Source organism: Paenibacillus oryzae, from assembly GCF_001675045.1.
Lineage (GTDB): Bacteria > Bacillota > Bacilli > Paenibacillales > Paenibacillaceae > Pristimantibacillus > Pristimantibacillus oryzae.
This window is the reverse complement of record NZ_LYPA01000075.1, coordinates 55,878-113,372: the sequence shown is the minus strand read 5'-3', so window position 1 is coordinate 113,372 and position 57,495 is coordinate 55,878. Positions and strand designations below refer to the sequence as shown.

Below are 57,495 nucleotides of genomic sequence, written 5' to 3'. Positions count from 1 at the left end.
TTCCGCTTCGGCTCTAACGGGCTTTGCGGCGGCAGCCTTGGAGGAGGACACGGAGGAAAACAAGCTTCGGGAGGAGCGAATCCAGGGGATCGCAGGTTTGGCTCTGCTGGAGGAAGCCAGCCTGGACAAGGAGCTGGAGGCCATCCTGGATTGGTCGTACCCCCACGCGGAAACAGCCTCGCTGGCAGCCAAAACCTCGGTTACGGAAATGAAAAGACTGCTTGACGAGCAGCCGGATGACGCAGAGCTATTGGCAAGCGACGGATATAGCGTTGGGGATGAAGCGTTGGATGTCACCGGTCTTGAAAAAGAACATTCAACTCCCGGACCGTTTTCGTTAAGACTGCGAAGACCCGCTTTTATGGGGGAGAAAAAACTGACTGCGGCGGAAAAAGGCACCGCGAGCCACCTACTTATGCAGCATATGCCCCTTACGGGTCATAACGGCGAACGCACGGTTGCCGATGTGCTGGAGCAAATGGTGCAGCGGCGGCTTTTGACAAGAAAACAAGCCGACAGCATTGATAAAAGGTCTGTTGCCGCATTTTTTGACGGGGAGCTGGGGCGGAGAATGGCGGCAGCGGAATGGATCAGGCGCGAGGTGCCGTTCAGCTGCATGCTTCCCGCCAGCCGGGTGCACGGAAAGACAGTGCCGGAGAGCAGCGACGAACCCGTTATGATACAAGGGGTCATTGATTGTCTTTTTAGGGATGAGAAGGGACTCGTTTTACTTGACTACAAAACCGACCGGATATCTCAAGGCAACTGGGAGCAGGCCGCAGAACGACACCGGTTCCAGCTTGAGCTTTACGGAGAGGCTGTGTCCGCGATGCTGGGAAGGGAAGTTGACGAGCTTTATGTCTATTTTCTGGATGGCGGCAGACACGTTCGAATGAAGTGAACTCGTTGAAGCAGGGAAAACGCAATGGGGGAGGAAATACGTTGAAGGAGCAGAAGAAGGCAGGGCAGGGAGGGCTATCCAAAGCGCTTGCCGTTACGCTGGTTATCCTTGTTTTGAGTCTGATGGGAAATATTCTGCTGTTGACCAAAAACATGGGCTTCAGTCAAGGCGAAAAGGTTGAGCAAGGTGAAACGATTATAGCTAATCTGGAATGGCTCAGGGATGGTCTGGCTATTTGGGGAGAGGCTCTTGAAGAGATGGCTGCGAGCGATGAAGCACGGGGCGATGTTCGAATGACAGCAGGTTTTATGGCTGCGTCTTTGTCGACGGTTGAAGGCAGCTTCTACTCCAGCCTCTTTAATGTGATGGGCGCCGCGCAGGAACTGCAGCCAAGCAATTTGTCCAATGGTCCCGGAGCGGTGAGCTACCACATGAGCAAGCTGCGTAATCTATTAGGGGATATCTCGGGCGGAAGCGGCGCTTTAACAGCCGATGAAATGTTGGAGCTGGAGGATGCCGCCGCCTCCATTCAGCAATTGAAGGAGGCGGTGTCCGAGTTTAATTTTGCCGTCAAAGGCGACCGTCTCTCCATGATCCGCCTTGCCGGAGGACATGAATGGCTGCCTGTCGCGGCCAAGCTGCAGGAATTGCTCCTTGTTTTCAACGAAGGCATGACGCTGAAGCTTACGGATTTATAAGGTAGCCCTTAGCCCGTTCCTGCATAAGATGGAGTGAATGGAGGCTGATGACTATGGAAAACAAGGCATTTGCGGCAACTGACAAAAAGGAGATGTGCCAGCAGCACATGCATCGTTATGTGCTTGTGCAAACGGCTGACGGTATGTGCTTTGACGGCATTGTGGAGCATGTGGACGATGAAGTTTTGTGCATAGCGGTTCCTTTTGGCCAAGGGGAGGGCGATCCGAGAGCGTTTATCCCGTTTGGAGGCTACCCTTATGGTTATGGATATTATCCCCGCAGGCGCTTCTACCGCCAAACGTTCCCGCTCGCCGGCTTGCTGGCCCTTTCGCTGCTGCCCTATTACTTCTGACGACTGTAAGGTTCCCGGCATTGATGTCGCAACGGCGTTTTTCGCTAAAAGCGGCTAATGCCGGGAACGGCAAAGGCCGCGCTTGGCGACCATTCCACAGGGAGCAGGGGCTGCCAATTTCCATTCAGTGCAACAATTGGACTCTGCCGCGATTTTTCGGTATGATAGATTAAGCTGAAAGGATAGGAGGTTGAAGAAAATGGACTGCATTTTTTGCAAGATCGTGGAAGGCTCCATTCCATCGAAAAAAGTGTTTGAAAATGAGCATGTTCTTGCCTTTGAAGATATTCAGCCGGCCGCTCCCGTACATATACTTATCATTCCCAAAAAACATATCCCCACGATGAATGATGTGGGGAAGGAAGATGCCGCTCTGATTGCCGAGCTATTTGCGGCAGCCCGCCATATTGCCGCTGAACGCGGAATTTCGGAGGATGGTTATCGTTTGGTTAACAATGTAAACAGGGACGGCGGTCAAGTGGTTTACCATTTGCATATTCATTTGCTTGGCGGCAAGAAGCTGGGCGCATTATTGGCAGACTGACTAAGTTGACATTGGGAATTACTTTACCGTATAATGAAGCGTGATAAACCGTGTTAAAGCTCTGGGCGGTCTGTTTCGGAGGGAGGGAAAACTGGTGTCTGAAACTAAAGTTCGCAAAAACGAAACTATTGATGCTGCGCTTCGCCGCTTTAAACGCTCCATCGCAAAAGACGGTGTTTTGGCTGAGGTGAAAAAACGCAAGCATTATGAGAAGCCAAGCGTAAAGCGGAAGAAAAAGTCCGAGGCTGCGCGCAAGAGAAAGTTTTAGGAGGATCCTTCCATAATGAACCTGAGCGATCGATTGACCGACGATATGAAGCAAGCCATGAAGAGTCAGGACAAGTTCAAGCTAACGACCATACGAATGATGCGCGCGTCGGTTAAAAACTTGGAAATCGACCTTAAGCGTCCGTTGGACGATAATGAAGTGCTTGATATATTAAGTCGGGAAGTCAAAATACGTAAAGATTCCCTCCAAGAATTTAAAAATGCCGGCCGTGACGACCTAGCGTCGGGTGTGGCTGCAGAAATTGAAATTATTAGTCAATACCTTCCCGAACAGCTCACTGAAGAAGAGATTCAAGAGATAGTAAGGCAGACCATCCAAGAACTCGGTGCCTCTTCCAAAGCGGAAATGGGGAAAGTTATGAGTGCCCTTATGCCTAAAACTAAAGGACGCGCTGACGGTAAACTAGTAAATAAAGCTGTACAGCAATTTCTGCAATAGCCAACATACGGACTGACAAAGCACCCCTTAACGGGGGTGCTTTTTTATCTATTTCCGCATATTCCCGGCAGCATTTGTATGAATGGCTATCCATTTGAAACAATATATATGTTTCTGCGTATTAGTTTAGCAAATGAAACAAAGGAGGAGACAGTTTGAACAAACGGTCTATCCGTGTTTTGCGCATCGCGCTGCCACTGCTTCTGGCAGCCGCGCTGCTGTTGTCGTTTGGGTCCGTTATCGGCGCTTCGCAAGCGGATAAAGACGAAGGCGTGGATTCTTCACCTGGACCTGCCGTTTACGTTGTTCCTGTCAAACAAAAGGTTGACCAAGGTATGCAATCGTTTTTGGAACGCGCTTTCAGGGAAGCCGGCGAAGCCAGGGCAGAGCATATCATTCTGGTGCTTAACACGCTTGGGGGCAGAGTGGACAATGCAAGTGAAATTGGCGAGCTGATTCGCACCAGTCCCATTCCGTCAACCGCCTTTATTGAAGGCAAAGCTGTTTCGGCTGGAACTTATATTGCGCTAAACGCCAACAATATCGTGATGCAAAAAGGAAGCAGCATGGGTTCTGCCGCAGTCGTCAACGGTGCAGGCGAGCTGATTGAAGATCCCAAAACGGTTTCGTTCTGGGTCAGCCAGATGACCGAAGCAGCCAAGCTGAACGGAAGAAATCCTGATATTGCGGCTGCGATGGTTGACGTAAACGCTGTCGTATCGTTGCCGGAAATCGGAGTTGAAAAGGGGAAAGGCGATATTTTGTCCTTGTCCGCCTCCGAGGCTGAGCAAGTCGGCTATTCCGACCATACAGCCAATTCGGTGGATGAGGTTATGGCCTGGCTGAAGCTGGAGGGCCGCACGCAAATACAGGTAGAGCCTTCCATTGCAGAGCAGGTTGCGAAGTTTCTTGTTAATCCAATCGTTGCCACCGTATTGCTCATTCTGGGCATAGCGGGTGTAGCTATTGAGCTGTTTGTGCCAGGCTTCGGAGCTCCGGGCATTGTAGGTTTGTTAAGCTTTGGCCTGTTTTTCTTTGGCTCCTATATTTCAGGACTGGCCGGGATGGAGACCGTTGTGTTGTTTGTGGTCGGCGTCTTGCTTCTGGCGCTGGAATTATTTGTTCCAAGCTTTGGCATATTAGGCATATTGGGGGGAGGCGCATTGATAACAGGCATCATTCTTGCTGCACCAACGCCTCAATCGGGTTTTCTTACGCTGGGGGTTGCATTTGCCGTAGCCGTCGTAATCGTGGTGTTGTTTGCAAGAACCAACAAAGGACGCGGTATATGGAATAAATTTATTTTGCGCGAATCGTTGACGACGGAAGAGGGGTATTTGTCCGCTGACGTAAAAACATCCTTGATCGGCCTTGAAGGAATAACGGTTACGCCGCTTCGTCCCGCTGGAACGGCCCTGATAGGCGATAACCGGGTCGACGTGGTTACCGGAGGAGAGTTTATTCCCGCCAAATCCAGGGTAAAAGTCGTTAAAGCGGAAGGTACCTGGGTAGTTGTAAAAGAAATTCGCAGCGATGAATAAGGAACTGAAAAACTTTTGTGAGGTAAAAATCCCGTCTAAGGCGGCAAAAATGGAGGTTTGCTCATGTTTGGTTTGGATCCTATTGTAGGGGTATTTGTTATTGTTGTGCTAGCCATAATTGTTTTATCGGTGTTTCTGAGCTTTTTTCCGATTATGCTATGGATATCCGCGCTGGCATCCGGCGTGCGTATCGGCATCATCACACTTGTGGCCATGAGACTGCGGCGCGTCGTGCCTAGCCGTATCGTAAACCCGTTGATCAAGGCAACAAAAGCCGGTTTGGGATTAAATATCAACCAGCTGGAAAGCCACTTTCTGGCGGGCGGCAACGTTGACCGTGTCGTAAATGCCCTAATTGCGGCGCAGCGCGCCAATATTCCATTGTTGTTCGAGCGCGCAGCGGCAATCGACCTGGCAGGCCGCGACGTTTTGCAGGCCGTTCAAATGAGCGTTAACCCGCGCGTCATCGAAACGCCGGTTGTTGCCGCCGTCGCCAAGGACGGCATTGAGGTAAAGGTTAAAGCGCGTGTAACGGTTCGTGCCAACATCGACCGTTTAGTCGGCGGCGCAGGCGAAGAAACCATTATTGCCCGTGTCGGCGAAGGGATTGTATCGACAGTAGGTTCTTCGGCATCTCACAAAGCGGTATTGGAAAACCCTGATCTGATCTCCAGAACGGTATTGGATAAAGGTCTTGATGCCGGTACGGCATTTGAAATTCTGTCGATCGATATCGCGGACGTGGATGTAGGTAAAAACATCGGCGCCCATCTGCAAACCGAGCAGGCGGAAGCGGATAAAAAGATCGCCCAGGCCAAAGCGGAGGAGCGGCGCGCGATGGCGGTTGCGCAGGAGCAGGAGAATAAAGCCAAGGTCGTCGAGATGGAAGCTCGCGTTGTGGAATCGGAGTCGCAGGTACCGCTTGCTATGGCTGAAGCCTTGCGCAGCGGCAAGCTTGGCGTCATGGATTATATGAACCTGAAAAACATTGAAGCGGATACCAAAATGCGTTCCACCATCGGCAATGCCGAAGGAGATACGGATCACCGTGATGGGCGCTCCTGATTATGGGGACATATTCACCTGTTGACTCCATATGGGAGGTGGCAAGCGTTGCAACAAATTATTGATTTTTTATTAAGCAATGTCTATATCGTGCTAATTGGATTGTTTCTTTTAAGCCGGCTTTTTTCCAAATCGAAAAGCAAGCCGGGCGGTATGCCTAGTTTTGGCGGCGGAAGCGGGCATGACCGGCCCGGGCATGAAGGCTTCCCTGGAGGGGAGAGCCTCGACCAGCCTCCGGCCAGAGGGGAAGGGCCTGCTCAAAGCTCATGGCCGGGAAACGCCGGACCAACTGGCGGAGGCGGTCAGCAGCAACGCCCATGGCCTGGCAGCGTCGATCCGCCAGGCGGAGGCGGTCAGCGGCAGCGCCCATGGCCTGGCAGCGCCGAACCGACTGGCGACTGGCAGAAAGAACAGGGACAAGGGGCTGCAAGACAGCAGCAGGTGCTTCGCTCCCAATCGGAGCCCGATCGGCGTCCTAAACGTGATCAGCCCAACCGGATCGGCGGAAGAAGCTCATCCAGCGGTGATTCAGAGGCAAGTCGCAGAGGAGGAAGCGCCTCTGGAAAAGGAAAAGAAATGGATATCCCGGGAAAGGCTGTCGGCTTGCGCTCTTCATCGCTTCTTGGAGGCAAACCAACCGCCGAGGATATGCGCAAGGCTGTTTTGTGGGCTGAAGTTTTGGGTCCGCCCCGTTCAAAGCGTCATTTGCGCTAGTTGATCCTTTTTTGTTTTAACGTTAACACTCTAATAACCGACCCTAAACCCTTTGTTTGTCCCCGGACAAGCAAAGGGTTTTTTTCGTATTGGAGCCTCCGTTCTCATATTTGCACGCCCGTTAGCATATTTTGGTATAGCACATGAATATTGATTTATAATTTCGGAGTTTTGCGTTTTTGTCAGTTTTTTGCGAGGGGGCAACGATACGGCAATGCGACAGCTGAAACGTAAATTACGAAAAATGACGGCAGAGCTGCTGGATATGCCGCAGGACGTCGTATATGATTTGCCGAGGCTGACCATGATTGGCGACCGTCAGCTCTATATTGAAAACCACAGAGGCGTTGTGCGCTTTTCCTCTGAATTGCTTAGGCTTGCGTTAAGCAAAGGCCAGCTGGAGGTCAGGGGCAGCGACCTTGTCATACGGACAATCTGGAGCGAGGAAGTTTTTATAGAGGGATTGATTAGTGGGATTGAGCTTATACCATAATGGTAACGGGAGGGAAACGCCATGAGGGGAAAAGGCGTGATCTGGGTGAAGGGCGAGGTTGTTGTGGAGGTCAGGGGCGGCAGTCCCGAGGAGCTGGTCAACAAATGTATGGCGGGAGGACTTTCTTTGTCCTCTATTGCATGGACAAGCCATGATATTATGAGATTTACGGTGTCGGTAAGCGACTTTTTCCGTCTTCGCCCGTATTTAAAGGAGACAAGCTGCAGGATTCATATTGTTTCGCGTCAAGGTCTGCCCTTCCTGCTTCGCCGCGCAGAGCGGAGAATCGGCTTTGCAGCCGGTTTGGCATTTTTTTTCGTGCTGTTGTTTCTGCTTTCCTCCCTGGTCTGGAGCGTTGATGTGGAGGGGAATACGCGGCTTACCCGGGAAGAGGTGCTGAACGCGGCAAAGGGCGAGGGATTGTATCCCATGCAATGGTCTTTCCGTCTTCAGGATGCGGACGTGCTGTCCAAACGGCTGGTTTCCGCGCTTCCTGGCACGACTTGGGTCGGTGTAGAAAAAAAAGGGACAAAGGTGCGCATACAGGTGGTCGAAATGACGCTGCCGGAGAAGGCGCCGCTGCAAAATCCCCGTCATCTGGTCGCCAGCGAGGATGCGGTGGTTACGCAAATCGTGGCGGAGGCGGGGAAAGCCGCTGTCAAAAAAAATACGCGCGTCAAGGCCGGACAAGTGTTGATTTCCGGCGTTATCGGCTCGGAGACCAATAGCAAAACGGTTGTTGCAAAGGGGACGGTCCGCGGGCTTGTCTGGTATGAATATGATATCGCCAGTCCTATGGTACAGCGGGTAAAGGCATATACGGGTGAAAAAAAGATAAAGTGGTATGCCGTCATCGGCTCCCGTGCGCTTCAAATCGGCGGCTTTGGAAATCCGGGCTTTGAGCAGTCGGAGAGTATCGAGCATATGGAGCTGCTTTCATGGCGCAAATGGTCGCTTCCCATTGGCCGAATGAAGGAAACCGTGATGGAAGCCGAAACCAGAGAACGGGATTTGACGCAGGATGAAGCAAAAATGAACGGTATTTTGGATGCGAAAGCAGATATTATGGAAAAGGCTGGAATAGATGTCCTCTTCAGGGATGAAATTGTTTTGCATGAAAAGGCGGAGAATGGTAAAGTTTATATGAAAGTTCTTTTTGAAGTAGAGCAATCTATCGTTAAAGAATTGCCTATAGTCCAAATGCAGGGAGACTGAGAATTGTTGCAAATTGAAACAAAGACCTTAAAAGTACCGCTTGGGAATGCTGCCGAAGGGCTGGCCTTATTCGGTCCGCAGGACAAGTTTCTGAAACTGGTAGCCGACCAGGTAGAATGCACGATAACCTCCCGCGATGCGGAAATTGTCATTAGCGGACCGTCAAAAGAGGCGGAATCGCTGGAGCAGCTGTACAGCGTGCTGCTGCAGCTTGTAAGAAACGGGTATATGCCATCAGAGCGGGATGTCGTCTATGCGCTGGAGCTAGCTAAAGAGATGGCGGCGGAGGAACTGCTGGATCTGTTCAAAAAAGAGATTGCCAGCACGTTCCGGGGCAAAAAAATAATGGTGAAAACGATTGGCCAGCGCCATTACGTCAAATTGATCAAAAAGCTGGACATCGTATTTGGCATCGGTCCTGCCGGCACGGGCAAGACCTATCTTGCCGTTGTTTTGGCCGTTATGGCGCTTAAGGAAAATGCCGTTAAACGGATCGTGCTGACGCGTCCCGCCGTTGAAGCGGGAGAAAACCTGGGCTTTTTGCCGGGCGACCTTCAGGAAAAGGTCGATCCTTATTTAAGGCCGCTTTACGACGCTTTACATGATGTGCTGGGACCGGAAGCTACCGCCAAGGCGCTGGAGCGCGGACTGATCGAAATCGCGCCGCTCGCCTATATGCGTGGCCGCACGCTGGACGATTCCTTTATTATTTTGGACGAGGCTCAAAATACGACTCCGGAGCAAATGAAAATGTTCCTGACCCGTCTTGGCTTCGGCTCCAAAATGGTCATTACCGGCGACGTTACGCAAATTGACCTTCCAAGAGGCAAATCCTCCGGCTTGATGGAGGCGCAGCGCATCCTGAAGGATATTCCCGAAATCGGCATGATGACTTTTGTCGAAAGCGACGTGGTCCGCCATTCCCTCGTTCAAAAAATTATAACGGCTTATAATCGAGATGCTGAAAATAAAATCTAGAAAGGGAGAGAGCCGCATGGTCAACAACGGGTCAAGCAAGCCTGCTAGCGTCAAGGAAAGGGCGAAAACGCAGGGCTGGAGGCAAAGCCCCGCCGTCAAGTGGGTATTGATGGCATTGTTCGTGCTGCTTTTTTATTTTAGCCTGGCCCCGCATGTTATACCGGAAACCTATGACATAACAGAAGGGACCGCCAGCGAAAAGGATATTAAGGCTCCCTATCAGATTCGTGACGAAAAAGCGACGAGGCAGGCGGAGGAGGATGCGGCCAAGAAGATTGACGATTCTTTTTCCATTGTGCAGCTTCGCAACGACCAGCTGGTGGAGCAGATTCTGTATCGCATCGAGCAGTTGAACATGGACGATCAGGTGACGGTTCAAAACAAAATCGATATTTACCGCTCCGAGATTCCTGGCCGTTATGTCAGCCATATCGACGCTGTTGTTAAAAATAGCAAGAGCAGCGGAACCTACAACAATACGCTGCTTGAGGAAATGGCCCGTCTTGCCAAGGAGCAGCAATATACCATTCCCGAGGAAACGTTCTACAAAATGCCGCAGCTGACTAGCGAGCAGCTTTCCGACATGCGGGTTGTGGCGCGCGAAATCGTCCGCAAGCTGATGAACGAGCAAATCCGGGAGGCGGATACCGCCCGCACGCAGGTGGCGGAGCTGGTAAACGCCAGCTCCTTGTCCAACCGGACCGCCCGTGAAATTGTTCAGGAGCTGGCGCGCTTTGTCATTACGCCAAACAAGTTTCTGGACGTCGAAAAAACGGAGGAAGCTCGTGAGCAGGCCAAGCTGAATACGCCGCCGGTCGTATTTAAGGAAGGCGATATTATTGTAAAACAAGGCGAAATCATTACGCCTGATTTGTACAAGCTGCTTTCGGATTCCAATCTGCTACAGGATAAAAAGCATTATTGGCCGCAAACGGGCCTGCTGATCATGTCGCTGATGTTTGTTGTTATGCTGTATGCGTACCTTCATCAATCCGGCTCGATCGGCGGCGTGAAGCCCAAATACACCAACTCCCAGCTGCTGATGTTATGGCTGATTTTTGTCATTAACATTATGACGATTCAGATAATCGCTCTTACGCAGACGGATGCGGCTTCCTATGCCGGCTTCCTGGCTCCCGCCGCTTTGGGCGCTATGCTGATTACGCTGCTGCTGGATCTGCATCTTGCTATTATGGGTTCATTTATTTTTGCTTTAATGGGCAGTATTATTTTGAATACATCGCAAACTCAGATTTTTGACTTTAAATACGGATTTTTCATTATCGTCGTATCGCTTGCCGCCGTTTTCTCCATTCATAGGGCAAGCCAGCGCTCCGCTATTCTGAAGGCGGGCATTATGGTCAGCTTGTTTGGCTCGCTGGCGGTTATGGCTATGCTGATGATGTCGGAAAATCTGGACCGGATGCCGTTTATTTATTCCATTGCTTTTGCCTTTGCAAGCGGTTTGCTGACGGCGATTCTGGTAATTGGCCTGATGCCATTTTTTGAGATTACGTTTGGCATTCTTTCGGCACTCAAGCTTGTTGAGCTGTCCAATCCAAACCATCCGCTGCTGCGCAAGCTGCTGACGGAAACGCCGGGCACGTATCATCATAGCGTCATGGTTGGAAATCTATCGGAAGCGGCCGCGGAAGCTATCGGAGCGGATGGACTGCTTTGCCGCGTAGGCTCGTTTTACCACGATATCGGGAAAACAAAACGGCCTAACTACTTTATTGAAAATCAGTCCAATATTGAAAACCCGCATGATACAATTGAGCCGATGCTAAGCAAATCCATTATCGTTGCACATGCGCGAGACGGCGTTGAAATGCTGAAAGCCCACAATATACCCAAGCCGATCCGGGATATTGCGGAGCAGCATCATGGGACCACCTCGCTGAAGTTTTTCTATTTCAAAGCGAAAAAACAGGCGGAGGAGCAAGGACTGGAAATCAACTTTACCGAAGACGATTACCGTTATCCCGGTCCCAAGGCGCAATCCAAGGAAGCGGCTGTTGTTGGAATCGCGGATTGCGTGGAGGCGGCAGTTCGCAGCTTGCGCAATCCTACGGTGGAGCATGTAGAAGCGATGATCAATAAAATTATCAAAAGCCGGCTGGATGACAATCAATACAACGAATGCGACTTGACGCTTAAGGAGCTGGACAAAATTGCCCAGTCTCTCAAGGAAAGCATTATCGGCATCTTCCACTCCCGTATTGAATACCCGGATGATGCCCAAACAAAGGAGAAGACGGAGACAAAATGAGCCTTCAATTGGATTGGAGCAACGAGCAAAACATCATGGATATACCGGACAACTGGATCGCCAAGCTTGGCGAGCTGCTCCAGCTAGCCGGCGCTGCCGAAGGAATGGAAGACGGTGAGGTTACGCTGACCTTTATGGATGATACCGGCATTCACGAAATGAACAGGGATTACCGAGGCATTGACCGTCCAACGGATGTATTGTCCTTTGCGATGCTGGACGACGGTCCTGATGAGCTGGACATTATTTTTGAAGTTGACAGCGAGGACGAAGGCGATCCGCTGTCGGGCATGCTGGGGGATATTATTATATCTGTGGAGCGGGCAAAGGCCCAGAGCGAGGAATACGGACATTCGCTTGAGCGGGAAATCGGGTTTCTTTTTGTACATGGCTTCCTGCATTTGCTCGGCTATGATCATGAGCATGCGGAGGCTGAGGCGGTTATGACCGCAAAGCAGGAGTCTGTGCTGAGCGCCGCGGGATTAACCCGCTAATGAGAAGGTTTATTGCCAGTCTGGGATACGCCTGCTCAGGCATCTATCAGGCGGTTCGCAGCCAGCGCCATATGCGTATTCATTGCGTTGCTGTCGCAATCGTTGCTGCGACAGGATTGGTGTTGTCGCTGAATGTGCTGGAATGGGCCGTGCTGTGCTTGACTATGGCGCTTGTTATCAGTCTGGAGCTGGTCAATACAGCGATTGAGCATGTGGTTGACCTTGCAAGCCCGGAAAGAAGGCCGCTGGCCAAAGCGGCCAAGGATACCGCTGCGGGGGCTGTTTTGGCCGCCGCGATTTTTGCGGTAATCGTTGGCCTGCTCATTCTGGGCCCTCCCTTGGTGCAGCTGATTTTTGGCTGATTAGGCAGGAAGGTTTGATGTACTAAAATGCAATTAAGAAGGGAAGAAGCAGCTTATGGGGGAAAACACCCTTTCACAACAATATCAAGTTTTGCTAGCTGCGGCGCGTGAAGCCATGAAATCGGCCTATGTGCCGTATTCTCATTTTTCAGTAGGCGCGGCGCTGCTGGACAGCAAAGGTCATATCCATCACGGCTGCAATGTGGAAAATGCCGCTTATGGAGCAACGAATTGCGCGGAGCGTACAGCCTTGTTTCGCGCTATGGCAGACGGGCATCAGGCGGGCTCCTTCCAGGCGATTGCCGTTATTGGCGATACGGATGGCCCAATTGCGCCATGCGGCGTTTGCCGCCAGGTATTAGTGGAGCTTTGCGGGCCGGACATGCCCGTCATTATGAGTAATCTGCAAGGAAACTGGAAGCTGACCTCGGTAGCGGAGCTGCTCCCCGGAGCCTTTACCCCTGCATCGCTGGTCAAGGAGGACTAACCAACTATGTCAAAAAAAGATTTCAAATCCGGCTTTGTAGCCATCATCGGCAGGCCAAACGTCGGCAAGTCAACCTTAATGAACCATCTGATCGGTCAGAAAATTGCCATTATGTCGGACAAGCCGCAAACGACGCGGAACAAAATCCACGGAGTCTATACAACAGACGATTATCAAATCGTTTTTCTGGATACGCCAGGCATTCATAAGCCTCAATCCAAATTGGGCAATTACATGAATCAATCCGCCGAGGGCGCATTGAAGGAAGTAGAAGCGGCTTTGTTTCTTGTTGATGTTTCAGAAGGAATCGGCGGCGGCGACCGCTTTATTATCGAGCAGCTGAAAAAAGTGAAAACGCCGGTGTTTCTCGTCATGAACAAAATTGACAAAATCGAGCCGGAGCAGCTGCTTCCCATTATTGTACAATACAAGGATTTGTATGATTTTGCGGAAATTATTCCGATTTCAGCAATGAAAGGCAATAACGTTAATACCCTGCTGGAGCAGTTAACCAAATATTTGCCGGCCGGTCCTCAATATTATCCTGCGGATCAGGTGACGGACCATCCGGAGCAATTTGTTTGTGCGGAACTGATTCGCGAGAAGATTCTGCATTTGACTCGGGAGGAAATTCCTCATTCCATTGCGGTTGCGATTGAGGATATGAAGGTGCAGGACAATGGCGTTGTTTATATTGGCGCCGTTATTTATGTCGAGCGCGATTCCCAAAAAGGCATTATTATTGGCAAACGGGGAGATTTGCTCAAGGAGGTGGGCAAGGCTGCAAGAAAGGACATTGAAGCCTTGCTTGGCTCCCGTACCTTCCTGGAGCTATGGGTCAAGGTCAAGAAGGATTGGCGCAATCAGGAGCGGGTCCTAAAGGATCTTGGCTTCAGGCACGACTAGGGCGTGTCTGAAAACCCGCTTGTGGTCATCTTGCACCGCCTTTTCGCCCCCTGCTGCGTCAGTTTTGCTTGTCTTACCCCCGGTAAGGCTTCACAAAACTTCCTTGCATGGGACGAAAATTCGGCACAATCTGTTCCACCCGGAGTATTCAGACACGCCCTAAGCGAAAAAAGATTGACGTATTTTGCTACGGATATCCGGGGGCATGAAATGTCATCCTATAAACGTCTGGATTAGCATTTCCGAGGCGGAAAGGGTGGATAGCCATGCGGGATTTTTCGTGGAATTATTTTGCGTTGACCGGTGATGTGGAATCCTTTATGCTCTACAAGGAAATGAACAATAGGCATGCGTTAGAGGGACCGGAAGTCATTGATGATGGGGAGTACGAATCGGCGGATACCGAATTGTAACGACATCAGACTTTGCACGTTCAATAAAGGCTTTTTCAATAAGTGAAGCAAGGGCTTTGTGGGGGAGTAGCCGGTATGCTGTATCGGGTGGAAGGCATTGTCATTCGCAGTATGGATTATGGGGAAAACAACAAAATTGTTACTCTCTTGTGTGACTCCGGAGGCAAGGCGGGCGTTTTAGTGCGCGGCGCCAAAAAAGTGAAGAGCCGTTACGGCTCGTTATCGCAGCCCTTCACGTATGGAGAATTCCAATTTATAAGGGGCAAAGGCCTTGGAACGCTTCAGCATGGCGAGATGATTCAATCTCACCATGCTTTGCGCGGTCAGCTTGATTTGTCTGCTTTTGCCTCCTATATCGCGGAGCTCACAGATAGAACCTTGCAGGAGGATGAAAGCAGCGCCTTCCTCTTTCAACAGCTGAAGGCTTGCTTTGCCGCTATGCAAGAAGGGAAAGATCCCGCAATCGTTTCTCATTTGTACGAGATGCGTATTCTGGAGCTGGCGGGTTATTCTCCCGAGCTGGAGGAATGCGTACAATGCGGCAACCGTGTAGGACCTTTTGTTTTGTCGGGGGGCGCAGGAGGCATCTTGTGCTCGCGTTGCCGCCATCGCGATCCGGGCGCTCTTTCCCTTGGCGAAACGGCCCATAAGCTGCTTCGTCTTTTTCAAAGGATGGATATTAGAAGACTAGGCAATATTGCAGTATCGCCGGAGACCAAAGCCGAATTAAAGGCGTCGATGCGCAGCCTGATGGATCACCAGCTGGGTCTTCAGCTGAAGTCGCGGGGCTTTCTGGATCAGCTGGATAAATTGGTTTGACAATTGCATACCTGCATCATACAATAGTGAAATATGAATATCGGACAATGATGGAAAAAGTAGTTTAGCGTTGCCGTTTTAATCAGCGAGTCGGGAAGAGTGGAAGCCCGATGCGGCAGTCTTGACGAAAGGCGCTCCGGAGTCCGGCTTGGGAAAAGCGGGTTGTTTTTAAGTACATGTTCAAAAAAGCAGGTTTTTCAGCACTAAATGAAAAGCAGCATTTTGAACAGTCGCTTGAAGGCAGCCAAGTAGGGTGGAACCGCGGGAATTATACTCTCGTCCCTATGTCTGGCAGCAGACGTAGCGGCGAGGGTTTTTTGCGTGCCATTGCGTTTGTTCCATTGCCATCCGTTGCGGAGGCGTTACTGAACCTGTGAAGGAGTGAAGCGGTTTGAATTTTCAAAGCATGATTTTGACGCTGCAGCAATTTTGGGCGGAACAGAACTGTATTCTTGTCCAGCCTTACGATGTCGAAAAGGGAGCGGGAACGCTTAATCCTATGACTTTTCTGCGTTCTATTGGACCGGAGCCATGGAATGTCGCTTATGTAGAGCCATCCCGTCGTCCGGCTGACGGCCGTTACGGAGAAAACCCTAACCGGCTGTATCAGCATCATCAGTTTCAGGTCATTATGAAGCCTTCCCCCGACAATATTCAGGAGTTGTATCTGGAAAGCCTGAAACGTCTGGGTATTGATCCCGAGGAGCATGATATCCGTTTTGTAGAGGACAACTGGGAGCATCCCGGTTTAGGCGCATGGGGACTTGGCTGGGAAGTGTGGCTTGACGGCATGGAAATTACGCAATTTACGTATTTTCAGCAGGTTGGAGGAATCGACTGCCATCCCGTTGCCGTAGAAATCACTTATGGCATGGAGCGTCTTGCTTCCTATATTCAGGAAAAAGAAAATGTGTTTGATCTGGAATGGGTGGACGGCGTTACATACGGCGATGTGTTCCTCCAGCCAGAATACGAGCATTCCAAATATACTTTTGAGTTATCCGACACGGAAATGCTGTTTTCGCTTTTTGGCAAATATGAAGAAGAGGCGAAAAAGATTATGGAGCAAAAGCTGGTATTTCCTGCTTACGACTACACGCTTAAATGCTCCCATGCCTTTAACCTGCTGGATGCCCGCGGAGCAATCAGCGTGACGGAAAGAACCGGCTATATTACCAGAATCAGAAATCTGGCCCGGGCATGTGCAGCCACCTATCTGGAGGAGCGCGAGCGGCTTGGATTCCCTCTGTTGAAGAAAGGGGTTGAGCAAAATGGCTAAGGATCTGTTACTGGAAATTGGTCTGGAGGAAGTGCCTGCCCGTTTTGTAAGAGGCGCTATCGACCAGCTAAAGGATAAAACGGAAAAATGGCTTCAGGAATCCCGCATTTCCTTCCAGGCTGTCAAAGCATACGCAACACCGCGCCGGCTGGCTGTTTTGGTGCAAGGCGTTGCGGAAAAGCAGGAGGACAGCAATGAGGAGGCTAAAGGCCCTTCCCGCAAAATTGCCCAGGACGAGGCCGGAAACTGGAGCAAGGCAGCGCTTGGATTTGCCCGCAGCCAGGGCGTAGACCCGGAAAGCTTTTATTTTCAGGAGCTGGGCGGCGTTGAATATGTTTATGCCCGCAAAAGCAGCATAGGCCAGGAAACGTCATCCCTGTTGGCGGAGGGCTTGCAAAGCATTATTACCGGCATGTCCTTCCCCAAAAATATGCGGTGGGGCAGCTATGAGCTGCGTTTCGTAAGACCGATTCGCTGGCTTGTGGCGCTGTTTGGCCAAGACGTTATTCCATTTGAGATAACAGGCGTAACAACTGACCGTGTTTCTCGCGGACATCGCTTCCTTGGCAAAGATGCGGTTATCGCTGAGCCGTCACTTTATGAGGCAAGTCTTCGCGAGCAGCAGGTCATTGTAGATATTGAGGAGCGCAAGGCTCTTATCCTGAAGCAAATCGACGAGCTGAAGACGCAAAAAGGCTGGCAAATCGCCATTAAGGATGACCTGCTGGAAGAGGTATTATTCCTGGTTGAATACCCGAGCGCATTATTTGGCTCATTCGACCCTTCTTTCCTGAACATTCCGCAGGAGGTTCTGATTACTTCCATGCGCGAGCATCAGCGTTATTTCCCGGTGCTGGATGATCAAGGCAAGCTGCTTCCGTTTTTTGTAACGGTTCGTAACGGCGACACGCGTTCTATTGAAACAGTAGCCAAAGGCAATGAAAAGGTGCTGCGCGCCAGATTGTCCGATGCCAAGTTCTTTTACGAGGAAGACCATAAGCTTACAATCCAGCACGCCTTGTCCAAGCTGGAATCGATTGTTTATCATGAAGAGCTGGGTACGGTTGCGGAAAAAGCGCGCCGCGTTGCAAATACAGCAAATGCGATAGCCAAAACGCTTAAGCTGGACGGGGAGCTGGCTGCCGATGTTTCCCGCGCCGCTGAAATTTGCAAATTCGATCTCGTTTCGCAGATGGTTTACGAGTTTCCCGAGCTGCAAGGCATTATGGGCGAGGATTATGCCCGCAAGCTAGGCGAGAGGGAGGCTGTAGCCAAGGCGGTTAACGAGCATTACCAGCCGCGTTTTTCGGGCGATGCCGTACCATCGGGAACTGTGGGAGCGATTGTCAGCCTGGCAGATAAAATCGACACGATTACGGGCTGCTTCTCGATCGGAATTATTCCTACAGGCTCGCAGGACCCTTATGCGCTTCGCAGACAAGCTGCCGGGATCGTTGCCATTTTGCTGGCATCCCCGTTCAAGCTCAAGCTGGATGAGCTGTTTGGATTGTCGCTTGCCGTTCATGAGCAGCGCGGTTTGAAACGTTCCGCTGCCGATGTGCGTAAAGAATTAAACGACTTTTTTGCACTGCGCGTAAAAAACTGGCTGTCGGAGCAAGGAAACCGGTATGATGTGATTGATGCAGTTATGGCAACGGGCTTTAATGATCTTGCCTTGACGGCAAATCGCGCGGCGGCAGTCGGCAAGGCTGCAGCTGGCGACGGCAAGGGCGAGTTCAAGCTGGTAGTGGAGGCGTTCAGCCGCGTCAGCAATCTAGCAGCCAAGTCGGAAGGCGGAGAAGTCAATGTATCGCTATTTGCAGAACCGGCCGAAGCTGCGTTGTATGACGCCTGGGTTAACGGACGCGAGGCTTTCCATGAAGCTTTCCGCAACCGCGATATCGACAAGGCTATTGAATTGCTGTCCCAATTGAAGCCTGCTATCCATGCTTATTTTGACAGTGTCATGGTTATGGCGCCGGACGAAGCTGTGCGTGCAAACCGTTTGGCGACTCTTAAAGGCATTGCGGGAGACATCGGCCTGATTGCAGATTTCTCGCGTCTTGTCTGGTAGAAACAAACAAGCAGCACATGGAGGGGGATGAGGGAATGCAGGGAATGTCTGATTTAACAGGCAAGCCGGAGGTTATCGTATACGTTGTATCCGATGCCGCCGGCGACACAGGCGAATTAGTTGTGCGAGCGGCTATCGCCCAGTTTCACCCGATTCACGCCGACATCCGCCGGGCGCCATTTGTTTCCGATGTCGCCTTGCTGGCCCGGATTACGGAGCAGGCGGCAATAGCGGAAGCGATTGTGCTTTATACGCTGGTCAGGCCGCATTTGCGCGAAGCGATGCGTCAGCTGGCGGAGGAAGCGGGCATTACAGCCATCGACTTGCTGGGCTCGTTTATTGAGACGCTGGAGCAGCGCACGGGACGCAAATCGCGTCAGGAGCCGGGCCTCAATCATGTGCTGGACGCGGATTATTTCCGAAAGGTTGAAGCTGTCGAATTTGCCGTAAAATACGATGACGCCAGAGATACAATGGGCGTACTCAAGGCGGATATTGTGCTGGTTGGCGTTTCGCGAACGTCCAAAACGCCATTGTCCATGTATCTGGCGCATCAGAAGTTCAAAGTTGCGAATGTGCCGCTTGTGCCGGAGCTAAAGCCTCCTGAGGAACTGTTTACGCTGCCCAAGCGCAAAGTAATCGGACTTACGATTGATACGGGATACCTGAACGTAATCCGCAAGGAGCGACTCAAAGCATTGGGCCTTCCCAATACGGCGGCCTATGCAACCAAAAACCGGATTCAGGAAGAGCTGGAGTATGCGGAAAGCATAATGAAAAAGCTGGGCTGCGTTGTTATCGACGTTTCTCATAAAGCCGTCGAGGAAACCGCAAGCCTGATCATGGAATATATCCGGACGCCATAGCCTTACAAGTTAAACGGACTTTTTGGACAACCTTTAGAAGGATTACGGTTTCATTTGACGTATATTATTGTAGAATGAAAATTCTGCGCCCGGGGGAGGGGTACGGGATGAAGGCTAAACCGACAATTGTTGTGGATGCAGATTCCTGCCCCGTCAAGCAGCAAATACAAGAAACGGCATCACAGATGGGGGTTCCCGTTGTGATGGTTGCATCCTATGACCATTTGCTGCTGCCAAAGGATGGTGTTCGCGTCATTCAGGTGGACAGGAGCGACCAATCTGTTGATTTGTATATCGCTAACAGCATTTCACCAGGCGATATCGTTGTAACGGGAGATTTTGGACTGGCCTGCATCGTTATCAGCAAAGGCGCGATCGTGTTGTCCCCCCGCGGGGAGGAGTATACGGAAGCCAATATTGATTATTTGATGGATCGCCGACATGAAAGCGCGCGCCGCCGCCGTTCGGGAGGCAAAACAAAAGGGCCAAGAGCAATGAGCGAAGCCGACAGACAACTTTTTCAACAAAAGTTGACAAAAGTTTTGCTTGAACAGCAGGAGAAATGTGAGCTTTAGCGAATATTATCTTAGAACTCCAAGCGATTCCTGTTTGAGCTTGGGATGAAGGTGATGAACGATGACATACGGTAAAATACCGGAGGAGGTCATAGATGCTGTCCGCAAGCGTCATGACATTGTAGATACGGTCGGGAAATACGTTCATCTCACGAAGCAAGGCAAATATATGAAGGGGTTGTGTCCGTTTCATTCCGAAAAGACGCCTTCCTTTACCGTTACGCCCGAATTGCAGATTTTTCACTGCTACGGATGCGGAAAAAGCGGCAACGTTATTCGGTTTGTAGAAGAGATGGAGGGGTATACCTTCCCGGAAGCGGTGCGTGTATTGGCCGAGGAGGCTGATATTCCCGTAACATGGACTTCGGATGGCGGTTCGCAACAGGACCCGACTCGTCAGAAGCTGGTTGAAGCCCATGAGCTTGCCGTCAAGTTTTATCATTATTTTCTCAATAATGCCAGGCAAGGGGAAAAGGCCAAGCGATATCTTCGTGACCGGGGAATGAGCGACAAGCTGATCGATCAATTTATGATCGGATACGCCCCTGATGATTGGGATGTGCTGACCAAGTTTTTAATGGGTCGCGGCTTCGATCCCGTCTTGCTTGAACAAGGCGGATTAATTTCCGCCAAAAATGACGGCAGCGGTTATGTGGACCGGTTTCGCGGAAGAATCATGTTCCCGCTTTATGATGCCAATGGCAAGGCTTCGGCCTTTGCCGCGCGTATTGTGGATGAGGGATCGCCCAAGTATTTGAACTCTCCGGAAAGCAGGCTTTTTGTCAAAAGCCGTACGCTTTACAATCTGCATTTGGCGAAAGCCGCCATCCGCAAACGGAAACAGGTCGTGCTTTTTGAAGGGTATATGGATGTCATCAAGGCCTGGCAAGCCGGAGTGGATAACGGGATTGCAACAATGGGAACGGCGCTGACAGAGGAGCATTGCTCCATGATGCGCCGTCATGCGGAGGAGGTATTGCTCTGCTATGACGGCGACGATGCGGGACAAGCTGCCGCTTTCAAAAATATTCCGTTGCTTGAGGCTGCCGGACTTAAAGTCGTTATGGCCGTTTTGCCGAAAGGCAAAGACCCCGATGATTATATAAGCGAATATGGACCGGACTCCTTCCTTAGGGAGGTAATCGACAGCCCGGTTTCGGTTACAAAATTTAAGCTTATATATTCAAGGAAAAACCATATACTGCTAAAAGAAGAAGGACGCAAAAATTACTTGATGGAAGCAGTAGCCATCGTAGCCGGTGTGGAATCATCCACGGAACGAGAAGTTTATTTGAAGGAATTATCCCGCGAGTTCGACATTTCGCTTGACGCGCTGAAGCAGGATTGCCATGGAATGCGGCTGGAACTGCAAAAAAAGAAACCGCAAAGGGATAATAACGACAATTCGTGGAATAATGGTAGGAATGAAAAGCGCCGTGCGCCCGGTGCTCCCAAGATTTTGCCTGCTTATATGCATGCAGAGCGGAGACTGCTGCATGTAATGATGCAGGATAAGGAGATTGCCGAAATTGTGCATGAACGTGTGGGGGATGCCTTTAATGCAAGGGATCACGCCGCGCTTGCCGCTTATTTGTACGCCTACTACGCACAAGGATACGAGCCGGATGCTGCCCGGTTTGTGCAAACTCTTGACGATCCCGGTCTGGAGGAGACGGCTTCTTCCATTCTGCTGATGGAGGATAACTCCTCCAGGGAAGAAACGTCGCTGCATGCTTATATCGAAACCATTCTGAAGGAACCGGAGCTTCGAAATATCGAGCGGAAAAAAGAGGAGTTTGCACGTGCCGAACGAGCAGGCGATGCCATATTGGCAGCGCAGCTTTATATTGAGATTATGACCCTGGAAAGAGGGCTTAAAGGTTGACCGGATGGTTGTTTCCAGGGAGGAGGGAGTCGGAATATGGCGAATGATCAACATACTGAGCTGGATACCGAGCAAAAGTTGGATCACGTGAAGGATCAGCTCATTGAGCAGGGCAAAAAAAGATCCTCCTTAACGTATAAAGAAATTATGGAGAAACTGTCTCCCTTTGATCAGGACCCGGAGCAAATCGACGAGTTTTTTGAGCAGCTTGACGATTTGGGTATCGAGGTATTGAACGAAAGCGAGGAAGAGAATCCGCTCAGACCGGCTTCTGAAGAGCAAGAGCGCGAAGGCGATGATTTTAATTTCGATGATGATTTGGCTTTGCCGCCCGGCATTAAAATCAATGACCCCGTCAGAATGTATCTGAAGGAAATCGGCCGTGTGCCGCTATTGTCCGCGGACGATGAAATCGAGCTTGCGATTCGGATCGAAAATGGCGACGAGGAGGCAAAGCGCCGACTTGCAGAAGCCAACCTTCGTCTGGTTGTCAGCATTGCCAAGCGTTATGTGGGCAGAGGCATGCTGTTCCTGGACTTGATTCAGGAAGGCAATATGGGCTTGATCAAGGCGGTCGAAAAGTTCGATCATCAGAAGGGCTTCAAGTTCAGTACCTATGCTACCTGGTGGATTCGCCAGGCCATCACGCGGGCGATTGCGGATCAGGCGCGCACCATTCGGATTCCGGTCCATATGGTGGAAACCATCAACAAGCTGATACGCGTATCGCGTCAGCTGCTGCAAGAGCTTGGGCGTGAACCCACGCCTGAGGAAATCGCGGTGGAGATGGAGCTTAGCACGGAAAAGGTTCGCGAAATTATGAAGATTGCTCAGGAGCCTGTATCGTTGGAAACGCCTATCGGGGAAGAAGACGATTCGCATCTGGGAGACTTTATCGAGGACCAGGAGGCGCTGGCGCCGGCAGATGCCGCTGCCTACGAGCTGCTTAAGGAACAGCTTGAGGATGTGCTCGACACGCTTACTGAACGGGAAGAAAACGTTCTTCGCCTTCGTTTTGGCCTTGATGACGGCCGGACACGGACGCTGGAGGAAGTGGGCAAAGTATTTGGCGTAACGCGGGAGAGAATCCGGCAGATCGAAGCCAAGGCTCTTCGCAAGCTCCGCCATCCAAGCCGCAGCAAACGACTCAAGGACTTTCTGGAATAACGGCTTTATGCCGCAAAATGACCTTTCTGCCTTTGCAGCGAGGTCTTTTTTTCAGATGAAAACAAGGCAAGGACAGGAAAGGATGGCGTCCAATGGAACAGGATCGCAGAGCAATTGTTCTCAAGGAAATACAGCATTGGAGTCGGAGCAAGCTGTTGCCTGAGCAATATTGCGAATTTCTGCTTAATCTGTACAGCGATCCCGATACACCAAGGCCAGCGCCGCAGCCGAATCATGCCGTCGGCAAAGCGATAGCGGCGGTGCAGCGGGCAACAGGCAAGCAATGGTTGCTTACATTTGGAACTTTTACCTTAATTTCCTTTGTTGTGCTTTATTTTAGCTCTTTTCATCCGGCATTGCAAATCGCAATTATTTTGCTGGGCGCGTTAGTTTTTTTAAAATTTGGCCATCGCTTCAGAGAACGAAGCCGAACGTTTTCCAGCATGCTGGTGTGCGCTGGAGCGTTGCTGCTGCTAGGCGGAGGATTACATATTCTGGAGCTTCATGAGCTTCAGTCCTGGAGCTGGAAAATGGGTGTTTTAGGCGGTTGCGCCTTTTTCTGGGTCGCATACGGCATCTGGAGAAAGGTTCCGATGCTTCATTTATGCGGCTGGCTGATCGCCCTAGTGCTGTATGGCTGGCTTCTCTCAAGACTGGACGAGACGCCGGCATGGTACGAGGTGCAGCTTTATTGGCTTCCTATCGCCATTATATTTGGGTGGAGCAGCTGGTTTTTGCACCGCTTCAGCAAAGCGGTGGCTGCCGTATTGTTTGTGGTTTGCGCGCTCGCCTGGTTTCTTCCGGAATTGTATACTCTGCTTGTTATTCATCAAACGGCATGGCTGCAAATACAGATAATCGTAAAAATCGCGTTAGGTGGAGGACTTCTCTTCACGATGCGCAAACAATGGATGGTGTGGGTAACCTGATGATTGAATTGTCTAAACGTCTGCGGCTTGTTGCAGATTATATTGCAGACGGGGCGGCGCTGGCGGACATAGGCTCCGACCATGCCTTGCTTCCGGTTTATTTGCTGCAAAGCGGGAAAATATCAAAAGCCATTGCCGGTGAGGTAAATCCGGGACCGTTTAAGGCTGCGCAAAAGGCTGCTTTAGCAGCCGGTCTTACGGATAGATTATCCGTTCGCCGGGGCGACGGGCTGGCCGTTCTTGAGCCAGGAGAAGCCGATACGATTACGATCGCCGGTATGGGCGGCGCTTTGATGTCCTCTATTCTTGAAGCCGGTCGAGCGAACGGAAAGCTTGAAGGAGTCTCCCGTCTGGTTCTCCAGCCCAATATTGGCGAAGACGCGGTCAGGGTATGGCTGCTGGAGCATAACTGGTATTTGACCGATGAAGCTGTTTTGGAGGAGGACGGTAAAATTTATGAGGTGCTTCATGCGGTGCGGGATGCTGAAGCAGCACCCAAAAATGAGGCGCTTTACGATGGAGCCTTTTTGCCGCTGCCTTTTGAGCCAGAGCTTAAAAAGGTGATTTTGATTAGAATGGGACCGCATCTGCTGCGTCAGCCAACGGCAGTACTTATCGCTAAGTGGCAATCTGAAATCATCAAGCTGGAACGGATTTGGAGCCAGATGGCGGAGTCCAGCGTGCAGGAGTCGATGGCGAAGCGCGAGCAATTCCGCAAGGAAATAGACTTGTTGAAGGAGGTGCTGGCTTGTTTGCCAACGGACAAAGCATCATTTCGTTGATGGAGCAGCTTGCCCCAAAGCATTATGCGGTGGAAAACGATAAAATTGGATTGCAGCTAGGCACATTGTCCAAGGAGATTCCGAAGGCGCTGGTCGCTTTGGATGTGACCGACGAGGTGGTGGATGAAGCCATAAGGCTGGGAGCCAACCTGATTATCGCCCATCATGCTATCATTTACCGTCCGCTGGCGAAGCTGGATACGTCTACGCCGGCTGGCAAGCTATACGAAAAGCTGATTAAACATGATATTGCCGTTTATATATCCCATACCAATCTGGATGTGGCTGATGGCGGCATCAATGACTGGCTTGCGGATCAGGCGGGGATTGAGGAGCAGGGACGAAAGTCGCTGGAGGATATCCATACGGATAAGCTATATAAGCTGGTTGTGTTTGTGCCGGAATCCCATGTCGAAGATGTGCTGCAAAGCATCTGGCGAACGGGGGCTGGAGAAATCGGCAATTACAGCTGCTGCAGCTTTACCAGCAAAGGGACGGGAACCTTTTTGCCAGGGGAAGGCACTAACCCGTTTATCGGCTCGCAAGGTCGACTTGAGCGCGCAGATGAAGTGCGAATTGAAACAATCGTACCGTACAGCGTCCATCGTAAAACGGTGAGCGCCATGCTGAAGGCCCATCCTTATGAAGAGGTGGCTTATGATCTGTATCCCGTAGACCTGAAGGGGAGAAGCTTCGGATTAGGCCGCTACGGCAAGCTGACGCAGCCGGCAACGCTGAATGAGCTGGCGCTAAGGCTAAAAACGGCGTTTGATGTGCCGATGCTGCGCGTGGTTGGTCCGCCTGACCGGGTAATCCACAAAGCCGCCGTGCTTGGCGGGGCGGGAGCCCGCTATGTCAATCGTGCAATGTTTGCAGGCGTGGACGTCCTTATTACGGGGGATATTGATTATCATACGGCACATGATGCTTTGGCAGCAGGCATGACCATTATCGACGCAGGCCACAATATTGAAAAGGTTATGAAGCAAAAGGTGGCGGATTGGCTGAACAATGAGCTTGCCAAGAACAAATGGAAAACGGAGGTTATAGCCTCGCGCTTGAATACGGAGCCGTTTGTGTTTATTTAGCTTTTCCTGTTGAGCTTTGAATCAATAACCTGTATAATAGTTCTGCTACGGAAAGTTTGACAGACAATCGCTGGCAGCCTCGTTGCTGCGAGAGGAAAGTCCGGGCTCCACAGGGCAGGATGCTGGATAACGTCCAGTCAGCGCGAGCTGAAGGATAGTGCCACAGAAATGGACCGCCGATGGCCCCGTAAAGGGGCACAGGCAAGGGTGGAACCGTGGTGTAAGAGACCACGAGGAGTACAGGTGACTGTATTCCTGGTAAACCCCATCTGGAGCAAGACCGAGAGGATGTGGCGGCCGCAAGGCCGCAGCCTTAGCCCGAGGCGCATCCGGGTTGGTTGCTTGAGCTGTTCAGCAATGGACGGCCTAGATAGATGATTGTCGCTTCCTAGTGGGAGGGTCGTTCCCGTTTGCACCACCAGAAGTACAGAACCCGGCTTACGGCAAACTTTCCGCACGGCCATCTTATACCGTTTAATTAAAATGATGTTGATATAAATGGAATAAGGGAAAAAGACATGAACCCGCAATTCGCGGCGTTCATGTCTTTTTTTAAAATTTAACAAATAGCAATTAGTGTTTCCTGATGGGGCGATGCGGCTTCTTTTCCAGGTTATTCAGATCGTTGCAGTTAGCTACAGTTAATCACAGTTGGCTACAGTACGATTCTGTTTGTCTTTGTTCATTTCTATTCATCAAGCTTTACGGACATCTGCGGCCATTAGACGGTTCATTTTAATTAAATCCATATTCTAGCGGACATTTGCGACCGTAAAACTCCAATTTTACCCTCACATTCTACATTTTTGAGCTTTAAAGGACATGCGTGACCGTTGCTGTTATGAAACAAGCCAATTTAAGCCCCTGCCGGACATGGATGTCCTTTAGATTCAGTAGACTGCAGGAAATTGCCTGTGGCCTTCAACTCAAGATCCCAAACGCTCCAGCTTCCGCTTTACTTGTTGAGGGTAGGTTTGCAGGGCGCCGCCGTAATTCGCAGCGGCCTTTAGCGCTTTGTCGATATCAATTTCGCCATGGCCAAAATAGTTGTCTTTGCCTGCTTGTCCAAGGTCGCGGGCGGATACGCGCATGATCTCCATAACTTCCTCATTGCTAAGGTCGGGGTTAATGGAGCGAATCAAACCCGCCAGCGCTGCAACATGAGGGCTAGCCATCGAAGTACCGGACAATGCCGCATATTGGCTGCCGGGATAGGTGCTGGCAATACTATCGCCAGGTGCCGCTACGTCGATGTAATCGCCGTAATTGGAGAAGGATGCCTTCTGGTCGTTGCTTGAGGTCGCCGCTACCGCAAAAACCTCAGGGTATGCGGCGGGATAACCGGGACGGTCTGTATTGTCGTTGCCGCTTGCGGCAATCAGAACGACATCGCGTTCATACGCATATTTGATGGCGTCATGCAGAAAATCGGCCTTTGCGTAATTGCCCAAACTCATATTGATTACTTTAGCTCCATTATCAACCGCCCAGATGATGCCTTGAGCAACTGAATAAGTCGAGCCTGCGCCTGAGCTGTCAAGCACTTTAACGGGCATAATTTTGTTAAACCAGGAAACGCCGGCGACTCCTTCGCCGTTGTTGACGGCCGCGCCGATAATTCCGGCAACATGCGTACCATGTCCTACATCGTCATCCGGGGTTTTTCCTGTGTTGACGATGTTTTTTCCAGCGAGCAACCTGCCTTGAAGGTCGGGGTGGCTGCTCTGAACGCCGGTATCAAGCACGGCGATGATAACACCTTCGTCCCCTTTTGACAGCGTCCAGCCTTCCTCTGCGGCTATGGAGGGCAAGTTCCATTGATACTGGGAATACAAGGCGTCATTAGGTACGATTTTGGCTGCATGCTCATCATTCGTTAAATAAAGGTAATGAGGCTCCGTATATTTAATTTTCCAGTTATTCTGAAAATACTGGATTAATTTGTCCGCTTCGACCTTGTCGGAGCGAAAAACGTAGGTGTCGCCAAGCTGCTGAATAACGGAGGCTCCGACATCGGCTTTTATTCTGGACAATTGCTCTTCACTAGGCGGGGTTGTAAAATGGACAACGGCATCTTTGACATGATAATGGCTGGCATTGCCATTGTCTTCTCCCGTTTTAACCGTTGTGTCCACTGTGGAATTGGGCTTGACGGATTCAATCCGGTAATTGCCTTCCGCCGGGTAAGGGATCAGGCGCAAATTGCGCTTCTGATGCATTTCAACCTGCTTGACGATATCCTGCTTCATCACGCCAACTATGCCGTGCCCGCTTCCCGTTTGATCGGGTACGCCTAATACGATGTAACGGCTGCCGTCGGCGGACTCAAACGGTTTGGACTCATAGTTTGCGCCTTTTGCGATTTTTTTGGCGGCTTCCGCACTATACATTTGCGCATCCTCTTTTTGAGACTTCGGCAGCTTGCCTATTTGCACATCCTTGCCAGGTCCGATCCATCGAATATGGGCCAAATGCGGATGCTCCTTCATTAACGCCTTGATTTCAGCAGTTGCCTTTACCGGGGAATCTCCGTCGGCTGCCATAATATTGCGAAAGTCCTTGGCACACTCCAGGGACATTAGCGTTGCCGTGGCATCCATGTCATTCTGCAATGCCGCAAGCTTAAGCTTCTGCTCCTTGTTAGCGGAGAATTGTACGGTTTTGGGCGATGATTCGCCGTTTTTTAAAAAAAACGGGGTGGCCGGAATTAACAGCGCTGCTGCGGCCAGCACAATAAAAGCAGCGGTCCATCTTGATTTGCGCATGGGATATCCTCCGTCTTTTCATAAAATGATCTGTCTCTACCCTTAGAGTCGCATCTGCGGCATCAAATTATGCGGACATTTTCACAATTCGGATACCGTTTCTCTGGAATTTGTGGTACGATGTTGATGTTTATAGTTTTTTTGTGTGCAATGTAGAAAGGGGAACTACCACCATGCCATCAACGAACGTTAAAGCGCTGACGGAATCCACTCGCGACAAATTAAAAGAAGCGGTTGAACAGCTGGAGCCGTTTCTGAATCAGAATGCTTTATCCCAGCTTGTAGGAGATCAAAGCGAAGAGGCGGCGGAGCTTTTTTACAAGGGGCTGCTGTCCGATCTGCGCCATCTGCTTGTTTTTTCGGAAGTTGCTGTTGAAAAGCTGGGCGTTCTGCTCAGAAGGCCTAATTTCGATAATGAGTATGGTGAACGCGTATTGTATGAGGCTTATCATCAATGCGTCAACGCTTTCTTTTATCCAAAAAATGAATGTTATTCCGAAGATGGGCGTTATGCCTATACGGGACAAGACGCAATTCGCTTCCGGTACAAGCCGGTTCGCGAGGCCCGCAATATCGTTTTGGGCATTTCCAAAATTTACGAGGATCTGCGTGACGACTTGTCTTACTACGAAAGTGACTACATGACCCAGCGTCGCATGCAGGGACAAAAATAAGGCAGAATGAATTGCCTCCGCTTGAGGGAAACTCCTTAGCGGAGGTGATTTTTATGCCAAAGGGCGTTTCCTGCAGCGTTGCAAACTGCACGTTCTGGGAAGAAGGCAATCAGTGCGTTGCAAAAGCCATTGCTATTGATATCGATCAACATTCATCGCCGTCCTTCCATGAAGAATTTGCCAGTGATCGTTTAGGTTTGCCCCATGAGGATTTGGCCAAGGAGTCTGCCGCTACCTGCTGCAACACCTTTAAACCAAAGGAGGATTGAGGAAACATGAACGGTCATGAAAATTCAGGCAACAAACATCGTCATAAAAAAGACAGGGATCATCATTACCACGCCTTGCAGGGAAACCATCATTCGGAAAGTCATGACGTACAAGGAAGAATGTCTCGCGAAGGCGACTTTCATGCTTCCAGCGACATGGCAGAGCGTCATGAGGAGGCTGCAGTGGAAAGCCATGTGGATGGCGGAAGCTATGGCGCCGATGTGATGGAGCGCACCGGAGGAGGAAGCGTCATTCCGGGTGGAATGGCAGCGTTCAACGAGGAGATTGGCGCGGACTTTGCCTACGGCATGCCGGTAACCGGCAAAGATGAAGGCGTGCGAAAGCATTCGTCTGAAGTAGAGGAAGATCGCACCGCTTCCGGCTCCGCCGTGGGCTGGGTAGCCTTGGTCTTTGCCATCGCATCCTGGCTTATCTGGCCTATGCTAATGGGAATTACCTCAGTCGTTCTGGGATTTATTGCATACCGCCAAGGAGCGAAGGGACTTGGAGGCTGGAGTATTGCGCTTGGCCTTGTTGCAATCGTCATCCGGATGATCGCCGCTCCATTATTTGCGATGTAGCGGAAACCAGGGCCTTTGCTGGTGCTTTTGACAAATTTGCAAAAAAAGCGGGTTCTCTCCAATGGGAGAGCCTGCTTTTTTAAGGTTGTCTGCTAAAAAGTATGATAAAATGATTGGAAGATTCATGGAAATTGAAGCGAGTGCTCACATTATCAAGATGGGATAGGGCGCTGACATGTATATTCTAGTTGCATAGGCAGGAGGAACAGATATGATTGTTGATATTGCGGATGTAACATGGGAGCGGGGAAGCAGTACGATTTTGGATAAGGTCAGCTGGCAGGTCAAGGCGGGCGAGCATTGGTGTCTGCTTGGTCTTAATGGCTCAGGCAAAACAACGCTGCTCAATATGATTAACGGATACATATGGCCTACATCGGGTTCTGTCAGCGTGCTGGGCCACCGGTTCGGTGAATATGATTTGCGTGAGCTTAGAAAACGGATAGGCTGGGTTAGCACCTCGCTGCAGCAACGGCTGTATGGAAGCGAAGTTGCGATAAAAACGGTTTTGAGCGGCAAACATTCAACAATTGGCGTATACGATGAAATTTTGCCCCAGGATCTGGAGCGGGCTGAAGAGTTGATGGACCGGCTCGGCTGCTCTGCCCTTAAGGATCGAACGTATGAAACGTTATCACAGGGACAGCGCCAGCGTATTCTTATCGCAAGAGCTCTTATGGGCAACCCTTCCCTTCTTATACTGGATGAGCCTGGGACGGGACTGGATTTGTTTGCGAGAGAGCAGCTGCTGACGATGATCGGAACAATTGCAGGGGAAAAGGATGCGCCTACGATTATTTACGTAACTCATCATGTTGAAGAGATTATGCCGATTTTTACCCATACGCTGCTGCTCAAGGATGGCGGGGTTTATGCTGCGGGAGAAACAGCGAACGTTTTAACATCCTCTCAGATGAGCTCTTTTTTTGATGTTCCGGTAACTATAGAAACAAGGAACGGTCGATATTGGCCGACAATCGGATTGCAATCATGACTGAAGGATTGGACAATCGCAAGGCTCCTTGGCGGCTTATGATGGAATGGGTGAAGGAGCGGTTCAACAAACGGCACGACAGGGAGGGATTTATCTCCAGATGCGCAGCGTTCAGCGTCGCGCTTTTTGGAGCGGTTGCCATGTCCCTGCAAATTTCCGGGATACCTACCGGGCTTGGAGCGGTTTTGGATCAGGCAATCTTTTTATCGATAGCGGTCGTGCTTGGGGCGGTTGCTTGCTATGTGTTGACAGTACTATTTTCATTTTTCTATTTGCCATTGCCTAGAAGACTTTTCTCCTTGTTTGTATTGGTAGAATCGGAAACGTATGTTATGCTCCATTATGCCGAATTTGGCTGGAAGGTAAGTCTGCTGCTGAGCCTTTCTTACACCGTCCTGGGCCTTGCCGCCGGCAGTCTGCTGGGTATATTGGCAAAAAGCGGATTAAAGTCCTGGGTGAAGCTGGGAATTGCCGGAGTGACGGTTATGCTTGCGATGCTGCTGCTAAACGCGTTTCTCTGGACGGGGCCTGTGGAATGGCCTGAGCGTACAGCCAAGGAGGCTATTCTGGAAGCGATAGCTCTGGATGCAGAAGATCCTTCTTTGCCTGGAAAATACAACGTCGAGTTTTTTTCATATGGCAGCGGCTCTGACCGTCATCGGGCATTGTTTGGTACAGACATCACCTATGAGACCGCATCGGTCGATGCATCATCGTACATAGAGGAATGGCCTTGGCTGCGGTCCCTATTTTGGGGATTTCATCAAAATGAGCTGCCTCTTAACGGCAGAGTCTGGATGCCTGCCGGGGAAGGGGAGTTTCCGCTTGCTCTTATTGTTCACGGCAACCATCTGATGGAAGACTTTTCAGACGATGGATACGGTTATTTGGGAGAGCTGCTGGCCAGCAAAGGAATGATTGCAGTGTCCGTTGATGCCAATTTTCTAAATTTTTCCGTATGGTCGGGCATCCCCAAGAATGATATGAAGGTTCGGGCATGGCTTCTGCTGAAGCATTTGCAGGTTATTAAAAATCTTGACGAATCAGGAGCTACTGCTTTTTCCGGCTCTGTGGATTGGAGCCGCGTGGCGCTGATTGGACATTCGCGCGGCGGGCAGGCGGCGGCTATGGCGGCAGATTGGGCGCGCTGGTTTGACGAGGATCAGGAATTGCAAGGGCTGGAGGAGATGGAGCTATCAACCGTTGTAGCAATCGCGCCGGTGGATCGGGCGGTTGATGACGACTATGCAGAATTGAGGGATATTAATTATTTGACCATTCAGGGCGCCAAGGATGCCGACGTTAATAATTTTTATGGAGACCGGCAATATAATCGGGTGACCTTCACCGGCAGCAAAGAGCGTTTCAAAGCGTCAGTGTATATTGAAAATGCCAATCACAGCCAATTTAATACAAGCTGGGGACGATTGGATGAGCGGTTACCCGGCGGGTTGTTTCTGAATAACAAGGACCTGCTGCCGCAGAACGAGCAGCAAAAAATCGCTCAGGTGTATGTCGCTGCCTTTCTTGAAGCGACGCTGAAGGACGAAAAAAGATATATGGGTCTGTTTCAGGATTACCGGAGCGGCGATCAATGGCTGCCGGATGCTACCCGTTATTTGAGCAGGTACGAAGGCGCCGATTTTGTGGAGGTGACCCGCTTCCAGAAGCCTGCCCCGTTGGTTGAAGCAACGGCGGTTCAGGACATGACGGTAATCGATGACGAAAGCATGCGGGACCGGGATGGCAAAGTGAAGGGAAAAACCGGATTGGTGCTGGAATGGGAGGAGCCGGGAGCATCCTTTGAAATTCAATTATCTAAGGAGGCTGAAAGCCATCTGGAGCAGCTGGATGGAGGCAGCCTGGTTTTTGCCGTATCCAATCTGGAATGGGACCTGATTGCTCCCGTGCTTGAAGAAAATGGGAGCAACGGAACAAAGAAATCCTCAGATGACGATAAAGCGCCAGAAGGCCGGGCTGCGGACTCGTCGAAATCTGAGGCACAGGCGGATGCTGGCGTTGCTCCAGATACGGCTGCAAATGCCGATTCCGGCACAGACGCAGGCGGAGATGCGGTCGCCGGAACAGCTCCGGTTATTGGCGGCAGCGGGGAAACTCTTCCTCCGCTGCCGGTGGTTGAAGTTGTGCTGACGGAGCGTACCGGCGAGGAGCTGACGCTGCTTCTGGACGATATAGCGCCGATTGAACCACCTTCCTACACATCGTTTATGTCGATTGGATGGCTGGAAGGAACAATAAAAAATAGTAAATACGGAAAGCCGGTTGAGGAAGTGCTCAGGACGGTTGTAGCTCCTATCCATTTGTTTGACGGCGCCAAAGGAGAGGGACAGGAGGACTCTGCGTTTAGTCCTTCGGACATTAAATCCATCACTTTCCGCTTTTTGAACGGTCCTGGAAAAATAAGAATAGATGAAATCGGATTTTTGCCTGAGGGAGGCTCTTATGTACACTACCAATAATGACGGTCTGCAGGAGGAGCAGGAACGGGTTAACGGCCTTGTGGGGCTGATTGGAAATCGGATCGAACAGCTGTCCGCCAAAACTAGCGGCATTCGGGGTGAAATTGTTGATATCCGCCGTAATTTCTGGGATGATGTGACCGTTAATTTTGAGGATTCCTCGGAGTCGGCTGAAACGCATGCGAGTCTGAAGCAGCAGGCAGAGCTGCTGTCGGAACGGGAGCGCAGCCACAGGCATACCGAGCGCGAATTAAAAACGCTTGTTAAGCTGGAGCAAAATCCTTATTTCGGCCGTATCGACATCGTTGAAGAAGGAGCGAAGGACGCTAAGCCGGATGCCATCTACCTTGGCGTTGGCTCCCTGCTGGATGACTCCGGGGAGGAATATTTGATTTATGATTGGCGCGCCCCGGTTTCCAGCCTTTATTATGATTACGGCCCTGGACGCGTGTCCTACCAAACGCCTGCCGGAGAAATAAGAGGCGAGATGACGCTTAAGCGTCAATATATGATTCGCAACGGTAAAATTAAAAGTATGTTTGATACGGGCATGACGATTGGCGACGAATTGCTGCAAGAGGTGCTTGGCAAAGGCTCCGACGCCGCGATGAAAAGCATTGTCGCAACGATCCAAAGCGAGCAAAATGCCATTATCCGCAATGAAAAAGCTAAGCTGCTTGTTGTGCAGGGCGCTGCGGGCAGCGGCAAAACATCGGCCGCCTTGCAGCGTGTAGCCTATTTGCTATATCGTTATCGCGGCCAGCTTAGCGCGGAGCAGATTGTGCTGTTTTCCCCCAATCCGATGTTTAACAGCTATGTATCCAGCGTTTTGCCGGAGCTAGGGGAGCAAAACATGACGCAAACCACCTATCAGCAATATCTGGAGCATCGTCTTGGTGAACAGTTCCAGCTTGAGGACCCTTTTGTCGGGCTTGAAGAAATGCTCAATGCGCCTCAGGATGCCGATCTGGACATCAGAAGGGCAGGCATCCTTTATAAATCCGGTAAATCATTTATGGACGAAATCGACCGCTACGTTCAGCAGCTTGGCGTGTCCGGCCTTTCTTTCCGTGATATCCGCTTTCGCGGGAAAACGATAATTGCAGCCAAGGCCATTTCGCGCCAGTTCTATTCCCTGGAGCCTGGAATGACGATTCCTATCCGGCTGCAAAAATTATCGGTTTGGCTGCTCAAGGAATTATCCAGAATATCCAAAGAGGAGCAGAGTAAAGAATGGGTTGACGAAGCCATTGAACTGCTTGATACTCATAGTTATGGCAGTGCTTATGAGGAGCTTAGCGAAAAGGGCAAATTTAGCGGAGGCTCCTTCGATGACTACCAGTCTGAAAGACAGTTTTTAGCTGCACAGGTTGTGCAAAAAAGATTTAAAAAGCTGCGGCGCGGCGTTAAACTGCTTAAATTCGTAGATATGCCGGATATTTATAAAGCGTTATTCCAAAAAGGCGCCGTACCCCATGCCGCACCTGGGGCCCCGGAAGCAAACGCGTCTTATCCGCCGGAGTGGCCGCAAATTTGCAGCAGAAGCCTGGAAAAGCTGAATGCCGGCTTGATGAGCTATGAGGATGCAACGCCCTATTTGTACTTGAAGGAAAAGCTGGAGGGCTTTCATACTAATACGATGGTCAAGCATCTTTTCATTGACGAGGCACAGGACTATTCACCTTTTCAATTTCATTACCTGAAACGGATTTTTCCGCGAAGCAGCATGACGGTCCTTGGAGACTTCAACCAGAGCATATTTGTGCACGGCACGGGCGAAAAAAGCGGGGATGCAACGTCCGGATTGTTTCCGCAAGACGAATGCGAAAAAATCATATTGAAGCGAAGCTATCGTTCAACCAAACAAATCGTTGATTTTACGAGAAAAATGGTTCCGGACGGCGAGGAGATCATCCCCTTTAACCGCACGGGGCCCGAGCCGGCCGTTCAATATGTTGAAGCGGACCGTCACGCGGAGCAACTGAGCGTCAGGCTTCAAGCCTGGCGATCTGAAGGCTATGAGTCGCTGGCCGTCATCTGCAAGACAGCCCGGGAAAGCGCGGAACTACATAAGGCATTGCTTGCGCTGCTGCCGGATATCCGCTTAATCCAGAAAGAAACCTCGACTTTTGTAAAAGGAATGGTTGTGATTCCGGCCTATCTGGCCAAAGGCGTAGAATTTGATGCGGTTGTAATCGCAAATGCGGGGAGCGAGGTTTACAGTCGCGAAAGCGAGCGCAGGTTGTTTTATACGGCCTGCACACGCGCCATGCATGAGCTGCATTTGTTTTTGACAGGCAAGCCAACTCCGTTTTTATCGTAGAACTTGTATGGGGAAAGCCGTAATTGACACTGAATATACCGGAAAAGGCGCATCCTGCGGCTTTTCCGAACAAACAAGGGGGAACTTAAAGTGGAAACATGCGGAATTGCGGGCTGTGACAAGCCGGTCAAAGCCAAATCGCTTTGTGCAATGCACCATCAAAGGATGTTGAGGCACGGCGATCCAAATACAGTGCGGCCTCGTCGAATCAAAAAAACGGTAAAGTGCAGTTGGGTCAATTGCGAGGACCAGGCTGTGTCAAAAGGCTTTTGCTCCAGACATTACTATATTCACCGCGTATCCGTTGCGAAGGGCTCCCGATAGCTATCATGTAATATTTCATAACATGAAATCGCGCATTTTTGTGTAAAAAATGAAAACAAGCTGTTTCTTTTTCAAAGATGCATGTATAATAAAAGAAATTAACGGCTCCGGGAGGTGATGCAGCGCATGACTCTCAGCATAAAGGACGGTTTAACAGAGGAAGAGCTGTATTTATTTAATACGGGCTCATCCTACCACAGCTACCGGTTTATGGGAGCTCATCTGAAAAAGCAGGATGGCGTGGAAGGCGTTCGCTTTGCCGTGTGGGCGCCCCATGCGGCATCCGTTTCCGTTGTTGGGGATTTCAACGGCTGGAATGGCGGCGAACATGTCATGAGCCCTTTCGGCAATACCGGAGTCCATCATTTATTCATTCCCCATTTAAGAGAAGGAGAGCTTTACAAGTACGAGCTCCGGACCAGGAAGGGAGAGACCCTTGTCAAGTCCGATCCTTACGCTTTCTACAGCGAGCGCCGTCCTGGAACGGCCTCCATTGTTGCTGATGTCCTTGACTACGACTGGGACGACGGCGTTTGGCAGGAGCATAAAGCCTCATCCCCTCCTTATTCCAGCCCCCTCCTTATTTACGAGGTCCATGCGGGCTCCTGGAAAATCAAAGGCAAGGAATATTTCTACACCTATGAAGAGCTGGCTGCAGAGCTTGTGCCTTATGCGGCCGAAATGGGATATACCCACATCGAGCTGATGCCGCTGGCGGAGCATCCGCTTGACCAGTCCTGGGGTTACCAGATTACCGGATTTTATAGCCCGACCAGCCGTTACGGTACGCCTCGCCAGTTGAAAAAGCTGGTTGAAAGCTGCCATCGCCATAACATCGGCGTTATTCTGGACTGGGTGCCGGGACATTTCTGCAAGGATAGTCACGGCTTGAGGCTGTTTGACGGCGAACCCTTGTTTGAAAGCAAGGTGCCGGGCCTCGCCGAGCTCCCGCTCTGGGGGACAACGGCATTTGACTTTTCCATCCTGGAGGTTGTCAGCTTTCTGATCTCCAACGCGGTTTTCTGGATGGACGTTTATCACATTGACGGCTTGCGGGTGGATGCAGTCGCCAATATGTTGAATTTGCACATGGACAAACCACAGCACTTACTCACATACAATAAGCTAGGCGGCAAAGAAAATATGGACGCGCTAGCCTTCCTCAAAAAACTGAATGAAACGGTGTTTCATTATTACCCCAATACGTTGATGCTGGCTGAGGATTCCTCGGCATGGCCTGCCGTAACCTCGCCGACCTATCTTGGAGGTCTCGGCTTTAATTTCAAGTGGAACATGGGCTGGATGAACGATTCGCTCCGATACATGGAGCTGGAGCCGGATCAGCGCCCGCACCATCATCATCTCATCACCTTCTCGCTTTGTTATGCATTCTCCGAAAATTACGTTCTTCCGCTTTCTCATGACGAGGTTGTTCACGGAAAGCGATCGCTTCTTAACAAAATGCCCGGTACGTACGAGGAAAAATTTCATCAGCTGCGTTTGTTTTACGGATACTGGATTTCCCATCCAGGGAAGAAATTACTTTTTATGGGAGGTGAATGGGGGCAGTTTGACGAATGGAAAGATGGAGACCAGCTGGACTGGATGGTTCTTCAATACAAGTCCCACACGTCCATGCGGGAATACGTTTCCGCGCTAAACTCCGCTTACCGCAACACGCCATCGCTTTGGGAACGCGACGCCGAGCCGGAAGGTTTTGAATGGGTCGATGTTCATAATGCCGAACATGCCATCATATCCTTTATCCGGCGAGGTTTATCCAGCTCATCGCTTGTTGTCGCCAATTTTTCGCGCCGGGCCTGCACAAATTACCGGGTTGGAGTTCCAGAGACCGGCATCTACAGAACGGTGCTAAACAGCGATGACAGCGTCTTTGGCGGGTGCTGTGAAGACGGCTTGGAGTCTTTTGTTTCCGAGGATATACCGTGGCACGGCCGGGACCAAAGCATCTGTCTTAATCTGCCCCCGTTCACCTTTATTCTGCTAACTATATAAGTTGAACAAAGAAAATTAAGCGAAGAGGGCCGCCATGTGAAAAGTTCTTCCGATCGCAGTTGTTCCCAGATTTCCTTGAATGATAGGGTTAATGTTGAAANTCTTAATCTGCCCCCGTTCACCTTTATTCTGCTAACTATATAAGTTGAACAAAGAAAATTAAGCGAAGAGGGCCGCCATGTGAAAAGTTCTTCCGATCGCAGTTGTTCCCAGATTTCCTTGAATGATAGGGTTAATGTTGAAATCCGGGAACACAAGCGAACGCTTAAAACGTTCTGGAAGAACGTTACTTCGTAAGCATATGCTTTTCTCCAGAACCCTTCACACTCTGGCCTAGCGCTTGTTTCTATAGTTCAACTTAATATAGCCATTGGGGGACACACACATTCTAACGAGGAGTTGTTGTCAATGGGCCGTAAAGAAATGGTTGCCATGCTGCTTGCAGGAGGGGAAGGTAAAAGATTGGGGGTGTTAACCAAGGATTTGGCCAAACCCGCTGTCTATTTTGGAGGCAAATACCGGATCATTGACTTTACGCTGAGCAATTGCGCACATTCAGGCATCGACACGGTTGGCGTGCTGACGCAATACCAGCCGCTGGAGCTTAATCGCTATCTTGGCATCGGCACCCCTTGGGGACTAGACCGCCGCGACGGAGGAATGGCTATTTTGCCGCCGTTTGTGAAGCAGAAGGGCGGCGTATGGTACAAGGGCACGGCAAATGCGATTTATCAAAACATGGGTTTTATCGAGCGTTATGACCCGGAGTATGTGCTCATTATTTCCGGCGACCATATTTACAAAATGGATTATGATCTTATGCTTCAGCATCACAAGCGCTCCAGGGCAGATGTAACCATTGCGGGCATCCAGGTGGACTGGAAGGAAGCCAGCCGTTTTGGCGTTATGCATGTTGATGATGAAGACCGGATTACGGCCTTTGAGGAAAAACCAAAAAACCCGACCAGCAATATTGCATCTATGGGCGTTTATATTTTTACATGGAAGGCTCTGCAAAAATATTTGATCTATGACGAGGGCAACCGGAACTCCACCCATGATTTTGGCAAGGACCTGATACCTGCCATGATGCGCGACGGCTTGCGGCTTCATTCCTATCCTTTTAAAGGCTATTGGAAGGATGTCGGAACGATAGAAAGCCTGTGGGAGGCCAATATGGATTTGCTGGATGACAGCTCCCCTCTGAACCTGCATGATCCATCCTGGCGAATTTATTCCGTCAGCCCCAACAGGCCGGCCCAGTTCGTATCGGAAACGGCTGAGCTGTCCAGCTCTATTGTGACGGAAGGCTGCATGCTGCAAGGAAAAATTGATAGCTCCGTTTTGTTTTACGGGGTAACTGCGGAGCGGGGAAGCATCATTAAGGAATCGGTCGTTATGCCTAATGTGGTCATTGGCGCCGGGGCGCAAATCTACCGTGCGATTATAGGCGAAGGGGCCGTCATTCAGGCCGGCGTCGTCATTGGCGATCCCGACGACGATGCGATTACCGTTGTAGCTGTGGAGCAGTATGTTACGAGCGATCACGATCTTCTGGAGGTGGAGCAGCCATGAAGCATAATGTACTCGGTGTCATCAATCTTATTCACGAATCCGATGAGCTGGAGGCCTTGACGCAAGGACGCTGCCTGGCAACGGTGCCGTTTGGCGCACGGTATCGCCTGATAGACTTTGTTCTCTCCAGCATGGTAGGCTCGGGCATCAGCAAGGTTGCTGTGTTCGCCCATACCAAATACCGCTCCCTGATGGATCATCTGGGCTCCGGCAAGCATTGGGACTTGCAGCATCGGCAAAGCGGATTGTTTATCCTCCCGCCGGCCACGGACAATATTCAGGAAATCAGCAGAGGCGATCTCTACCATTTCTATCAGCACCGGGACTATTTTAACCGTTCTAATCTGGATTATGTCGTTATAACGAGAAGCCATATGGTATGCAATATCGACTTTGAAAAGGTGCTTGCCTTCCATGTGGAAAAAGGCGCCGACATCACGGTTGTTTGCAAGCAGCATGACGAGGAGCTGGCAGGCAAGGCTCGCAAGGTGAAAATGGACGAGGACGGCCGCATCACGGCCATTCAGGATCATTACGGCCGGATGCTGAGCGACGTCAGCAGCATGGAGATGTATATTATGCGCAAGGATCTGCTGATGGAGCTGGTAGAAACCTCCCTGGCGCAAGGGCAGGACCATCTGGTTCGCCACGCGATTTTCTCCAGGCTGGATGCGCTGAACGTTTACGCTTATATGTATGAGGGGTATCTCGGGGTGGTCAATACATTAGCCAGCTATTATGCCAACAACAAAAGGCTGCTGGACCCCGATGTATGGCGTCAGCTTTTCTATCAGCCGGGCCCGATCTTCACGAAGGGCAAGGATGAGCCGCCGGCGCGTTATTGCGAAGGCTCGTCTGTCACCAATAGCTTGATCGCAAACGGCTGCCGGATTGAAGGCACCGTAATCAACAGCGTTATTTTTCGCGGGGTGCACGTGGAGCGGGGAGCGGTTGTAAAGGATAGCATCGTTATGCAAAATGGACACATCGGATCGGGAAGCAGCATTCAATACGGCATTCTGGACAAGGATGTCGTCATCGAGAGCAACCGGGACATTCGGGGGGCGGAATCCTTGCCGTTTCTTGCGGCTAAGCGCAAGGTAATCTGACAACAGGCGGACATGCGTGGATTGACCTCAAATAGAGAATAGGACTGGAGGTTATGGAGATATGAATGTACTGTTTGCAACTTCGGAGGCTGCGCCGCTGGCCAAAACCGGAGGTTTGGCCGATGTAACCGGAGCGTTGCCCAAGGCGCTTAACAAGCGCGGCTGCGATGTCAGGGTTATATTGCCCAAATACGAGGAAATTCCGGGAGAGCTGCTCCAGCACTTTGAGCTGCTGGCGGAGTTTCAGGTTTATTTTGGCTGGCGGAGTCAATATTGCGGGTTGTGGAAGGGCAAGATCGGAGAGGTTATTTATTATTTGGTGGACAACGAGTTTTATTTCAAAAGAAGAGGGCTTTACGGCTACGGCGACGATGCGGAGCGCTTTGTTTTCTTTTGCTTTGCGGTAATGGAAGCGGCGCGCCATATGGATTTCCGTCCGCAGGTGCTGCATGCACATGATTGGCAAACCGGCCTCATTCCGTTTCTTCTCCGAACCCGTCATGCCTTTGATCCGGCATGGGCTTATGTAAAATCGGTATTTACGATCCATAACCTGAAATACCAGGGCATATTCGGCCTGGACCTCATCAAGGAGCTGACGGGCGCCGGTGATGACCTGTTCCAGCAAGGCATGGAGGGACTGGAATTTTACGGCGCGGCAAGCTGCATGAAGGGCGGGCTTCAATACGCGGATAAGCTCACAACGGTCAGCCCGACCTATGCGGAGGAAATTCAGACGCCCTATTACGGCGAAGGGCTGGATTCCTTGCTGCGCTGCCGGGGCTGGGACCTGACCGGCATAATTAACGGCATCGACCTGGACGAATTTGATCCCATGAAGGATGACAGTTTGCATACCCCGTACCGGGGCTCGCTCTCCAGAAAAAGAAAAAACAAGGTGGACCTGCAGCGCGAGATGGGGCTTACAGAGGATAGCTCTATCCCGATGATCGGCATTGTGTCCAGACTGGTGGAGCAAAAGGGGTTTGACCTTATTGCCGCCACCCTGGATGAGCTGATGCAGGATGATGTGCAGCTTGTGGTGCTGGGCACCGGAGAGGCTCGATACGAGGAGCTGTTCTGGCGCGCAGCGGAGAAATATCCGGAAAAAGCGGCATTTTGGCACGGGTACAGCGATCGGATGGCGCGGCGCATTTATGCCGGCTCGGACATGTTCGCCATGCCCTCCAAATTCGAGCCTTGCGGGCTTAGCCAGCTGTTGTCGCTCCGGTATGCTACAGTTCCGATTGTCCGGGAAACGGGCGGGCTGCGGGATACGGTTTTCTCCTATAACGAATATACCGGGGAAGGGAACGGCTTCAGCTTTACGAACTACAATGCCCACGATTATTTGAACACCGTTCGGCGCGCGCTTTCTTTTTACCGTGATGAGGAAGTGTGGAAAAGGATTGTTGACAACGGCGCCCGCCGCGATATTAGCTGGAATGCTTCCGCCAAGGCCTACATGGATCTGTACACAAATCTTGCCGCGTATCGAAAGGAGAATGAACCATGGCCCGTCATCTCGTAATCGGCAACGGAAAACTTCTTGTTAATCTGGATCAAACCTGCTTTATCCGGGATATTTTTTTCCCCTTTGTTGGTCAGCTTAACCATGTCGGCGGCCATTATTGCCGCTTCGGCATCTGGGTGGAGGGCGTATTCTCCTGGCTGGACGATCCCGAATGGTGCTTTGAGCTGGATTATATTCCGGATTCACTGGTTACGAACATTATTGGGCGGCACGAACGATTGGGAGTCGAGCTGTATATTAACGACGGGATTCACCAGCGGGAATCCATCTACATCAAACGGGTGGTGGTGCGCAATCGGCACAGCGAATCCCGCGAGGTCCGGTTGTTTTTTCATCAGGATTTGATGATCGAAGGCTCCGAGGTAGGAGACACTGCTGTTTATTATCCCGAAAACCATACCTTGTATCACTATAAACGGTCCAATTATTTTATGTTCAGCGGCATGTCCGATGAAGGGGGCATGATGCAATATTCTACGGGCATCAAGCGGTTTCAGTCCGCCGAAGGAACCTGGCGCGACGCAGAGGACGGCACCTTGATGGGCAACAGCATCGCCCAAGGCTCCGTCGACAGCACGATCAGCTTCCGCTCCTTCGTTGAGCCTGACGGCGAATCCGATTTTTATTACTGGATGTCGGTGGGCTCCAACCTTGAGGAGGTTAAACGGCTGAATCAGTATGTTCACGATAATCATCCCGAAAAGCTGCTTAGCCGGATGGTCATTTATTGGAAGCATTGGCTGCGGCGTGCGGAGACCGATTTGGGCAATTTGCCGCCAGAGGTGGAGAAGCTGTTCAAGCAAAGCCTGCTGCTGGTCCGGACGCAGGTGGATGAGCGAGGAGCCATTCTGGCGGCCAACGATACGGATATTTTGGCCTATAACCGCGATCACTACAGCTATATGTGGCCCCGTGACGGTGCGTTGATTGCGGACGCGATGTCGATGGCGGGATATCAAAGCGTTATTGCACCGTTTTTCCATTTTTGCGCAAATGCCCTGGCGCCTGAAGGTTATTTGTTCCACAAATACAACCCGGACGGAACGGTGGGGTCAAGCTGGCATCCTTATATCGTGCAAGGAAGCAGGCGGCTGCCGATCCAGGAGGATGAAACGGCGCTTGTGCTGCTGGCTTTGTGGAAGGATTACGAGCGCAATGGCGTCATCGAGCTGCCGCAGTCGCTATACAGCAATCTGATTCGAAAGGCGGCCAATTTCCTGAGCGATTACATAGAGCCGTCCCTGTCATTGCCCAAGCCGAGCTATGACCTGTGGGAGGAGCGCTATGGGATTTGGACCTTTACCGCCGCTTCGGTATACGGCGGCTTGATGGCGGCAGCGCAATTTACGGATTTGTTCGGCGATTATGAACGAAGCGACCGCTTTAAGGAAACCGCCCAAAATCTCAAGCAAGGCATGCTGAAGCATCTGTGGGATGAGGAGAGCGGACGTTTTGCGAGAGGCCTGATTCAGCGGGACAACCGTTGGGTCAAGGACATGACGCTGGAGAGCAGCATGTTTGGCGTATTGGAATTTGGCGTTTTGCCCGTGGACGATTACCGGGTTGTCCAGACGATGGGCGCAATCAAGGAAGGATTGGCGGTCAAAACGGATATCGGCGGAATTGCCCGTTATACCAATGACTACTACTTCCAGCAATCCGGCGAAATCGACAAGGTCCCCGGAAATCCATGGATTATCTGTACGCTATGGGTGGCCAATTTTGAAATTGATTCCGCCAGATCGCTGGGAGACCTGGAAGGGCCAAAGGCGACGCTTTGCTGGGTAGCGAAACATGCGTTGAAAAGCGGCCTTTTGCCGGAGCAATTAAATCCCTACGACGGTTCGCCGTTATCCGTGGCGCCGCTCACCTGGTCTCATGCAACGGTTGTGCAAAGCGTCTGTAAATATGCAGCAAAATTTAAGGAATTAAGCAGCTCCAATTCATAAGCGCCAAAAGCTCCAAAAGACGGCTGAACTTCATACGGGAATGAGGTATAATTTAGCTTGTGGCAATAAACCGGCGGCTGCGGGGCATAGCGATGCCTCGCGGCCTTCCTGCGTTTTTATACAAGATGGGGACATAACGATTATGACAGGAATAGCGGGAGGAAAACATGAACGGGATTTACGGCATCGGCGTAGACATTGGAACAACAAGCACAAAAGCAGTTGTTTTTACAGAGCAAGGTTTCATCAAAACCCAACATGCGATTGAATATCCTATGCATACGCCTGAACCGGGGGCGGCGGAGCAGGACCCGGATGTTATTTTTGCGGCCGTTATAGAGGTTATTGCAGGCTGCATGAGGACGCTTGGCCAGGAGGGCGATCACGTAGCCTTCGTTTCGTTCAGCTCCGCCATGCACAGCGTCATACCGGTAGACAGCGAAGGAACACCGCTGTCTCCGTGCTTGACGTGGGCGGATAACCGCAGCAAAGGCTGGTGCGACAAATTGGAGAAGGAATGGAACGGACTACATATCTATAGGCGCACGGGCACTCCCATTCATCCCATGAATCCATTAACGAAGCTGATCTGGCTGCGAAATGACCATCCTGAGCTGTTTAGTCGCGCCAGCAAGTTTATTTCCATAAAGGAATATGTATTTTTTAAGCTGTTTGGCCAATACGTCAGCGATTATTCCGTCGCGTCCGCCACCGGCTTGCTTAACGTGGAGACGCTGCAATGGGATTCCGAAGCGCTTGCAATGGCCGGCATCGGGCCAAACAAGTTATCTCAGCTTGTGCCGCCGACGTTTAGCTTGAGCGGATTATCGGCAGAGTATGCCGCTGCAATGGGCATCAAGCGCGAGCTGCCTTTTGTCGTGGGCGCAAGCGACGGCGCATTGTCCAATATCGGACTTGGCGCTACGGCTCCCGGCGTTGCCGCCATTACGATTGGTACGAGCGGAGCCTTCCGCATCTTGTCGGACAAGCCGCAGCTTGATTCGAAGGGGCGCACTTTTTGTTATGCGGTTACCGATTCCAAGTGGCTGGTTGGCGGTCCCGTCAACAACGGGGGCATCGTGTTCCGCTGGGTCAAGGAGCAGCTTGGCGGCTTGGAGGTGCAGGAGGCCGAGCGTACCGGGAAGGATGCTTATGAGCTGCTGACCGCACTTGCCGCCACCATCAAGCCGGGCTCGGAGGGGCTGCTGTTCCATCCGTATCTGGCTGGCGAGCGGGCGCCTTTATGGAATGCCGACGCCAGAGGCTCCTATTATGGCCTTACCTTGCGGCATACGAGAGCTCATATGGTTCGGGCCGCTATGGAGGGCATCCTGTACAATCTGAAATCGGTCCTGTCGATCGTGGAATCGCTGTGCGGACCCGCTTCCCGGATTAAAGCAAGCGGCGGCTTTGCGCGTTCCTCGCTATGGCGCAGCATGATGGCGGATATTCTGGGACGCGAGGTTCTCATTCCGGATTGCATCGAAAGCTCATGCCTCGGCGCAGTCATGATCGGCTTTAATAGCGTTGGCTATCGGGAGGACTGGAGAATCGGCGAAGGAAGCGAGCTGCATGGACATGTGCCGGACGCCGCGAATGCTGCCGTATACCAAGAGCTGTTTGGCATTTTTCAAAAGCTGTCGCCTGCGCTGGTCCAGCATTATGAGGCTATAGCGGAATATCAGCGCAAATAGGGAAAGCGGGTTATTTAGATGAATAAGCAAGGTTTGTACTCTTCTGTTCAAATGGACAGCAAGGAGCTGGAACAGGTTGGCGAGCTGGCTAATCTGTGCAACAAGAAGGCAACGGACTATTACGAGCAAAATACGGTGAAGTAGGCATAATGGAGGTTATCACGGAGGGTCCAATTGCTGGCTCACGGATCCCAGAGCGTGGAAAGCGGCTTTTTTGGGATATTGGCGAATGTGCTTGATTCTGGAGTCGCCGAGCAGCCGCATGTTGTTGCCTGCCTGAATGCTGGATGCCGAGCTGGCTGCGATAACCCGGATGCACCCCACCGATATGCGCTGACAGGGATTGTCCCGCCTTACCGTAACGGCATTGCCGGAATCAAAAGCTTCATCGGACAAAACAGGGTAAGGGCGGCTAAACAGATCATAGGATTCAAAATAAACGCTGCCTGCCGTAAGATGATCCTCCGCCCGCTGAACGGCCAGCGCCCTAAGACGGCCTGCCGTTTCGCCCCGGTCTCCGAATTGCACGGCGGAGGCGGAGGCGGCGCTAACTACGTACACAAAGCCGATAACAGCTGTCCGGATTTCGCCATTCATTGTTTTTCCTTCCTCCCAGAGCCGGGCTCTCCGGCGGATAGCTCAGCCCTTTCAGGCTCCGGCAACGGGGCCAAAGGACCGATAATAACAGATTCAGGCGGCGTATCGAACATGGAATAAAGAGCGACATAATCATTATCGCCGACTTGCAGCATGGAGGCGCTGGAGACGCCCAGCACATCGATTCCGCCTACGCTCAAGCAATGGTTTACCACATGAAAATGAATCATAATCCTTTTATAGGCCTCCTGTCGTCCCCATATTAATCTGCTTCATATAATTTGCAATTGCCGCGTCGGCATCCCGCTTTGTTTTTTCATAAACGGAATCGGTTATCAGCTGAGGGAAGGTTTGTGCGCTTTCTCCCCCGTTTTGCTCCATTTGGTTCAAATAATATCGAATGCGGGGCGAGAGCTGCTTGCGGACATCTTCAATAATCAATTCCTTATGGCGGTCATCCAGGCTCAAACCGTGCTGCTTCCCGTAATCCAGCAGAGACTGATGGACATCATTGTCCAAATAACGGCTCAAGCGATCCAAAATGGTTCTGAACATATCGGTTGGAGGTTCAATAGAAGAGCTTGCGGAAGGAAATACGTTGCTTTTGCCAACCGCAAGCTGCTCGATGCTTTCATCGTCCTCTCCGCTTCCCGCTCCCGGAGCCGTCATGCCGATGTTCAGCGTACCCTCCAGCTTCTCCACTTTCAACTGGTCAAAATGGTACTGGATGTTGTCGATATGATAGGTTGGCTTGCTTTCAAGCTGCTTCAGCTTGCTGGCCAGCCCGGCAGTCAGCTCCTGAAGCTGGGCTATTTGCTCCTGCTGCTTCGCAAGCCTGGTTTGAACCTCAAGGGACCATGCCTGCCATGGCGACAAGCCGCTTTCATCCTTCAAGACTAAACACACCTCCTCCAAAAATTGCGAAGTCTATTTCACAGGTTAAGCTCAAAAGCGAAAAGCGGCGGCGCCTTAAATTTCCTAAGATACAATAGCAAGCGGGAAGGCATCTCTTAGGCGGGATTTGGCAGCGGCACGAGAGATAGCGGGCTTTCTTCGCCCAGCTGCGGGGCTGGCCCTTTAAAGCCCCCCGAATTGTACAGCTGGGACAGGGAACGGATGGAGCCGGAGCTTCCGACCTGCAGCACCGAGCTGTTGGAGATGCTGTCTACCCGAAATTGATGAATGGTAATATGCTGCTGAATATGCCAATTCATACGATATTTGCTCCACTGGTTACATTAGTGTTGTCCTGCAAGTCGGGATCGGCCGTATTTGTGGCGCTGACCGCATTGTTGGAGTTGGTCAGGCTTCCCGTCAGAAACGAACCGGAGCCCGCATACGTTTTGGAGTTGCTGGAGGGGGATACCTGCACCGTATCGCCGAATTGGACGACGGAGCCGGAACCTACGCTTACCAGCTTGACGAACCCTACTACAGCCGGCATTTTCATCACCCTTTTAATTGTCTTCGATATGCTGTAGTGTATGCGGCATCCGCCCATGGGGTGTCTTCACCGCCCGTAGGAGCAAATGAGAGCTAATCCATGCAGATGGTCTGGCGGGCAAAGTATCCCGGTATCTCCCGCGCGCATAGAATGAAATGAAGGATTGGGAGCGAGGGATGGAAATGTCGAGCAACTGGGATGATCTGGAGCGTTGGCTGGAGCGGCAGCAGTTGCCCAAAGGCATGGATATTTTGAAGGAGCCGGATTGGGTGGAGCGGTTTGTGCGGAATATGATGACCAAAAGCCTGCCGGAAGCTGCCGGCGTCCTGGGGCGCAATCAAAGCGCCGACATTTCCATAAAAGGCGGTTATGTATATATAGAATGGAAGCTGCCTTCAGACTGCGAGCCGGAGAGACTTACGCTGCACGTGACGGAAAAAAAAGTGAGGGTTAGCGGTTTAAAGGGGAGCAAAAAGGTTGACATCAAGCTTCCTTGTCTCGTCATGCCCCGTCAATGCCGCGCCCATACGGCAAATGGCATCCTGCACATCAAGCTGCGCAAGCGGCGAAGCCGGACTGCGGTTTTCCAGCACGGCATTGATTGCCGATAAAGCCAAGCTGTGCGAACCATCACAAAAAGAACGTATTTTGTTCGCGCATAGCTGGATTAAATAAAGCGTTTACCGTATAATGACATATAGAATTACCGGGAAATGATAATGAGGGAGTGTCGTCCGTGTCGCTGGTTGACGTTAGCAGTGTTTCCGCCGGATTATTTATTCTGGGGGTCGTGTTTTTGCTGCTCATTTTCGGACTGCTTAGCCTTGGCATTTTGCGCATGTTCCAGCAGCATTTTAAATTCGGCTGGATTTGCTTCGGAGGAGCGGTTGTCAGTTTTGCCTTGTTTATGTGGATTTTAAACAAATGGTACTTATAAATTCTGGAGGAGTCGGCATGTTCTGGACAGGCGTCTGGTTTGTGGTGAATATGTTTTTTGTAGCGTCGGTTATCGTCTATTTGTTTATGCGCCGGGCTTATGCCATGGCGGAGCAGCAAGGAGCGGATGTTGGGCGAATGAAGGTGCTTAAAGCCCGTTGCAAATGGACCGGAATAAGCGCAATCCTTCTCTTTTGCGGGATGGCGGCAAGCTTTGTTACGAATATGGCGGTTAACGGGTAAAACGGCTCTCATTGACGAGAGTCTTTTTTTTCGGCAAAATAGGTAGACAGAAACAATTAAGATATGGAGGAACGGCCATGCAAACCGTTGAAGAAATCGTTGGAGTGATGTCAAGCCAGGGATTGCGGGTGACGGATCAGCGCAGAACGCTGGCCGGACTGTTCGCAGATACGCCAGGCTATCTTTCTCCCAAAGACGTTTATGATTATATGGGCCGCACATATAGCGGTTTAAGCTTTGATACGGTTTATCGCAACCTGAGAGTAATGGAGGAGCTTGGCGTGCTGGAGCAGGTCGTGTTTGAGGACGGCGTAAAATTCAAGCTGCATTGCCGTGAGACTCATCATCATCATCATATGATCTGTCTGCAATGCGGCCGCACGCATCCCATTACCTTTTGTCCGATGGAGCAAACCAAGGTTCCGGGAGATTTCACCGTGGTGAAGCATAAGTTCGAGGTGTTCGGCTATTGCAGCAGCTGCTCACAGGAGGAGCCGTCTGCCGAGGGGAAGGCATGACCCTGACCGGACGGGACAATAAGGAGCAAACAACCCTTTCGTCGAAGCTTCAGGAAGGGCAAGTGGACAACAGCGGCGGGCTTGACAGTAACGGGAATGCGGAACCGGGAACCAGTCATACGGAAACGCGAAAACGCTCCGTCATGAGGGTAGCGGCGCAAGCGCCGATTCATTTTTACAGAAAGGTCATTTCGCCGCTTAAGCCGCCCACCTGCAGATTTTATCCAACCTGCTCGGCTTATGCGCTGGAAGCGATTGAACGCCATGGCCCGGTCCGCGGCTCGTGGCTGGCCGCGCGCCGAATAGCCCGATGTCACCCTTTTCACCCCGGCGGCTTCGACCCTGTGCCGGAAACGCTGGATAAACGGAGCAAGGGCGAGTTGACTTAAGCCGGGCGCGGCCTTCTTGACATTGGCTCCATTAATTGAGTATATTTTAACCATATCGTGTATTGCCGAAGAATGGATGAGTACAGCGAGGGACCTTCCCAGAGAGCCGGGCAATGAGGTGGGAGCCGGTAAGGAAAAACGCTGGAATATGGTCCGGGAGGCACCGCTTTCGAGCCTTAATGAGAGGTAAGACTGCGGCGCAGCGCCAGCGTTAACGGGCGGAGACCGCCCTATGCGACGGGCGGGAACAAGCGGCATTCAGTCAAGCTGGCAGGACCTTGCGGTCAAGCTGGCAGCGGAAACCGGAATTTGGGTGGTACCACGTGAGCGCAGCTCTCGTCCCATGTTGGACGGGGGCTTTTTGTGTTTTTAAGAAAAAAGGAGGATCAGGCAATGACGGACAAAAAAACGTTTTACCTAACGACGCCGATTTATTATCCAAGCGACAATCTTCATATCGGGCACGCCTATACGACGGTGGCCGGGGATGCGATGTCCCGCTACAAGAGGCTGCGCGGCTACGATGTCTGGTTTTTGACCGGTACGGACGAGCATGGGCAAAAAATCGAGCGCAAGGCGCAGGAAAAAAACAAAACGCCGCTTCAGTTTGTTGATGATATTGTCGTTGGCATCCAGAGCTTGTGGAATAAGCTTGAAATCTCAAATGATGATTTTATCCGCACGACGGAGGATCGCCACAAAGCATCAGTCGAAAAAATATTCCAGCGCTTGCTGGAGCAGGACGATATCTATAAGGGCGAATATGAAGGCTGGTATTGTACGCCGTGCGAATCCTTTTTTCTGGAGCGCCAGCTGGACCAGGGCAATTGTCCGGACTGCGGCAGGCCCGTGGAGCTGGTTAAAGAGGAAAGCTATTTTTTCCGGATGAGCAAATATGCCGACCGTCTGCTTAAGCATTATGAAGAAAATCCCGGTTTTATCCAGCCAGAATCCCGCAAAAACGAAATGATCAACAATTTTATCAAACCCGGACTAGAGGATCTGGCCGTTTCGCGGACAACCTTCGACTGGGGCATCAAGGTTCCGGGAGATCCCAAACACGTTATTTACGTCTGGATCGACGCGTTGTCCAATTATATTACAGCGCTTGGCTACGGAGCCGATGGAGGAGATGAAAAATACAAAACCTTCTGGCCGGCTGATGTGCATCTGGTAGGCAAGGAAATTGTACGTTTCCATACCATCTATTGGCCAATTATGCTGATGGCGCTTGACCTTCCATTGCCGAAAAAGGTTTTTGCCCATGGCTGGCTGCTCACTAAAGAGGGCAAAATGTCCAAATCCAAAGGAACGGTAATCGATCCCGTTGTGCTTATTGACCGTTACGGCCTGGATGCGCTGAGATATTATTTGCTGCGCGAGGTGCCGTTTGGCGCGGATGGCGCCTTTACGCCGGATAATTTTGTGGAGCGCATCAACTTTGACCTTGCCAACGATTTGGGCAATCTGCTTAATCGCACCGTTGCCATGATCGACAAATATTTTGGCGGGGCAGTGCCTGCTTATGCCGGAGCGGTAACGCCGTTTGACGAATCCTTGGAAAAGCTGGCTGCCCAAACAGTCGCCGAAGTGGAAGCTCATATGGAAAATATGGAGTTTTCCGTGGCGCTTGCGGCATTGTGGCAATTTGTCAGCCGCTGCAACAAATATATTGACGAAACACAGCCGTGGGTATTGGCTAAGGACGAAAGCAAAACAGGCGAGCTTGCATCCGTTATGCATCATCTGGCGGAATCGCTGCGTTATATTTCGGTTCTGCTGCAGCCGTTCCTTACCCATGCGCCGCATGAAATGTGGCGCCAGCTGGGTCTTCAGCAAGGCGAGCTGACAAGCTGGGAAAGCCTGGGCAGCTTTGGCGCTCTCCCGGGAGGTACAAAAGTCAGCAAGGGCGAGCCTCTGTTCCCTCGTCTGGAGATGGAGGAAGAGGTGGCTTTCATCGCTAATTCTATGAAGGGCGGCGCCCCTGCTGCACCTGCGGAAGCCCCCGCTTCTGCCGAAGGCGATGCTCCTGCCGGCGCTTCTGCTGGAGACAGCCCGTCCGAAAAGCCGGAGACCAAGGAAGAAATCGGCATTGACGATTTCGCCAAAGTCGAGCTTCGCGTTGCACAAGTACTTGCCGCAGAGCCGGTGCCAAAAGCCAACAAGCTGCTTAAGCTGCAGCTGGACCTTGGCTATGAACGCCGTCAGGTTGTGTCCGGCATCGCTCAATACTACAAGCCGGAGGATCTTGTTGGCCGCAAAGTCATTTGCGTAACCAATCTTAAGCCGGTCAAGCTGCGCGGCGAATGGTCGCAAGGCATGATTCTGGCGGCATCTCAAGGCGATCAGCTGACTTTGGCTACGGTTCCCGACAGCATGCCAAACGGCGCTATTGTGAAATAAAGCATGGCCGCTTCCTTTTCCGGGAAGCGGTTTTTTTGTTTCTCTTTTACAGACAGTAAAGGTGGGACTCCCTTATAGGTGGAGTTTTCGTTGGAATATTAGGAGAAGTCTCATTTTGTTGATTTAGAAGAAGTCTATTTTTGGTTGACAGGGGGCTGGGCTTGCTTTATAATCCTAAACGTAATAGTAACGATTACTAAAAAGAGAGAGTGGTAGAGACTTATATGTTCAAAAAACGCAATTATCGTCATGTCGCAACTTCGGCAGCATTGTCTTTGCTGCTGTTATTAGCTGCCTGCAGCGGGAATGGAAACGGTACAGGCGGAGTTACGCCTTCTGCTTCGCCAAGCAATGAAGCGGGTTCAGGCTCCGACCAGGCAACGGCTGAGCCTGCCGAACGTCTTAAAGTTGTAACCAGCTTTTATCCGCTCTATTATTTGGCTTCCGAAATCGGCGGCGAGCATGTTGAAGTGAACAATTTGATCGCAGCGGGAATCGAGCCGCATGACTGGACGCCAAAAAGCCAGGATCTAGTTCAGGCTTCCCAGGCCGATCTGTTTCTGTACCATGGCGCGGGACTTGAAGTCTGGATCGATGATTTCCTTAAAGGCGTATCCGGCGACAGTAAAGCAATTGTTGCGGAGGCCAGCACAGGCATTAAGCTGATCAGCGGACAAGAGGATGAGCATAGCCACGAAGAGGAGAGCCATGACCATGACGAAGATGGCCATAGCCACGAGGAAGAGGAGCATGGCGCTGAGGAAGAGCACGGCCATTCCCATGACACCGACCCGCACACATGGGTAAGCCCCAAGTCTGCCCTTGTACTGGCGGCTAATGTAAAGGATAGCCTGGCTAAAGCGGACCCCGATCATGCTTCGGACTATGAAAGCAGCTACGTCTTGTTGAAAGAAAAGCTGGAGTCGCTGGATCAGGCTTATGAGGCTGGTTTGTCAGCCGTTTCGCAAAAAAATCTTGTTGTATCGCACCAGGCGTTTGGATATTTGGCAAGAGACTACGGCTTGAACCAAATCAGCATCATGGGGCTTAGCCCCGATGCCGAGCCAAGAGCGCAGGACATCGCCAAAATCGCCAAATTCGTAAAAGAAAACGGCGTAAAGTACATTTTCTTTGAAGAGCTGGTTTCCGATCAGCTGGCCAACATGCTGGCAAACGAGGCGGGAGTGGATACCATGGTTCTGAATCCGCTGGAGGGCTTGACCAAGGAGCAGGAGCAAGCGGGCACCACCTATCTCGATTTAATGAACAGCAACTTGCAAAATTTGATGAAGGCATTACAATAAAGAAGACGATGAATGGGAGGCGGAGCTGTTATCAGCTCCGTTTTTGTTGCAGGGAGTGAGATATAGATGCCAGACGGGGGCGAAACTATGAATAACGGGGCAAGCTGCCATCGGGAGGTTATAGGCATTCACAATGTTTCCTTTGCCTATGAGCAGAAGCCTGTGCTTTCCGGGGTTAGCTTCAGCGTTAAGGAACGCGATTTTATCGGCTTGATTGGCACAAACGGCGCGGGTAAAACAACGCTGCTGCGTATGATTGCAGGCTTGCACAAGCCGAGCAGCGGAGAAATTACGCTTTTTGGCGAACCAATAGCCAAGTTTAAGGAATGGAACCGCATCGGTTATGTGCCGCAGCGTAACAGCTTTAATCCCCAGTTTCCGGCAACGGTCAAGGAGGTTGTCACCTCCGGGCTGTATGGAAGAGGCATGATTTTTCGCTTTTTGACCAAAGAACATCATACAAAAGTGCTGGACGCCATGGATGCGATGGGCATTTCGGATTTGAAGGACAAAAAAATCGGACAGCTATCAGGCGGGCAGCAGCAGCGTGTATTTCTGGCGAGGGCGCTTGTTAATAGCCCGTCCCTTCTCATTCTGGACGAGCCGACGGTAGGCATCGACGCTGAAACTCAGCAAAGCTTTTTCCATATGATCAAGCATATGCATCAGCATCACAATATGACGTTCCTGATGGTGTCTCATGATATGGAAATGGTGAAGGGCTATCTGGGTCAGCAGCCTGCTTCCAGCTGGGGCAAATTAAATTTTTACATCAAGCATTCGCATGAAACGCAGGATTGTGTGGAGAGCAATCTGGCGCATAGCCTGAAGGGCTTGCGAGAGCAATTGGAGAGCGGGAGAGAGGTTGTTTCGGTTGTTGGAGATACTGGAGCTTGAGTTTTTTCAAAGGGCACTCATAGGCGGGGTGTTTATTGGCATAACCGCACCTCTGATCGGATTGTTTCTGGTTTTGCGGCGCTTGTCCATGATTGGAGACACGTTGTCCCATGTGGCTATAGCGGGCGTGGCGCTAGGGCTTTTGATCGGCTTTTATCCGCTTGCGGCAGGAGTCATATTTGCTATCGCGGCTTCCTTCGCCATCGAAAAGCTGCGCAAGGCCTATAAAACCTACGCCGAGCTGTCGCTTGCTATCATTATGTCCGGCGGCATCGCGCTGGCCTCCATTTTATTTACCTGGGGCAAAAGCTTTTCAATGAACGTCAACAGCTATCTGTTCGGCAGCATCTATACGCTTAGCACAGGAGATTTGTACCTGATTGGCGGGGTTACAATTGCCGTGCTTGTTATTATCGGCTTTCAACTGAAAGAGCTGTTTCTGATGACCTTTGATGAGGAAGCGGCGGCGGTTAGCGGTCTGCCTACCCGGTTTTACAATGTAATGATTAGTGTGCTGACGGCGCTTGTGATCAGCGCAGCGATCAAAATCGTAGGCGCACTGCTGGTATCCGCGCTGCTAACCATTCCAGCGGCCTGCAGTCTGATCGTAGCGCGAAGCTTTCGCCAAAGCGTCATCATTGTTGTTGTTATCGGCGAGCTTGCCGTTATCGCGGGTTTGTTAATAGCCGGCGTATGGAATCTGGCTCCAGGCGGTACGATTGTGCTGCTGCTGATTGCAGTGTTGCTGATTTTGTTAACGCTGCGCAAAGGATTTCGCAGAGCGGGCTGACTTTTGCGTCGGCCCGGCATTCTTTTTGGACAGGAAGGTGAAGAGGAATGAATGAAATCAATTTGTGGCTGGCGCTGGGGGCAGGTTTTGCTTCATTTATATCGCCATGCTGTTTGCCTCTCTATCCGTCTTATCTTTCTTACATAACCGGCATTTCCGTCAGCGAGCTGAAGGAATCCCAAATGGGCAAGCAGAAGCGGTTCATTACGATGAGCCATACGTTTTTCTTTATTTTGGGCTTTAGCACGGTCTATTACACGCTTGCTTACGGAGCTAATATGTTCAGCGAGGTGCTGGTGGAATACAACGAGCTGATCCGCAAGCTGTCCGCTATTCTTATTATTTTGATGGGGCTGTTTCTAATCGGCATTTTTCAACCGGGTTTGCTTATGAAGGAACGCCGCTTTAATCTGATTCCCAAAAAAGCAAGCTATATTAGCTCCTTTATTTTTGGCATCGGCTTTTCAGCGGGATGGACGCCATGCACGGGACCGGTATTGGCCGCGATTCTGGCGCTTGCCGCCTCTCAGCCAGGCACCTGGTTTGGGTTAACGACCGCGTATGCCGTCGGTTTTGCAGTTCCATTTTTTGTACTTGCCTTTTTTCTGGGAACGGCGCGCTGGATTTTGCGCTATTCTTCGATCGTCATGAAGATTGGCGGCGCCATCATGATTGTGATGGGCATTATGCTATTTACGGATCAAATGACGCAAATAACGATATGGCTAAACGGCCTTACGCCAGAGTGGCTGAAGTTTTAATAACGTCTTTACTTAAGTCCTGATAACGTCTTACTGAAGTTTTAATTATGATTATGCTAAAGCTCAAATTACGTCTTCAAGGTTGCAGACGGGCTTCCGCAAGGTGTATGATACTAGGAGTGCCTAGAATAAAGGTGAAGAAGCAAGGTTGGGGGGTTCTAAGGTGCCGACTCCGAGCATGGAAGACTACTTGGAACGCATTTATAAACTGATAGAGGAAAAGGGTTACGCCAGAGTATCGGATATTGCCGAAGGACTGGAGGTTCATCCCTCATCGGTTACGAAAATGATCCAGAAGCTGGACAAGGACAACTATTTGATTTACGAGAAATACCGTGGACTCGTCCTGACCAATAAAGGTAAAAAAATGGGTAAGCGGCTGATGGAGCGACATCATCTGCTGGAGGAATTTTTGACGGCAATCGGCGTGCAGGAGGAAAATATATACAAGGATGTCGAAGGTATCGAGCATCATTTGAGCTGGGACTCCATTACCTGCATTGAAACGCTTGTTGAATTTCTAAAGCGCGACAGCGGCAGAATTCAAGAGCTGAAAGCCATTCGGACCGAGATGGAAAGCGATTAATACCCGATAAGCCCTGAGAATGCCGGTTTCCGGTTACTAGCATTCTTGGGGCTTGTTTTTTAGTTTTCGCTATAATCCATCATTCGGCTAAATGGTGGTAAGATCAGGCACGGCCCACATGGTGGTTTTATTTGGCCGCTGGTAGTTTTGTACGAATAATCGTACAAAGTCTGGGTGTGGCAGTGTGGTCGTGCATGTTTTGTACGAATAATCGTACAAAGTCTGGGGTGTGGCAGTGTGGTCGTGCATGTTTTGTACGAATAATCGTACAAAGACTGGGTGTGGCAGTGTGGTCGTGTATGTTTTTGTACGAATAATCGTACAAAGTCTGGGTGTGGCAGTGTGGTCGTGCATGTTTTGTATGAATAATCGTATAAAGACTGGGTGTGGCAGTTTGTTTTTACATGTTTTGTACGTATAGCCATACAAAATTAGAGAGCAGCGTTCCAGACTACAGATTGGGGCCAGATAAAACTTTGCTGGATACTACATTTACTTGAATAATATTACAAACAAAAAAATCGTCACTCTGTAAATGGAAGTTCCCACGCTTCCATTAACAAAGGACGATTTTTTGTGTAATCAAACGATTGATGAAGGTTCACATCAAGATTGAAAGGATGTAATGGTGTATTTATCTCATCTCATAACTGCTGAAGAAAGAGGTATCCAACTAGCTACTCACTTCCAAAATAGGCATTTCGCCTCGCAA

Annotated in this window: 59 protein-coding genes and 1 other RNA gene (1 of these 60 cut by a window edge); 54 read left to right on the top strand and 6 right to left on the bottom strand. The window is 50.9% G+C overall.

Features of this window, described 5'->3' with window-relative positions; genetic code table 11:
• The 30 genes from addA to rnpB form a co-directional block, all read left to right on the top strand.
• Positions 1-901, top strand: partial view of a helicase-exonuclease AddAB subunit AddA gene (gene addA / locus A7K91_RS22265; RefSeq protein ID WP_068686680.1) — the 3' portion only. Its footprint begins 2,987 nt before the window's first position; the window shows 901 of its 3,888 coding nt (coding positions 2,988-3,888); the start codon falls outside the window, past its left edge; its stop codon occupies positions 899-901.
• Positions 902-942: 41 nt separating this feature from the next.
• Positions 943-1,599: a hypothetical protein gene (locus A7K91_RS22260; protein ID WP_068686679.1), complete on the top strand. Its 657-nt coding sequence runs from the start codon at positions 943-945 to the stop codon at positions 1,597-1,599.
• A gap of 53 nt (positions 1,600-1,652) precedes the next feature.
• Complete coding sequence (locus A7K91_RS22255; RefSeq protein WP_068686678.1) at positions 1,653-1,952, top strand: hypothetical protein; 300 nt, start codon at positions 1,653-1,655, stop codon at positions 1,950-1,952.
• A gap of 199 nt (positions 1,953-2,151) precedes the next feature.
• Complete coding sequence (locus tag A7K91_RS22250) at positions 2,152-2,496, top strand: histidine triad nucleotide-binding protein (RefSeq protein WP_068686677.1); 345 nt, start codon at positions 2,152-2,154, stop codon at positions 2,494-2,496.
• A 94-nt stretch (positions 2,497-2,590) separates the two neighbouring features.
• Positions 2,591-2,764 carry a 30S ribosomal protein S21 gene (gene rpsU, locus A7K91_RS22245; RefSeq protein WP_005547957.1) on the top strand — a complete coding sequence of 58 codons (174 nt, stop codon included), beginning with the start codon at positions 2,591-2,593 and terminating at the stop codon, positions 2,762-2,764.
• Between the two features lie 15 nt (positions 2,765-2,779).
• Positions 2,780-3,223 carry a GatB/YqeY domain-containing protein gene (locus A7K91_RS22240; RefSeq protein WP_068686676.1) on the top strand — a complete coding sequence of 148 codons (444 nt, stop codon included), beginning with the start codon at positions 2,780-2,782 and terminating at the stop codon, positions 3,221-3,223.
• A 155-nt stretch (positions 3,224-3,378) separates the two neighbouring features.
• Positions 3,379-4,764 carry an NfeD family protein gene (locus A7K91_RS22235; protein ID WP_068686675.1) on the top strand — a complete coding sequence of 462 codons (1,386 nt, stop codon included), beginning with the start codon at positions 3,379-3,381 and terminating at the stop codon, positions 4,762-4,764.
• Between the two features lie 63 nt (positions 4,765-4,827).
• Positions 4,828-5,829 carry a flotillin-like protein FloA gene (floA, locus tag A7K91_RS22230; RefSeq protein ID WP_068686674.1) on the top strand — a complete coding sequence of 334 codons (1,002 nt, stop codon included), beginning with the start codon at positions 4,828-4,830 and terminating at the stop codon, positions 5,827-5,829.
• Positions 5,830-5,877: 48 nt separating this feature from the next.
• Entirely contained in the window at positions 5,878-6,543 is a 666-nt protein-coding gene (locus A7K91_RS22225; protein ID WP_068686673.1) for a hypothetical protein, read from the top strand.
• 214 nt (positions 6,544-6,757) lie between these two features.
• Complete coding sequence (yqfC, locus tag A7K91_RS22220; RefSeq protein ID WP_068686672.1) at positions 6,758-7,036, top strand: sporulation protein YqfC; 279 nt, start codon at positions 6,758-6,760, stop codon at positions 7,034-7,036.
• A gap of 21 nt (positions 7,037-7,057) precedes the next feature.
• Entirely contained in the window at positions 7,058-8,251 is a 1,194-nt protein-coding gene (gene yqfD / locus A7K91_RS22215) for a sporulation protein YqfD (RefSeq protein ID WP_068686671.1), read from the top strand.
• Between the two features lie 6 nt (positions 8,252-8,257).
• On the top strand, positions 8,258-9,229 hold the full coding sequence (locus tag A7K91_RS22210; RefSeq protein WP_156739760.1) for a PhoH family protein: 972 nt from the start codon (positions 8,258-8,260) through the stop codon (positions 9,227-9,229).
• 16 nt (positions 9,230-9,245) lie between these two features.
• Positions 9,246-11,501 carry an HD family phosphohydrolase gene (locus A7K91_RS22205; RefSeq protein WP_068686669.1) on the top strand — a complete coding sequence of 752 codons (2,256 nt, stop codon included), beginning with the start codon at positions 9,246-9,248 and terminating at the stop codon, positions 11,499-11,501.
• A complete protein-coding gene (gene ybeY / locus A7K91_RS22200; protein ID WP_068686668.1) occupies positions 11,498-11,995 on the top strand; it encodes an rRNA maturation RNase YbeY in 498 nt (165 codons plus the stop codon). Before A7K91_RS22205 ends, ybeY begins: the two co-directional genes overlap by 4 nt.
• Positions 11,995-12,357 carry a diacylglycerol kinase family protein gene (locus tag A7K91_RS22195; protein WP_068686667.1) on the top strand — a complete coding sequence of 121 codons (363 nt, stop codon included), beginning with the start codon at positions 11,995-11,997 and terminating at the stop codon, positions 12,355-12,357. The genes ybeY and A7K91_RS22195 overlap by 1 nt, the downstream gene beginning before the upstream one ends.
• 55 nt (positions 12,358-12,412) lie before the next feature.
• A complete protein-coding gene (gene cdd / locus A7K91_RS22190; protein WP_068686666.1) occupies positions 12,413-12,844 on the top strand; it encodes a cytidine deaminase in 432 nt (143 codons plus the stop codon).
• A 6-nt stretch (positions 12,845-12,850) separates the two neighbouring features.
• A complete protein-coding gene (era, locus tag A7K91_RS22185; RefSeq protein WP_068686665.1) occupies positions 12,851-13,750 on the top strand; it encodes a GTPase Era in 900 nt (299 codons plus the stop codon).
• 266 nt (positions 13,751-14,016) lie between these two features.
• Positions 14,017-14,163: a YqzL family protein gene (locus A7K91_RS26235; protein WP_082967676.1), complete on the top strand. Its 147-nt coding sequence runs from the start codon at positions 14,017-14,019 to the stop codon at positions 14,161-14,163.
• Positions 14,164-14,238: 75 nt separating this feature from the next.
• Positions 14,239-14,982 carry a DNA repair protein RecO gene (gene recO / locus A7K91_RS22180; protein ID WP_068686664.1) on the top strand — a complete coding sequence of 248 codons (744 nt, stop codon included), beginning with the start codon at positions 14,239-14,241 and terminating at the stop codon, positions 14,980-14,982.
• A 176-nt stretch (positions 14,983-15,158) separates the two neighbouring features.
• Positions 15,159-15,359, top strand: coding sequence for a hypothetical protein (locus tag A7K91_RS22175; RefSeq protein WP_068686663.1), 201 nt, complete (start codon positions 15,159-15,161; stop codon positions 15,357-15,359).
• 14 nt (positions 15,360-15,373) lie between these two features.
• Positions 15,374-16,261, top strand: coding sequence for a glycine--tRNA ligase subunit alpha (gene glyQ, locus A7K91_RS22170; RefSeq protein WP_068686662.1), 888 nt, complete (start codon positions 15,374-15,376; stop codon positions 16,259-16,261).
• Positions 16,254-18,335: a glycine--tRNA ligase subunit beta gene (glyS, locus tag A7K91_RS22165; protein ID WP_068686661.1), complete on the top strand. Its 2,082-nt coding sequence runs from the start codon at positions 16,254-16,256 to the stop codon at positions 18,333-18,335. The genes glyQ and glyS overlap by 8 nt, the downstream gene beginning before the upstream one ends.
• A gap of 35 nt (positions 18,336-18,370) precedes the next feature.
• Positions 18,371-19,201, top strand: a complete 831-nt coding sequence (locus A7K91_RS22160; RefSeq protein ID WP_245697753.1) for a pyruvate, water dikinase regulatory protein — start codon at positions 18,371-18,373, stop codon at positions 19,199-19,201.
• Between the two features lie 107 nt (positions 19,202-19,308).
• Positions 19,309-19,776 carry a YaiI/YqxD family protein gene (locus tag A7K91_RS22155; protein WP_068686660.1) on the top strand — a complete coding sequence of 156 codons (468 nt, stop codon included), beginning with the start codon at positions 19,309-19,311 and terminating at the stop codon, positions 19,774-19,776.
• A gap of 61 nt (positions 19,777-19,837) precedes the next feature.
• Entirely contained in the window at positions 19,838-21,661 is a 1,824-nt protein-coding gene (gene dnaG, locus A7K91_RS22150) for a DNA primase (RefSeq protein WP_068686659.1), read from the top strand.
• 36 nt (positions 21,662-21,697) lie between these two features.
• On the top strand, positions 21,698-22,828 hold the full coding sequence (rpoD, locus tag A7K91_RS22145) for an RNA polymerase sigma factor RpoD (protein ID WP_068686658.1): 1,131 nt from the start codon (positions 21,698-21,700) through the stop codon (positions 22,826-22,828).
• 92 nt (positions 22,829-22,920) lie between these two features.
• Positions 22,921-23,757 (top strand): hypothetical protein, encoded by an 837-nt coding sequence (locus A7K91_RS22140; RefSeq protein ID WP_068686657.1) that lies wholly within the window; start codon positions 22,921-22,923, stop codon positions 23,755-23,757.
• Positions 23,736-24,539 carry a tRNA (adenine(22)-N(1))-methyltransferase gene (locus A7K91_RS22135; RefSeq protein WP_245697751.1) on the top strand — a complete coding sequence of 268 codons (804 nt, stop codon included), beginning with the start codon at positions 23,736-23,738 and terminating at the stop codon, positions 24,537-24,539. Before A7K91_RS22140 ends, A7K91_RS22135 begins: the two co-directional genes overlap by 22 nt.
• Positions 24,506-25,627, top strand: coding sequence for a Nif3-like dinuclear metal center hexameric protein (locus tag A7K91_RS22130; RefSeq protein WP_068686656.1), 1,122 nt, complete (start codon positions 24,506-24,508; stop codon positions 25,625-25,627). Before A7K91_RS22135 ends, A7K91_RS22130 begins: the two co-directional genes overlap by 34 nt.
• A gap of 51 nt (positions 25,628-25,678) precedes the next feature.
• Positions 25,679-26,083: RNase P RNA component class A (gene rnpB, locus A7K91_RS22125), an RNA gene on the top strand.
• A 470-nt stretch (positions 26,084-26,553) separates the two neighbouring features.
• On the opposite strand, the gene A7K91_RS22120 is transcribed toward rnpB, so the two are convergent.
• The gene (locus A7K91_RS22120; RefSeq protein ID WP_068686655.1) at positions 26,554-28,392 is read right to left on the bottom strand and encodes a S8 family peptidase; all 1,839 of its coding nucleotides are present in this window, start codon (positions 28,390-28,392) and stop codon (positions 26,554-26,556) included.
• Positions 28,393-28,565: 173 nt separating this feature from the next.
• Here A7K91_RS22120 and A7K91_RS22115 point away from each other — a divergent pair, with 173 nt between their 5' ends.
• The 13 genes from A7K91_RS22115 to A7K91_RS27320 all read left to right on the top strand — a co-directional run bounded on the left by A7K91_RS22115 (position 28,566) and on the right by A7K91_RS27320 (position 46,059).
• Complete coding sequence (locus A7K91_RS22115; RefSeq protein ID WP_068686654.1) at positions 28,566-29,066, top strand: YpuI family protein; 501 nt, start codon at positions 28,566-28,568, stop codon at positions 29,064-29,066.
• Positions 29,067-29,119: 53 nt separating this feature from the next.
• Positions 29,120-29,335 carry a DUF1540 domain-containing protein gene (locus A7K91_RS22110; protein WP_068686653.1) on the top strand — a complete coding sequence of 72 codons (216 nt, stop codon included), beginning with the start codon at positions 29,120-29,122 and terminating at the stop codon, positions 29,333-29,335.
• Between the two features lie 6 nt (positions 29,336-29,341).
• Entirely contained in the window at positions 29,342-29,917 is a 576-nt protein-coding gene (locus A7K91_RS22105; protein ID WP_068686652.1) for a hypothetical protein, read from the top strand.
• A gap of 211 nt (positions 29,918-30,128) precedes the next feature.
• On the top strand, positions 30,129-30,911 hold the full coding sequence (locus A7K91_RS22100) for an ABC transporter ATP-binding protein (protein ID WP_068686651.1): 783 nt from the start codon (positions 30,129-30,131) through the stop codon (positions 30,909-30,911).
• The gene (locus tag A7K91_RS22095) at positions 30,908-33,391 is read left to right on the top strand and encodes a poly(ethylene terephthalate) hydrolase family protein (RefSeq protein WP_156739754.1); all 2,484 of its coding nucleotides are present in this window, start codon (positions 30,908-30,910) and stop codon (positions 33,389-33,391) included. The genes A7K91_RS22100 and A7K91_RS22095 overlap by 4 nt, the downstream gene beginning before the upstream one ends.
• Positions 33,375-35,714 (top strand): RNA polymerase recycling motor HelD, encoded by a 2,340-nt coding sequence (gene helD, locus A7K91_RS22090; RefSeq protein ID WP_068686649.1) that lies wholly within the window; start codon positions 33,375-33,377, stop codon positions 35,712-35,714. The genes A7K91_RS22095 and helD overlap by 17 nt, the downstream gene beginning before the upstream one ends.
• Positions 35,715-36,164: 450 nt before the next feature.
• Positions 36,165-38,054 carry a 1,4-alpha-glucan branching protein GlgB gene (gene glgB, locus A7K91_RS22080; protein WP_342671754.1) on the top strand — a complete coding sequence of 630 codons (1,890 nt, stop codon included), beginning with the start codon at positions 36,165-36,167 and terminating at the stop codon, positions 38,052-38,054.
• 408 nt (positions 38,055-38,462) lie between these two features.
• On the top strand, positions 38,463-39,629 hold the full coding sequence (locus A7K91_RS22075; protein ID WP_068686646.1) for a glucose-1-phosphate adenylyltransferase: 1,167 nt from the start codon (positions 38,463-38,465) through the stop codon (positions 39,627-39,629).
• Entirely contained in the window at positions 39,626-40,738 is a 1,113-nt protein-coding gene (glgD, locus tag A7K91_RS22070) for a glucose-1-phosphate adenylyltransferase subunit GlgD (RefSeq protein WP_068686645.1), read from the top strand. The genes A7K91_RS22075 and glgD overlap by 4 nt, the downstream gene beginning before the upstream one ends.
• Positions 40,739-40,799: 61 nt before the next feature.
• A complete protein-coding gene (gene glgA / locus A7K91_RS22065) occupies positions 40,800-42,269 on the top strand; it encodes a glycogen synthase GlgA (RefSeq protein WP_068686644.1) in 1,470 nt (489 codons plus the stop codon).
• Complete coding sequence (locus A7K91_RS22060) at positions 42,251-44,221, top strand: glycoside hydrolase family 15 protein (RefSeq protein WP_068686643.1); 1,971 nt, start codon at positions 42,251-42,253, stop codon at positions 44,219-44,221. Before glgA ends, A7K91_RS22060 begins: the two co-directional genes overlap by 19 nt.
• Before the next feature lie 167 nt (positions 44,222-44,388).
• Positions 44,389-45,915 carry a gluconokinase gene (gene gntK / locus A7K91_RS22055; protein WP_068686642.1) on the top strand — a complete coding sequence of 509 codons (1,527 nt, stop codon included), beginning with the start codon at positions 44,389-44,391 and terminating at the stop codon, positions 45,913-45,915.
• 18 nt (positions 45,916-45,933) lie between these two features.
• Positions 45,934-46,059, top strand: a complete 126-nt coding sequence (locus A7K91_RS27320) for a hypothetical protein (RefSeq protein WP_281198654.1) — start codon at positions 45,934-45,936, stop codon at positions 46,057-46,059.
• 15 nt (positions 46,060-46,074) lie between these two features.
• On the opposite strand, the gene A7K91_RS22050 is transcribed toward A7K91_RS27320, so the two are convergent.
• The 5 genes from A7K91_RS22050 to A7K91_RS22030 form a co-directional block, all read right to left on the bottom strand.
• The gene (locus A7K91_RS22050; protein WP_068686641.1) at positions 46,075-46,512 is read right to left on the bottom strand and encodes a spore germination protein GerPE; all 438 of its coding nucleotides are present in this window, start codon (positions 46,510-46,512) and stop codon (positions 46,075-46,077) included.
• Positions 46,509-46,742, bottom strand: a complete 234-nt coding sequence (locus A7K91_RS22045; protein WP_082967674.1) for a hypothetical protein — start codon at positions 46,740-46,742, stop codon at positions 46,509-46,511. The genes A7K91_RS22050 and A7K91_RS22045 overlap by 4 nt, the downstream gene beginning before the upstream one ends.
• A gap of 7 nt (positions 46,743-46,749) precedes the next feature.
• Positions 46,750-47,406, bottom strand: a complete 657-nt coding sequence (gene gerPC / locus A7K91_RS22040) for a spore germination protein GerPC (protein WP_068686640.1) — start codon at positions 47,404-47,406, stop codon at positions 46,750-46,752.
• A 116-nt stretch (positions 47,407-47,522) separates the two neighbouring features.
• On the bottom strand, positions 47,523-47,726 hold the full coding sequence (locus A7K91_RS22035) for a spore germination protein GerPB (RefSeq protein WP_068686639.1): 204 nt from the start codon (positions 47,724-47,726) through the stop codon (positions 47,523-47,525).
• Positions 47,723-47,956: a spore germination protein gene (locus A7K91_RS22030; RefSeq protein WP_068686638.1), complete on the bottom strand. Its 234-nt coding sequence runs from the start codon at positions 47,954-47,956 to the stop codon at positions 47,723-47,725. Before A7K91_RS22030 ends, A7K91_RS22035 begins: the two co-directional genes overlap by 4 nt.
• Positions 47,957-48,138: 182 nt before the next feature.
• Between A7K91_RS22030 and A7K91_RS22025 the strand changes: the two genes are divergently transcribed.
• The 11 genes from A7K91_RS22025 (at position 48,139) to mntR (ending at position 56,783) form a co-directional block, all read left to right on the top strand.
• Positions 48,139-48,567 (top strand): Hsp20/alpha crystallin family protein, encoded by a 429-nt coding sequence (locus A7K91_RS22025; RefSeq protein ID WP_068686740.1) that lies wholly within the window; start codon positions 48,139-48,141, stop codon positions 48,565-48,567.
• A gap of 125 nt (positions 48,568-48,692) precedes the next feature.
• Positions 48,693-48,893 (top strand): hypothetical protein, encoded by a 201-nt coding sequence (locus tag A7K91_RS22020; RefSeq protein ID WP_068686637.1) that lies wholly within the window; start codon positions 48,693-48,695, stop codon positions 48,891-48,893.
• A 17-nt stretch (positions 48,894-48,910) separates the two neighbouring features.
• Complete coding sequence (locus tag A7K91_RS22015) at positions 48,911-49,135, top strand: hypothetical protein (protein WP_068686636.1); 225 nt, start codon at positions 48,911-48,913, stop codon at positions 49,133-49,135.
• Between the two features lie 77 nt (positions 49,136-49,212).
• Positions 49,213-49,653 carry a Fur family transcriptional regulator gene (locus tag A7K91_RS22010; RefSeq protein ID WP_068686635.1) on the top strand — a complete coding sequence of 147 codons (441 nt, stop codon included), beginning with the start codon at positions 49,213-49,215 and terminating at the stop codon, positions 49,651-49,653.
• Between the two features lie 143 nt (positions 49,654-49,796).
• Positions 49,797-50,042 carry a membrane protein insertion efficiency factor YidD gene (gene yidD, locus A7K91_RS26895; RefSeq protein ID WP_068686739.1) on the top strand — a complete coding sequence of 82 codons (246 nt, stop codon included), beginning with the start codon at positions 49,797-49,799 and terminating at the stop codon, positions 50,040-50,042.
• Between the two features lie 393 nt (positions 50,043-50,435).
• Complete coding sequence (metG, locus tag A7K91_RS22000; RefSeq protein WP_068686634.1) at positions 50,436-52,445, top strand: methionine--tRNA ligase; 2,010 nt, start codon at positions 50,436-50,438, stop codon at positions 52,443-52,445.
• A 224-nt stretch (positions 52,446-52,669) separates the two neighbouring features.
• On the top strand, positions 52,670-53,749 hold the full coding sequence (locus tag A7K91_RS21995) for a metal ABC transporter solute-binding protein, Zn/Mn family (protein WP_068686633.1): 1,080 nt from the start codon (positions 52,670-52,672) through the stop codon (positions 53,747-53,749).
• An 87-nt stretch (positions 53,750-53,836) separates the two neighbouring features.
• Positions 53,837-54,646 carry a metal ABC transporter ATP-binding protein gene (locus A7K91_RS21990; protein ID WP_082967687.1) on the top strand — a complete coding sequence of 270 codons (810 nt, stop codon included), beginning with the start codon at positions 53,837-53,839 and terminating at the stop codon, positions 54,644-54,646.
• The gene (locus tag A7K91_RS21985) at positions 54,627-55,436 is read left to right on the top strand and encodes a metal ABC transporter permease (protein WP_068686738.1); all 810 of its coding nucleotides are present in this window, start codon (positions 54,627-54,629) and stop codon (positions 55,434-55,436) included. The genes A7K91_RS21990 and A7K91_RS21985 overlap by 20 nt, the downstream gene beginning before the upstream one ends.
• 47 nt (positions 55,437-55,483) lie before the next feature.
• Positions 55,484-56,197, top strand: a complete 714-nt coding sequence (locus A7K91_RS21980; RefSeq protein WP_068686631.1) for a cytochrome c biogenesis CcdA family protein — start codon at positions 55,484-55,486, stop codon at positions 56,195-56,197.
• Positions 56,198-56,360: 163 nt separating this feature from the next.
• Positions 56,361-56,783, top strand: a complete 423-nt coding sequence (gene mntR, locus A7K91_RS21975; RefSeq protein WP_068686630.1) for a transcriptional regulator MntR — start codon at positions 56,361-56,363, stop codon at positions 56,781-56,783.
• Positions 56,784-57,495: the final 712 nt, after the last annotated feature.

Bases quoted from the DNA above. Each gene is read 5' to 3' on its own strand.
- floA (WP_068686674.1), top strand. From the start codon at position 4,828: ATGTTTGGTTTGGATCCTATTGTAGGGGTATTTGTTATTGTTGTGCTA.
- A7K91_RS22155 (WP_068686660.1), top strand. From the start codon at position 19,309: ATGAAGGCTAAACCGACAATTGTTGTGGATGCAGATTCCTGCCCCGTC.
- A7K91_RS21995 (WP_068686633.1), top strand. From the start codon at position 52,670: ATGTTCAAAAAACGCAATTATCGTCATGTCGCAACTTCGGCAGCATTG.
- A7K91_RS22175 (WP_068686663.1), top strand. From the start codon at position 15,159: ATGTTCAAAAAAGCAGGTTTTTCAGCACTAAATGAAAAGCAGCATTTT.
- dnaG (WP_068686659.1), top strand. From the start codon at position 19,838: ATGACATACGGTAAAATACCGGAGGAGGTCATAGATGCTGTCCGCAAG.
- A7K91_RS22205 (WP_068686669.1), top strand. From the start codon at position 9,246: ATGGTCAACAACGGGTCAAGCAAGCCTGCTAGCGTCAAGGAAAGGGCG.
- A7K91_RS22250 (WP_068686677.1), top strand. From the start codon at position 2,152: ATGGACTGCATTTTTTGCAAGATCGTGGAAGGCTCCATTCCATCGAAA.
- A7K91_RS22240 (WP_068686676.1), top strand. From the start codon at position 2,780: ATGAACCTGAGCGATCGATTGACCGACGATATGAAGCAAGCCATGAAG.
- yqfC (WP_068686672.1), top strand. From the start codon at position 6,758: ATGCGACAGCTGAAACGTAAATTACGAAAAATGACGGCAGAGCTGCTG.
- A7K91_RS22060 (WP_068686643.1), top strand. From the start codon at position 42,251: ATGGCCCGTCATCTCGTAATCGGCAACGGAAAACTTCTTGTTAATCTG.
- A7K91_RS21990 (WP_082967687.1), top strand. From the start codon at position 53,837: ATGAATAACGGGGCAAGCTGCCATCGGGAGGTTATAGGCATTCACAAT.
- A7K91_RS22030 (WP_068686638.1), bottom strand. From the start codon at position 47,956: ATGCCGGCTGTAGTAGGGTTCGTCAAGCTGGTAAGCGTAGGTTCCGGC.
- A7K91_RS22115 (WP_068686654.1), top strand. From the start codon at position 28,566: ATGCCATCAACGAACGTTAAAGCGCTGACGGAATCCACTCGCGACAAA.
- helD (WP_068686649.1), top strand. From the start codon at position 33,375: ATGTACACTACCAATAATGACGGTCTGCAGGAGGAGCAGGAACGGGTT.
- A7K91_RS27320 (WP_281198654.1), top strand. From the start codon at position 45,934: ATGAATAAGCAAGGTTTGTACTCTTCTGTTCAAATGGACAGCAAGGAG.
- yqfD (WP_068686671.1), top strand. From the start codon at position 7,058: ATGAGGGGAAAAGGCGTGATCTGGGTGAAGGGCGAGGTTGTTGTGGAG.
- A7K91_RS22095 (WP_156739754.1), top strand. From the start codon at position 30,908: ATGACTGAAGGATTGGACAATCGCAAGGCTCCTTGGCGGCTTATGATG.
- A7K91_RS22135 (WP_245697751.1), top strand. From the start codon at position 23,736: ATGGATGGTGTGGGTAACCTGATGATTGAATTGTCTAAACGTCTGCGG.
- A7K91_RS22015 (WP_068686636.1), top strand. From the start codon at position 48,911: ATGTTCTGGACAGGCGTCTGGTTTGTGGTGAATATGTTTTTTGTAGCG.
- A7K91_RS22255 (WP_068686678.1), top strand. From the start codon at position 1,653: ATGGAAAACAAGGCATTTGCGGCAACTGACAAAAAGGAGATGTGCCAG.
- A7K91_RS26235 (WP_082967676.1), top strand. From the start codon at position 14,017: ATGCGGGATTTTTCGTGGAATTATTTTGCGTTGACCGGTGATGTGGAA.
- era (WP_068686665.1), top strand. From the start codon at position 12,851: ATGTCAAAAAAAGATTTCAAATCCGGCTTTGTAGCCATCATCGGCAGG.
- glgD (WP_068686645.1), top strand. From the start codon at position 39,626: ATGAAGCATAATGTACTCGGTGTCATCAATCTTATTCACGAATCCGAT.
- cdd (WP_068686666.1), top strand. From the start codon at position 12,413: ATGGGGGAAAACACCCTTTCACAACAATATCAAGTTTTGCTAGCTGCG.
- A7K91_RS22140 (WP_068686657.1), top strand. From the start codon at position 22,921: ATGGAACAGGATCGCAGAGCAATTGTTCTCAAGGAAATACAGCATTGG.
- A7K91_RS22045 (WP_082967674.1), bottom strand. From the start codon at position 46,742: ATGATTCATTTTCATGTGGTAAACCATTGCTTGAGCGTAGGCGGAATC.
- A7K91_RS22110 (WP_068686653.1), top strand. From the start codon at position 29,120: ATGCCAAAGGGCGTTTCCTGCAGCGTTGCAAACTGCACGTTCTGGGAA.
- gntK (WP_068686642.1), top strand. From the start codon at position 44,389: ATGAACGGGATTTACGGCATCGGCGTAGACATTGGAACAACAAGCACA.
- A7K91_RS22160 (WP_245697753.1), top strand. From the start codon at position 18,371: ATGCAGGGAATGTCTGATTTAACAGGCAAGCCGGAGGTTATCGTATAC.
- A7K91_RS22075 (WP_068686646.1), top strand. From the start codon at position 38,463: ATGGGCCGTAAAGAAATGGTTGCCATGCTGCTTGCAGGAGGGGAAGGT.
- A7K91_RS22195 (WP_068686667.1), top strand. From the start codon at position 11,995: ATGAGAAGGTTTATTGCCAGTCTGGGATACGCCTGCTCAGGCATCTAT.
- A7K91_RS21980 (WP_068686631.1), top strand. From the start codon at position 55,484: ATGAATGAAATCAATTTGTGGCTGGCGCTGGGGGCAGGTTTTGCTTCA.
- rpoD (WP_068686658.1), top strand. From the start codon at position 21,698: ATGGCGAATGATCAACATACTGAGCTGGATACCGAGCAAAAGTTGGAT.
- ybeY (WP_068686668.1), top strand. From the start codon at position 11,498: ATGAGCCTTCAATTGGATTGGAGCAACGAGCAAAACATCATGGATATA.
- A7K91_RS22100 (WP_068686651.1), top strand. From the start codon at position 30,129: ATGATTGTTGATATTGCGGATGTAACATGGGAGCGGGGAAGCAGTACG.
- yidD (WP_068686739.1), top strand. From the start codon at position 49,797: ATGAGGGTAGCGGCGCAAGCGCCGATTCATTTTTACAGAAAGGTCATT.
- glgA (WP_068686644.1), top strand. From the start codon at position 40,800: ATGAATGTACTGTTTGCAACTTCGGAGGCTGCGCCGCTGGCCAAAACC.
- A7K91_RS22035 (WP_068686639.1), bottom strand. From the start codon at position 47,726: ATGAATTGGCATATTCAGCAGCATATTACCATTCATCAATTTCGGGTA.
- A7K91_RS22105 (WP_068686652.1), top strand. From the start codon at position 29,342: ATGAACGGTCATGAAAATTCAGGCAACAAACATCGTCATAAAAAAGAC.
- A7K91_RS22050 (WP_068686641.1), bottom strand. From the start codon at position 46,512: ATGAATGGCGAAATCCGGACAGCTGTTATCGGCTTTGTGTACGTAGTT.
- A7K91_RS22120 (WP_068686655.1), bottom strand. From the start codon at position 28,392: ATGCGCAAATCAAGATGGACCGCTGCTTTTATTGTGCTGGCCGCAGCA.
- A7K91_RS22025 (WP_068686740.1), top strand. From the start codon at position 48,139: ATGTCGAGCAACTGGGATGATCTGGAGCGTTGGCTGGAGCGGCAGCAG.
- metG (WP_068686634.1), top strand. From the start codon at position 50,436: ATGACGGACAAAAAAACGTTTTACCTAACGACGCCGATTTATTATCCA.
- glyS (WP_068686661.1), top strand. From the start codon at position 16,254: ATGGCTAAGGATCTGTTACTGGAAATTGGTCTGGAGGAAGTGCCTGCC.
- A7K91_RS22010 (WP_068686635.1), top strand. From the start codon at position 49,213: ATGCAAACCGTTGAAGAAATCGTTGGAGTGATGTCAAGCCAGGGATTG.
- glgB (WP_342671754.1), top strand. From the start codon at position 36,165: ATGACTCTCAGCATAAAGGACGGTTTAACAGAGGAAGAGCTGTATTTA.
- recO (WP_068686664.1), top strand. From the start codon at position 14,239: ATGCTGTATCGGGTGGAAGGCATTGTCATTCGCAGTATGGATTATGGG.